We start from the raw sequence: 41,894 nt of genomic DNA on the forward strand, positions 1-41,894 counted from the left end.
TTCGTTGATATGGTTCTCTACTTCGGATAGTGCGGGTAGGTTGTATTCTTTGTGAAATACATAGTCGGGCCAGTTGGCGGCTTCTATTTTTACTTCTTTGGCGCGAATTACACCGTTGACCTCGAGTCTGGAAGTAGGATTAGATATTCCTATGCCGACATTACCTCCGGGAGAAATGCGCATGCGTTCTACTAGATCAGTTGTTCCTGAATTAGTACCTGTAGGATTAGTAAAGAAAGCCAAAGCTGTACTTTGTACATAGGCTTTGTTTGCAACATGACAGTTGAATCTTATGGCGGCTATACGGGCTCCTATTTGATCGGCAGCTATATCACGGTAGCCACTAAAATCGAGATTGTATTGGGCGGTAACACTTCCTATTGGAACCTCCCGATTGCCAAAATCACCTATTTTTCCTATACGAAGGTTTCCTCCATCGGTTAAGGCTACGTGAAGGTTACCATTGATTGTTTGGTTTTGACTGTATATGAAAACTGTTATTAGTAATAAGGCTAGTAGTAATAGTATATTTTTCATAATTGTATATCTTATTTATTCTTGTAATTATAGTTGTAAGACTGAACTACTTTTTTTACGCCACCTTCTATGATATACGTTTCTGTTAATCTGCCAAATGCGTCATAGTTATAATATGTTGTAATACCTGAAGGGTCGGTGGTTGCTGTTACTCCCACTAAGGGCTTATAAGTATAGGTACTAATAAGTGCATTAGGTATATTCTTCCTTATCGTAGCTTCGGTGGTCGCATTAGGGATTGTTGTTCCTGTCGTATTATATCCACTGAAAGACTTTACGGCAGTGTCATATTTCTCATTCTGAACAATGGCAATAGGATATAAATTATTTGCATCCCAGATGTAAGAGGTGTGCGTATTGTCTGGATTATATGATTCGAGCAGTCGCCCTTTGGCATTGTATGTAGTGAACATATGATCTAATTTATAGTAATTTGAATATGAACTTAATGCTATCGGAGATAAGGACTTGAATGAGTACATTTTGGTCGGTAAATATGTATTTAAGGTGTCTTTAAACTGTGTTTTCGATGCAGCTACTACACTGTTATTAATTAATGATATGTTTTCGATAGGGATTCCAACCATGTTTTTTGTTACCATACCTTTGCTGATAGCATCTGTATAATCGAATGGATATTTGGTAGTTTGTTCTGTAGCTTGCCCTTTACTATCTTGTGTTTTTACAGAATTTTTCAAAAAATAGGTATTAGCATAGCCGTAATTGATGGTTTGGGTTTGCGCTAAGCTGCCATTAATGTAGTTCTCGACAACTTCTGTGTCTACTACATATCGTTTTGAAATCCTGTCATAAAATTTCCACAAACCACCCGGTGCTGAAAATATTGAAGGCCTGTATATTTTGAGACCTTTAATTTTCTCTTCTTCTTTTAATGTATAATTATATGATTTTCTCTCTTGAATTTGATTACTTGAATTATACACTGCAAATATTATCGGGTAACCGTTGAGAGGATTTGTATTCGATGGGTAGTCGGGAAGATCCTCGCTATTTTTATAATCATCTGACTGGTTATGGAATTGAAAATAAGAGTAACCCAGATTCTTATTTGCTCCCGTATATTCTTTTACATAAGAGTAACCCACAGGATTTCCTTGTGCGGAATTACTAACCGGAATGTTTGAGTTTGTGGTTCCAATAAGATATATATAACCTACAGGAGTGCCAGGTGTCGTTCTAAATATAGGTAAAGGATGGATAGTTGTCTGACTGAATACTAAATACCTGTAATGTGCCGGAGGAGTCATTAATATTGCAGAACTGTAGCCTGTTAACGGGCTTGTGTAATCATAATATTTATATTCTTCTTTTCCGCTTTCTGATATGTTTTTTATTTCTTTTATGCGTAAACCTGCTTCATTGGGTATTTCTTCTTTTATGACTTCTTTTAAAAATGTCGACGATACTCTTGCGCTGAATCCTGTGAAAGTTAAAGGATTCACTTCAAGAGACAATCTGTATGTGCCGGGAGATAATTTTGCATAAATTAGCTGTTTATTTTTATTTTCATCTTCAGCCTCAACATATGTCATGTTTAAATCAAACTGTTTGTATTCTTTGTAATTTGTTGTGTATGCTCCGTTTATGAGTTTTTCGATGCGTAATGTGTTGAGATTTGGTCTATTTCTGTCTGACACAATAGCAGGATTGAATCCGTCATCTACATTTATTTTGTTAGTGGTAACCGAAAAATCAATTGCTATTGTCGTAACTCCGTCATCAAAGGGATCCGGAACAACTAGGATGGATTCACTATAATCTTTTTTAGGAGGGTATGCTTTCTCAAAAGGGTGAAAGCTAACAGAAGCCATGGCAAACCCGGTACTCCACTCACTAAAAGTTCTTTTATTGAATTGATGCGTTTCGTAAGTAAATCCTGATGTGCCTCCCGTTGGATATTGTATGGATGTTAATATTCCATTTTGCATCACGGCTGGATTCGATGCTTTATTTCTTCCAAAAAAGGGTTTCAGACTTGTAGGTACAGAGGGGATGGTATAGAATGTTGTATTGGCTGGGTTTTGCAACTCCCCTTTATTATAAAATCCCCAATAATCGGTTTCCAGGGAGTTTTTTGCCGGCAATTCATTTTTATTATATGAAAAAATATGGGTAGAAGCAGATGTGCTTCCTGACAATTCTTTTATATTATCTAATAACAGTCGGCAGTTTAAATAACTAGACTGGTTTCCCAGATAAGAATGATTGAGATTTACATCTTTTATAATAGTGCTATTTATCGTGTTCTTTACTGTGATTTTATTTATTCTTTTAGGTTCGTTAATCCCTGCATCATAATCTAAATCGACTCTTTTATCTCCACCAAAGGTAATAGTACCGCCATTAAATGAGATTGAACTAATCCTCTGTTGAGTTATTTTTGAATATGAATAAATGAAGTTTCTAAGTTGTGCCGGATAATTAATTGGTTCATGTCCTTCTATTATCATCTTGATTCTAAGATTTGTGTCCTCACTTACCATTGTTGGGGTACAAATATTTTCAGCAGTATAAGAAAATGCAATTTTATTTTTAAGTGGCGACACTATCGAGTCCAAGCACCACGCGCTTATGTTCGGGGTGAAATTATCAGGATTGGTAAATATTCGGGGTGTTTGTCTGGTATATTCAAGATGAGGAGGGTTTGTATTGTCTGGTATTACAACAGAATAAGTTTGTGTTGTTTCTCTTTTTCCAAAATAGTAGGCATATCCGTCGGCATCGTAGGCGGTGAACATATTACCATTAGGACTTACACTGTATTTAATGGATACATAATCTTTCTTGTCCATTATTACTCCATTCGGATCTCCTTTTTTAAAGAACATGCGCCCAGAGTAGTTCCCAAAATTAAAGTAGAATATATCTGGTTCAGGATCAGAACTTCCTTCAACATATCCTCTATAGTTTTCATAATTGATGGGCATTATTGGATAATTATCTGCACCGATATTTGTTGGGAATTTATTATCCTTATAATAACCATTATTAGCACTGTTTTCAGGGTTAAAGTCGTCGAGACCTCTTTGAGACTTTGAAATAATTCCTCCGGCATTCAATGTCCAGCCAAGTCCTACAGAACTAGCTTCTTGTGAGACTCTTATTCCGGACGCATGGTATGACAAACTGATAGGGAATTTCTTTCCATCTAAATCGATTTCGTAAATTGGGATTGATATGTTGGGAGTGCCTGTATAGTGCCCTACGGGAATAGCTCCATAAAGTCCTAAAGATGCGGCATTAGGTGATGCCGGTATCAGCTTGCTCTTTTCCATCATATAGCTTTCTTGAGCGAACCCCATTCCTATTGATAATATACTTATGTATATAATTGCTATAATTTTTCTCATTCTCTTTATTTTTTAATAATCTTCTCATTCACAACCAAGTTATTCACTGTAATCCTCAGGATGTAGTTTCTGGGATACAGGTTGCTGCAATCAATACTCTCATAATACCTTCCCGGTTTTCTATCCTGTGCCTTCACCCTTTTGACCGGCATACCATCCATAGAATAGATTTCAAATGCAATTTTAGCATCCAGCTTAACCTCATAGTCCAGCGTTAAAAGAGACTCCACCGGATTAGGATATATCTTACAAGAGACTATATCCTCTATAAAAACAGATTTGGTATTCTCATCCGTTTGTTCCCCATTCTCCCCTTGGCGATCCATATTCCAGTTCTCCTCGATCAAAGCCAGATTCTCAGGATCAGTTTCTAAATACAGATGATCCTGCAAAGGGAAAAAGAAAGCTGTAGCAAATACCTCCGAATTATCCCTTAAGTTGATATTACGTACTGTCTCAAAGACAGGATAACGATACCCTTTGGTATACCAGCGGTAAGTCTCCACCTGATTATTGGAGATCACAAGTGAGTCACCTTCCAGTTCGGCTATCGTCTGTATATTCTTTACCCTTAAAACAGGATTCAAAGAATCCCCTGTCGGCAAAATAATCTTTCCGAAAGCATCGGCATAAGTCGTTACTGTGCCACGCGTATAAATATCCACTGTATTCGAATACAAACCCTGTGACGAATAATTGGACTGAGCCATTTGCCCATAATTCATAGGAAAAGGAAGAAAAAGAATAGGCTCCTTATACTTCAGGCGTATAGCCGGATTCTCATGCCCCAATAAAAATAACGAATCATTTCTGAAGTGATAGTAGTACATCGTATTATGCTCCGTTCCCACAATAAGCTCATCAGGCAAAACCCTCTTTACATCATACGTCTTCTTAGCCATGATATACAAACTATCACCGATCATAGCAGGAAGCGAATAACCGAGCTTGTATTCATCATTGATGGTCTTAGAACCACTGAAATCCCAGACAATACCCTTTCCCCCATTTCCCGGAGATTGGTATTCGACCTGTTGTTTGATAAGCTCGTCCCCCGAGCGGATACTATTATGAACAGAAGTCAACTGACCAAAAGCAGATACACTCAAGCCCATAGACAACATGAATATCGATATCTTTTTCATAGAAATATAATCGCTAATTTAACAATTTGAATAAATGCAAAATTAACTTAATTTATCGAAAGATCAATGCGCTTGTAGTAGTATTTTAAATGTTTTGTAACAGATTGGTTTTTGGTAGTTGTTTTTTATATTACTGTAATGAAAAGAAAAGATATATTCTATAAGCCTTTCTTCTGCCGGCTTTAGGTTGTATGTGAAGTTGTATATATTCTAATGGATTGTTTTATGTAATTTAATTAGATTCTCGCCAGAGTCACGAAAAATACGCTAGATAGTCAATCTTTAAAAGGATATTTTTTTAAAGCAGTAATTGACGAATTTGTGTGATACAAGAAAAGGGGTTGTCTTTATGATAACCCCTTTTGATATTTTAGCTTGTATGTTGCGCAAGCAAAAACTAGTCTCTCTTTTACTTATTTTCTCTTATCCTCATTAATTGTTTGACCTAATACAAAATAATATTCCTGATTATTACGATAAACATAGAATGTATCAGTACCAGCCGTTTTAGATATTAAATCACCCCGTTGAACAAATGTATCGAAACAAGGGCTACGGTACATATAATTAACAGAGAGATTACCGGAAAACCGTATCCGGGTCTTGTCTTTCAAATCAAGATAAACTGTACCTTTATAGAAGCCTTTTTCCACTTCTTTGTTCCGAACAATGCTGTTTACTACCGTATTCTTATCAAAAAGCGGATAGAATTCTATTTTTGCTTCAGTCTTTTCTTTGTCGTCCTTGATGGTTTTTACTATAAAAAATATAATAATACTCCAAATAACGACAATTATAAGAATAAATGATTTGTTGAATTTCATAAAGTATTTATTTTATATCGCTAAAATAATCAGAAAACTTATTATAGATATTATCAAATTCAGCTCTCCAATTCAGCAAAGTAGGATTGTGAGGATCATTCCTAAGCGCATTATCTAAAGTTTTTTTAGCTTCGTCTTTCTTATTTTGATACATGTATATCTCAATCTTTTTAATTATCAAATCTATATTTTGAGGGTCTTTATCCTGCTTATCACATTCTTTCAAAGCTAAGGAGAAATAGTGATAAGCAGAGTCCTTACTTCCGAATAGCTTATGTTTCATGCCATCATAAATAAGCCTATCGATATTTGTTTGATTTTTGCTTAAGACTTTATCCTTAAGTAGGAAAGCTTCCTTTTTTCTACCTAGCAGTCCTAATATTTGAATTTGCGTATTATAGTTATAATAACGGTTTTTAGTTATCGTATCCTGAGATAAAATAATTTCGTTTAACGATAAGGCATTGTAGAGAGCCATACTATCTCCATCCTGCTGAAATTTAATTATAAGATCAACAATGGAATCTCTTAAGAGAGCAGAAGAATCGACTTCAACTTTCGACTGCTTATGGGAGCAACTTCCAAAAGCAAATGTGCTTAAAATAATTATAACTATATATTTCATTTTATGTATCTCATACATTATAGGGAGTATTTTCTTTATAAGAATGCAATGGCTTAATTAATTATTTCTAGTAAATTCTGGGTGTCAATATTCTCTATTATATCTATTCCCGATTCTATAAGATCTTTATTTAGGGTAGAATCTTTGTCAAGCTCAGCTTTTAATGAATCTATGCAATGCTTGTGATTATTGCTAAATAAATATTTTATAGCATATTTATTTATTAAATTATTCTCTTTATTTATTTTAGTTCAAACTCAACAATGTTACTTTTCAGTTCTATATCTTTAGGGTGAATTAGTTGGAGTATCAACCGTATCGTAAATCTTCCTTTTCTAAATCGGTTTCCTTTAAGATCCGGATCATTCATACAGTTCATACGCTTCGTATTGATAGGTATATTAAAAGATAAGGTTCGATGAGCCTTTATTAACTTAGTGTCATTTTCAAGGTCTGTAGAAATACGGATAAAACGCTTTTCTGGATAGCATTGCTCTGAACCTTCATGCATAATTAGTATGTCCCACTTTATAGGGAACCAAAAAAAAACGCCGAAGGTACTTTTTCTTAAATAAAATTCAGGATTATCAATAATAACATCTTTATTACTATAATTAGTAAATAAAACATTTAGAATTTTTACACTATCGCAACTTTCTTGATTTTTAATATCCAGATGTAGCTCGTAATCACTCGCTTCTTGTCCAAAAAATGTTGCACTTAAGGCTAGAAAGTAAATGAGTATTATTATTTTCATATAATTCTATAGCTTTGTTTAGGCTGCTTAAGCATTAGTACTATCCGTTTGCATAAGTAAGATCATTCCTTTCGCTCCCCAGTATTCAGCAGCTTCCGGTTTGAGAGATATCGCTTTATCTATATAGTCCGTTGCTATTCCATACTCTTCTTTTTGCATCATTATTTGAGCCTTAGTTATATATAAAACCTCCGATTGTGGAGATATTGTTATCGCACTATCTATTAGTCTAATTGCTTCGTCTAGTTTCCCAAAATCGCCGGACGCTAGAATCTCTACAGCTTGTTTTTGGAAATTTAGTGCTTCGGAAGTGTCACTTTTAATAGCATGGGTGCATCCTGCAATAGTTATAAAGACAGATATTGTTATAAAATAGATCTTTTTCATAAAACTTAATTTCTCTTTTCCTTATTTATTTAAAGTTGGACTCCATGGTATAGAATCAATATTCCAATACTTATCATTTTGTAGACAGACACCTTTAATGTTTGATTTTAAAGGTACTAATATTTTTTCTGATGAATGGATATGACCTATAGATGTCACTCGAATGTATAATGTATCATTTTCCATGTTTGTTTCAATACCTTTTATTCGAAGATATGAATCTGCAAAAACAATTTCTAATGTATCATTTGCCACTTTCATCAATCCCATATTATATGCATCTTCGGGAGTATGGCTGCAGCTGCATAATAGAGGTATAATAAATACCGAAATGATTATACATATATATTTCATAGTTATCTTGATTTATCTTATTTGCATAATTAATGAAATGAAACCTTCCTTGTTAAATATTTTATTGAGACGATATTATCCTATATAATCCAGATGGTATCCTTATTCCCTTTGAAAGATAGAGATCCTGTCCTGTTATTATTCATAGACCATTTGCGTCTGATTGTAGACTATTTAGCATGGAATATTTGTTCGATAAATTACTAGTATTGTGGTATTGGTATAACATAAATGTGATTAAACCTATCGTTGATAAAGTAAATATACATATATGGTGTACTGTTGGATATTTTTGTTTTATCAATTTCTCTTATCCTCATTAATCAATTTACCTAATACGAAATAAAATTTGCGATCACTTTTATAAACATAGATTGTATCTGTATTGGCTTTCTTCGATATTGAGTCACCGACTTCCAATAGAGATTCCATACTCGGTTCATCATACAGAAAGTTCCAAGGGCCTCCAAATAAATTCAGCTTGATACCACTTGATAGGTCAACATAACATGAACCTCTGTCGAACATCCCTATAGATGCCTCTTTCTTAGAAACGATTCCTTCTATTGGTAAATTTATATATTCTCTTATTAACGTATAGTTCTCCTCTCTTTCTATCGCATCTTTCTTATTATACCATATAAACAATATGATCAGCGTAAATAATATGAAATAAGCAAGCACCATAAGGTACTTACGACTAAAAAAAAAATTAATAATGTCGTTCATGTACTGCTCTTTTCGTTATTTTCTCCATGTTTAGCTATCACCTGCCCATAATAGAATCTATCCGCTCTTTACTGGCATAATCAAAAGAATATTTTTCTCCATGCTTAATAACGAATAGCGAATCTTTTCCGGCAGGTTTATAAATAGAATCTCCTGTTTGTAAGAAATTAATTAAGGCGTAATGATTTATATTATCGGGATTAATAACTACCTCTTTGGGATAAGCATTGACTGTCGCTGTAAACTTCTTTCCGTCGGCAAGAGATATAAGGAGTGCTCCCCTAGGATTACTATTAGTATATGCATAATAGTGACTAACAATACCCATTATAGCAGAATCTTTTGCTAATGCGGGGTATTCTTCATTTATAGCATCCAACTTCTGTTGCTCTCCTTCTTGGATTAATAAGAAGAGCATAATGCTTATGCATAAGCCGATTAGCAACACAATCATAGTTGCCTTTTTATTGTTTTTCACTAAGGTTATTAAGATTACAATTTATTTCTAATAAGGAGTAAATTTATTATTGTGTAAAGATATTATAAAAATAAAAGAGCCAATGAAAATCATTAACTCTTTTTTAATTGTCATCACTGTCATGTTTCTTCTTCCTACTGTATATCTTGATGATAGTCCTCACAATAAAAATATATAATGTGATGGCTAGAAATAAAATCTGGACAATTCCGACCGCAAAAAGAAATAATAGAATATCTTTCTACCCGCTGTTTCGATTGTTGTAAAAATGACATTCTGCGACTTATCTCAAAAGATAAACTTTTCCATATCATATATTGTTTTATATATCTATACAGAAGTAAATAGAGTATAATACAAAAATTAGATATCAATGAAATCGAAAAGTACTTTAGTCACAGTAGCCGTAATTATCGGTATAATCGTTATCGGACTACTTATAGGAAGTTCCAGTTATAACGGAATGGTGCAAAAAGAAGAAAGTGTCACATCGCAATGGGCGCAGGTACAAAATGCCTATCAGCGACGAGCTGACCTCATACCCAATCTTGTATCGACAGTAAAAGGATATGCAGCCCACGAACAAGGCACATTAGAAGCAGTGGTCGAAGCCCGTGCAAAAGCAACCCAATTGCAGGTAAATGCCGATCAGCTTACCGAAGAAAATCTGAAAAAATATCAGGAAGCACAAGGACAACTAGGTTCGGCATTGGGTAGATTATTAGCCGTGCAGGAAAATTATCCTGACCTGAAAGCAAACACGAATTTCTTAGCATTGCAAGATGAACTCGCAGGAACTGAAAATCGTATTTCTACAGAACGAAAAAGATTTAATGATACGGTACAGGAATATAACCAATCGATCCGTAAATTTCCTCGTAATATTATTGCATCTATACTAGGTTTCGAGAAGAAGGCATACTTTGCGGCAGATGCAGCAAGTCAGTCAGCACCTAAAGTTGAGTTTTAATATTTAAAATGAAACTGAAAAATAAAATAGTATTTCTGCTGTTCCTTATAATCTTTCCGTTATATGGGCAGAACATACCCGACCCGATGTCGCCGCCTCGCTTAGTCAACGACTTTGCGGGCATATTCGATAGTACGCAACAATCGGAGTTGGAGAGCATGTTACGTGCCTACAACGATACTACCTCTACCCAGATTTATGTAGTGACAATCAACGATCTGCAAGGCTACGCCCCTTCCGATTATGCCACTACGCTGGGGCAAAAGTGGGGTGTCGGTCAGAAAGGTAAAGACAATGGTCTCGTAATTCTTATTAAGCCACGTATCGGTAACGAGCGTGGTCAGGTACAGATTGCCACCGGCTATGGAGTAGAACACATTCTGAATGATGCTCGCTGCGGAAGGATTATCGACATCTATATGCTCCCGTATTTTCAGCGTGGAGACTATTACACCGGTACTAAAGATGCTGTAAATGCAATAATGAAATACCTCTCAGGCGAGTTTAATGCCGAGGAACTGGATGATTCCATTCCTGCCGGTGTTATAATTTCGCTCGTGGTGATGATCGGATTCCTTATATATGCCTACTACCTTTCTCATAAGAATAAAGGCAATAACGGAGGTCGTAATTCGTCCGGTGGAACCGGTGGCGGTATGTTCTTTCCTCCACTATTCGGTGGCGGCGGAAGAGGTCGTTCCGGTGGCTGGGGTGGAGGAGGCTTCGGCGGTGGTGGCGGAGGAGGCTTTGGCGGCGGCGGAGCCGGTCGGGGTTTCTGATGTCAGATAGAAATTCTTAAGAAAACATATATTAAAGCACAAGGTCTATAACTTGTGCTTTTTTCGTTTAATATAGAATGTGGGTATTAAATCTTCGATGAGTCTATATCCTTATTTAAAAATCAATAGCTATTTTTGTTTTGGAGCCGGATATCACTTTCTGTTATCCTTATGCATACTTGTCATTCCCAACTGAGAGCCCCTCCTCACCTCCCCCAAGGGGAGGAATACACAGAGGGTTTGGAATAATTATGAGTTATGATATGAGTTAATCACTCTCTGTCATCCCGATACGCAGTGAGGGATCTATTCTGAAATAAGTTAATAGCTATTGGGATGAGGATGCAAAAGAATATTATAAAAATAAAAGTATAGAGAGCTGCATAAATAATAAATATACTATGAATATTGAATACAAAGCGCAAAAAGAATTTACAGAAAAAGAGTTGCAAGACCTGTTTCTCTCTGTTGAGTGGTATCTTGGGCAGTATCCCGATAAACTAGTGATTGCAATGCAAAATTCGTCTGCCGTATTTACAGCATGGGACGGAGATAAGCTCGTCGGACTGATAAGTGCCATCGCCGATGGAGCAACTACGGCTTATCTGCCTAATCTGCTTGTAGATCCTCGCTATCAGCATCTGGGTATCGGACAGAAATTGCTGAACATGATGATCGATCAATACAAAGAATATCTCGGTATTGTACTTATTGCCGACAAGGGTAAAGCCTCATTTTATGAGTGTTGCGGATTTGAAGTTGAAAAAACTCAGGTTCCGATATTCAGAATATCACGTTGGGGCTGATAGGATTTATCTCCTAAACGAATATTTCCCCAATCAGGTATAATCTGCCTTGTCCGCTGATTTCGACTCTGTCGTTGAGGTATTTACATTGTAAATAACCCTTTCGTTCGGATAGCTGAATCGCTGTCATATCATCTTTGCCTAGTACTTTTGCCCAATAAGGAGTCAGGGTGGTATGCGCAGAACCTGTTACCGGATCTTCGTCAATCCCTACTTGTGGAGCGAAAAAACGAGAAACAAAATCGACTTCATTTCCCTTAGCTGTTACAATAACGCCTCTGGCATCGAGCTTAGCAAGGGTTGCAAGGTTGGGATTCATATTTCGTATATCTTCCTCCTTCTCAAAAACAAGCATATAATCTGTTTTTCCTTTATAAGCGTGCTTAGCCTTAGCTTCGAATGGAGCAGTTATATCTTCGGTTAAATCTATTTCGTTGAATACATCAGTCGGGAAATTCAGTGTAAGCAGATCACCTTTTTTTGTTATAGTCAGTTTCCCGCTTCTTGGCGAATAGAAATTAATTATATCCCCAGCATGGTTTTCCAGATTAAACAGAACAAAAGCCGCGGCAAGGGTTGCATGTCCGCACAGATCGACTTCTGTCTTTGGTGTGAACCATCGTAGTTCGTAGCCATCGCCTTGTTTCACATAGAATGCTGTCTCTGCAAGATTATTTTCCATCGCTATTTTCTGCATCAGATCATCTTCGGGCCATTGAGCGAGTGGGCAAACAGCCGCAGGATTTCCCGAAAAAACTTTATCTGCAAACGCATCTATCTGGTATATTTTCTGTCTCATATTTTTTGTTTTTATATGTTTCAAATTTACAATATTTTTATGTGTTTTGTAATATCTTGTAAAAAAGTAAATAGAATATTCATTATATTTCTGACTGTGATGATTGTTTATCTTAATGCTTATTAAATGGCTAAAAATAGAAGTTAAAGAAAAGGATTTGGAAGATGAAGTGTGTAAATGAGAGTAAATGTATTATTATTACACAATTGTGATTAAATTAAATACAAAAGATAGCATAATTAATATTTATATATATAGATTTGCAGCTGATTTAATTAACTCAAAATTTAAACTACTATTAAACATTATTTATGAAATTAAAAAACATTCAACTTTGCTTAATTGCAATGACATGTATGCTAATGACATCATGTTACACAGCTAAAGTGGCTAACGGTAATATTGGTATAACTGAACCTACTGTGAAAGTAAATTCTAAAAAGAATCATTTCTTACTATGGGGATTAGTTCCACTAGGCGAAACTCAAGTAGCTAAAGATTATGTAGGAGACAGAACAGACTATACGACTGAAAATACTTGGACTTTCGTTGACGGATTGCTTAATTGCGTAACATTCGGTATTTACTCACCGACTACTACATCATATTATGTACCACTAGGTGACGTGAAGAAATAATATAGCTGTAAAAAAAGACTAGGGGCTGTTCGAGAAATCGGGCAGCCTTTTTTTATTGGAAGGTATTATTTTTTTGATGAATCTCTCCATGTAATCCTTCAATCTTTAGTAGAAGCCTCCCCAACCCCTCCCAGGGAGGGGCTCTCAGTTCGGGATGACAGAGAGTGATTAACTCATATCATAACTTATCATTCATAACTCATAATTATTTCAAACCCTCTCTGCATTCCTCCCTTAGGGGAGGTTAGGTGGGGCTTTCAGTTCGGAATGACAGAGAGTGGTTTTTCTTTAATCGTTAAAATTAAATTATTATTTATATCTATATCATTTGTATATTATTTATTTATATCTAATAATTATTAAAAATATTTACATACATTGCTGGTGTCTGTTTTTCGAAAAACATTTATTCTGAAAGTTTATTTTTTAAACCTTTAAATATCATTTAGTATGAAAAAGATTGCATTGTTATCTCTTCTATTTTGTTTTTCAGTAATTATGTCTTTCGGTCAAAGTAATTGGATCAGGATAGACAAGCATATACCTTATCCGAGATCGAGCCAGATAACATTTACAGTAACAATCGACGAAGGCTATACCATCGATACGATAGGTGGCGAAGCAGAGTTATTTTGGACATGGTCGGGAAATAAAGTTACATGTACTACAACGGCTGAGGGTTTTAAGAAATTTGTACAGCGACAAGGTGGTGCAGTTCCTCGCTTTGGGTTCACTGCTGATGGAAAGGGTTCTTATCGTACCTATGTTATTTACTTCACATACGATCCTTGGTTCGCGAGTAAATAGATTGATCTGAAAGGGTATGTAAGGCCTCTTGTTTAATTAAAAGCAGTAGACATGTCAGTGTTTATATATCTTGAAGGGTTGTTGATCAGAGGGATCAGCAGCCCTTTTTTTTAGAACTTTTGCTTTCATGAAAATTTGTATAGCTAAAAAATATCTATGAGTGCTAATTCTGGCTGTTTTAAGCAGGGATTAACCGACTACATATTTAAAAATAGTTAAAGTTTCTAGATGGACAAAAAAAAATACATCTCGATTAAACATTTTCAGATGCGACGTGTTTATAGTATGTAGTTTTGTAAAGTTTGTGTTAAGGTTTGGATAGTCTACGATGTGATATTGTGGACTTTCTTTTTTTTATACCCTTCCTATATTAGTATAACAATCAACTCTTTCATTTGTTAAGTATTTCCTAATATATTATCTTTGCGCATTCTTATAAACAGAAAAAGATGAAGAAACTATTTTACTTTACACTACTATTTACACTATGTCTTGGCTTTACTGCTTGTGGTGATGATAAAGAGAATGAACCTATTATCGAACCTGAAAAACCTTTCGTATGGAACGGAGATTGGAACGATCCGAATGACCCCAATTATAAAAAAGATGGTTATAATCCGATAAGAGGAGACTGGCACTCACAGGATGATCTTAATATGAGGATAATTTTCACTTCAGATTTTGTGATGAATATAGCTTTCTATGATAAAATTTATAAGAAATGGAATGTCAATCAGTTTTCAACTGATAAATATATAATCAATGATAATGGTATCCGATATATCAGAAATATCTCTCAACATACAGAAGAATATAAAATTATAAAAGAAAATGGTGAAGAAGTATTGATGATGAGGTACCAATTTCCTGCTGATAAAGAATGGCAAAGGTATAAACGTTATAAAGAATAATAAATAAAAAAGACCGAGTTTTTCTCGGTCTTTTTTATTATACAGATTTTCGGATTAGTTTGAGGCTTGCTTTTTTTCTATTCATCGGGTCGTACCCATCTATTTCTGCGACATAGTACAGATCGTTGTTGAATTGTACCCAGCTATTATCTACACGACTATATTCTTCGGGTGTCAGATAGCATTCTACTGTTGTGTATTGATTGTCGGCATCCGCCATTAGTGCAAAATAATTATCAAGAATCGAATGTTCCTCATTCTTATAATGAAGTTTTATCGGATTGCTTCCGTTATATTCGTTCGATACTAATCCAGCTTCAATTTTCACACCACCATCTACTGACGTTGGGTAGATTTCGTTGTCTTTCTTATACCAGAAACGTTGTGCTAGATTTGAATATTTCTTGTTTAACATATCTGCATAATCCCCACTATTTGTCCGTTCCCAAGGTTCTTTTTCCGAGATAACGGGTAGATTGTAGTTTTCTTCCGTACTATTATCTTTTATCGTTTTAAACCAATTGTACGAGAAGTGGGATGCCTGATTAACCCTTTTGTTTTCGGGGCTACCTGTTTCGTACAATCCACCGCCAGTATCACCGTTTTCAGTGTCTCCACTTTTGCTTTTTATAAACCCCTCCTCATTTGTATTGATGCTAAATCCCAGTTCGTATGAAGCGGGTAAGCCTAAAGAGGTATTGCGGCGGTTGCTATTGACATCGGTTTTATTGTCGAGGTTGATAATCGAAGACGTGTTTAACGTCCGTTTTTGTTTGGTATTCAGCTCGAATGTATCTCCTGTGGTCTGTATCAAATCCAGATTGAACGCCTTACAAAAGTTATCAATCCAATCGTTTATTTTTACATTCGATGGCAGGAAGCGTATCAGATTTAGTTTGTTAACTATTGTATCGTTGCTTTCGCTGTAGTCCATCACTGTACCCTCTATGCTTTTGCCTTCGTTGTCTATTTTGAGCCAATCGTCGTTGTACTGAAAAGCCTCTATGTACAAATTATAATCGATGGAGTGGTGAAGCCATCCATGATTGTATGCTTCGGGTTTGCTTCTGCCATCCCATCTGTAATGAACACCTTCGTCGGAATTGCTGATTACAGTTATTTTCTCCCCTTTTTCCAGTTTCACGACTTGCATTACTTCTCCCCAGCTCCATGTTTTAGGTTTCATCATCCATTCCATGGTTACAACTTCATTGCGGCTATTAATCATGTTTATATAAAACATATCTTTATGAGTTGTATATTCCCACTTATTATTTACATATTTAGCTTCCATATAAGGTGGACTGGCCACAGCCGAGTGTGAACGTACTTCATTTTTGCTCCAAGATTGACCTCCTGATGTAGCCATTATATTACAATATCTGCCGCTTTCTTCAGTAGGATTATAGTTCTCGTAATTGCTGCCAAACGAAAAACCGCACAATAGGTTTGCATTTTGGGCAGGGTCTATAAAGTTTACAGATTGTGGTCCTGGTTGCGGAAAATACTGTGCTTTAGTTGCATCCCACTTGTCTTGATCAAGATTGTTTTTGTAAAATACATTATCGTACTGTACTTTTTCAAGATTGAATGCATCATCGTCAAATCTGTCTCTCATCACTTTTATTTCGAAGCGCCTTTCTTCAAGATTCTCATAATGGTAAATCGTTTCATTATTCTTTTGATAGTTCGAACCGATATCAATGATTCTTGGATTTTCATTTAAGACTCCATTTATTGCCTGATGATGAAGTGTAAACGATGAGGTAAAATGAATCTTATACAATCCTGTGTAAGGTATCGTAATTGTCGTTTTCCCATTCTCAGTCGTTATATTGTTCCCCGTATTTGCATATATAAGAGGAGTCGTATTTGTAGAATCGAGCATGTCGACGGCATAAAGAGCATGTCCGTCTTCGGGTTCATTCCTTTTGAATTTTCGTTCGACAAATGTACCTAGCAAAGGCGATGGTCGTTTCACATAATTACTCCAATCTCCCCTTATACCTATTTGCCCCAGAGTTCCATAGTTCCATGGCATTTCATATTCGGTCGGGTTCTTATACGACATATAGAGATTGGTCAGCCTTTCGTCGTTGAATGCCGATCCACCCAGATTTAACCCTTCGTTTTTAAATATTGTCTCCAACATTTTCATGCAGTTGACTGATGGAGGGAAATTATCCCGTTTAAAATCTACGTACTCGTCCAGTAGTTCTTTGTCTGTGTATATGCCTTTTTCAGCATCTAGTGGCTTCTTGGGGAGTAGCCCATAGAGAACCAATGGGAATATACATGGTGAAATATCGCCGTATTTATTTTTGTCGTATTCGCCCGTATTATATTTTGTTATCCATGTCTGATCCTCAAAGTCGATTTCCCAGTTTCCTGCTTCATTCATCATTTTCTCAGCAAATATATCCTTCACAGTTTTCTGTGCCGGTATACCTAAGTTTCCTTTGTAATAAGTCTTGGCTATCTCGCTCAATTTGAATTTACCATCGAATATTTTCACACCACCGACTAATAAATGGGCATCGTACAATCTGGCGAATTTGCCCCGTACCTCTTCTGTATTGATATACCCGAAAATAGCGTTGTTAGTAGCCGAAGCAGGCAACGTAATGTCGTACGAACGTTGTGCATCCTTTGTGCTCAACTCCGAAGGATTGAGTAACTGACGTTTGAGATATACAGAGAAGTCTTTCGGATTTTCGATGTCGCACAATTGCTGATTGATGTAGAGTTCTATTCCTGTCATAACCGTTTTATCTTATAGATAAAGATATGAGGAAATGGTGAAAAGGAGCTTCCTCGAACTCTTCTAAAGGCAATCCTCTAATACCCGTCTCTGTCATCCCGAAACGTAGTGAGGGATCTACTTCTTTTATGACAAGACAATAACAATAGATCCCTCACTGCGTTTCGGGATGACAGAGACGGAAAAAAGGGATAACATTAGGGTGGCAATGAAAAGATATAGGCTTATATTTTCAGTTTCACACCCGCCTTACCCAACAAGGCAGTGATACCTATTGTCACAAATGAAAAGATTACGCATTTGACCAGTCCCATAGGAGAAGTCAAAATATCGGCAGGCAGACTGAAAGCGGTCAGCGTAAAGATAGAATAAAGCAGATAAGGTACCAGATAACAAGTCAGTGTGGCAGTACCAGCTGGTTTGATTATATTGAACCAATTAGCTTTACCTTGCATGTCGGTCAGCCAGTAGATAAATATGTAGAATAATATAGAGATACCCGAACATAGAAACAGCCATGTAGGAGTAGCTTGTAATTTCGAAATAATCCACCACGAATGTGACAACCAGCCTAAAAGGAGTATTGCTACACCTGCTCCGAATGCAATTAAGAGCTTTTTGCGTAAAGGAATTTCAGTCTCGGGCTTATTGAATAAAAGAGTGAGCAGCACACCGCTCATCGTGAAAGCATGAAAGCAACCATCGCCCGGGATGATACCACTAAATCCGCCCAGCCAACCGTTAGCACCGGCTATGCAAAGCACAACGAAGGCGATACATGAAAGCATAAGGTAAATCCAGTTGCGACGGAGAAAAAGATAAATAATCGCACATAGCAGATATGTCCACCCGATAAGACCTAATATACCCCACCAATGTTTTTGAAACGGTTCGCCGCTTGCATCCCTGAATATAATCAGTAAAAAAAGGAGAACGGCAACACCTGCAATTTTTAGTCCGTTATAAACATATTTTGCAGTCTTATTTTCTGTTCGTGGGTACACATTCCATATCAGAAAGAATCCGAGCAACATGAGAAGGATAAAGACAGATCGGCTCATCCCTGTGTCGGGCGAAACACCAGATTCGGTATTCACCGTAAAAAGTCCCATTACCAAGAGGGCAATAGCACGTATAACAATGTGCTTAATTATCTCGAACTTAGAATCTTTCTTCTGCAATCGTTTTTCGATAGCCAAAGGGATAGACATGCCCAGTATGAAGAGGAAAGATGGGAATACAATATCCGAGAAACCCAACATATCCTCATTGCCTGCAGCGTGTTCTAACCAATGAGGAACATTAGTGATAGACCATAGATCGTTTACAAAAATCATAAAGAACATTGTGATCGCCCTAAAAATGTCTATGGACGCGATTCGCGGGGTTGAAATGCTGTGGGAAAGAGTCATGGCTTGATCATTTGGTTCTTTAATGCTGCAAGTATAACAAGAGATAAACGATTAGCCAAATGTTTTTAAAAATATTTACTTCGAGGGGTTTAACCTTAACATTTTGTCTGAAATTAACAATTGAGGATTCAACTTCTGTCATTTTTTTGTATGCTATCCCTCTTTCTTCTCTGTCATCCCGATACGCAGTGAGGGATCTGTTCTGAAATAAGCTAATAGCTAATAGCCATTGGCTGATAAACCCAAGAGACAAGAGATCCCTCACTGCGTATCGGGATGACAGCAGCGAGCATTTAGTCCCCCTTGGTGGGATTAGGGGGCTACTCTTGGGAGGGGTTGGGGAGGCTGTTGGGTGTCTACTTCCCCCTTATCACCGAGTAACTTAATGATGTGTTTCGCTCCAGTAATTTATTCAGGCAAACATAACGTTGAGCATCTATCGCATGGTTATAACGGTCGATGGGTGTATTCTTTGCATTGCCGAATTCGTCGGTTTGCCAGCGATAATTCCGATATTCATTTATAATATTTGTGCTACGTGCTGTTGTATGCTTCGTGTATCGGTTGAGAATCGATATACCTGTATTTACACTATCTTTCCCTTTTTGTGCAGGCTCTATACGCCAGCCTTTCGACGCTATTTCACGTATCGATTTCGGTTCGGCACTATCGGCTATGATGGGTGTGTCGCGGGGGATATTCTGCCGGTTCAGAAAGTCGGCTATCATCATATTATCATATCCACGTTCGTAAAGCAGTTCATCTATCCATAGCTCACCATCCGAAAGGCGAATGTCTACTATTGCCGTTGGGTCGTTGGTAAACCCGAAATCAATACCCAACCAGCGTTTCTTATAAGTTGAAGGCAAGGCAGAGACGATATCCCAATTGTGGATAACTGCTCCACGTAGCGAACCTGTCAGTCCTTCACCGTAGACCTGCCACCAGTCTCGGTCGTTGCGGTTCGATTCTATTTCCTTTATTTGTGCATCGGTCAGAAACTGATTATCACGATAAGTGGAATGGATAAGGGTCGAGGTGTCTTGTGTCAGCACTTTTTCGTCGAGCCAGAACTCGAAACAGGGATTGCAGTCAAGAAACACCGTTTCGGTAGTACGGATAGCCAACTGGCGATAGGTTTCGAAGTCGATATTGATACACTCGTTTACATAGAGAATGTTTCGTGACGGGCCATGCACCTTACTCGGGTTATCAGCCGAAAAGAATTCTATGATGGAATTTTTCATCCTGTAAATCTTGTCGGTAGCATTCCAATCGTTTTCGTTCCAGTAACCTTTGTCCGAAAGTATTCTATGATGGAATTTTTCATCCTGTAAATCTTGTCGGTAGCATTCCAATCGTTTTCGTTCCAGTAACCTTTGTCCGAAAGTATGTCCTTAAAATCTCTTATGCATCCTTTTTTGAGGTGGGGCATCGATTCGGAAACGATAGAAATAACAAGAGGCTTTGCCGAATAGTCGGCTATAAAAGCCAGCAATTGCAGAACGCTGTAAGTTTTGGACGAACGGGTCGATCCCTTATTTACTATATACCTGACACGGGCATTGTAGGCTTCGATATTTTTTTGGAATACGGAAGTAAGATTCATAGTCTTTTTAAGTATAGATAAAAGTGGGGAGAAGGGATGAATATTGAATCGGCAAAGAGGCTATACACTTCATACCCCAAATTTTAAAATTGGTCTGAGAATCGGCTATTCTTACTATGTGAAAGTTGGTAATACTATATTTTGAATCTAGAGGGTTTTATTGATTACCTAATGCAATATTGATTATTATTTGTATTTTTTTTCATTTTTTATGGAATCTTCCCAAAAAATCACTCTATGGATCAAGAAAGGAAAAGTATAATTGGAGGTAGTAGTGGACACAGTCTCACTGGCTGTGCATGTTCTGGTGGAAAAACATACAGTTTAGTCATATAATAATTAAAAAAAGAAACAATGAATCACACGTTAACATTTTTTCGTAACAAACTAAAATCTATTTATTGTAAAATAGGTCTTGGAGATAATCGTCAAAGATCGATAAATCTCACAATTATTGGAGGTCTGTTTTTTTGTATATCAGGTGCTTTTGGTCAAAACACAACTATTGTTTTCAATACCAAAGCTAATACCACAATTGGTATTAGTAAAGAAATCGATAATACCTTTACTCGTACACTGACTGATGAGATTAATACAGATACAACAGGAAGTTGTATTTATAGTTGCGATGTGAAAGACTTTCAATTTATAGATTGCTCTTTTTACGATGGTGGAAATGCCTATCTTCTAATAAAGGAGGGCAGTCATTTGACAATAACATACAAAGGAGACCATCAGTTCGAATTTGCAGGTGCAGATAAAGCAGAGCTCGAATTCTATACAAACGACCGTAAAAAAGATATTATTCACCCTTACCTCGATTTATTATTCAATTTTCCCGATGAATCTAGTCTTGAGGATTTTTCATTATTAATTAAAAAATACGATTCGATATTATCAAATACTTTAGACAGTCTTGTCTCAGAGAACACGATATCGCCACAATTTTCAGACATCGTCAAAAATGATTTTTACACGCTAATTGCTTGTACAGCAATTGGAGTTTGTAGAGCTAAATATTTAGAAAATTCGGAAACAAAAGCAAACGAAATTATAAATGGAATTTTAGATGAAATATCTCCGATGATAGATTCAGGAGATATATTGAAATATAGTTTAGGAAGCAGTACTTTAAATATTTATTATACTAACAAATACAGATATTTGGATGAGAAAGAAAAAGAAAAATTATTCTCTAAAAACATCTGGGCAAATTATCTGAGTCCAAACAAGCTTGGATATTTAATAGCACCTGAAGAAATACAGTACAAACTTCTTTCTCTGGAACTACTGGAAAATTATGAAAATGCTGTAATTAGAGGAGATTCGACATTGATCAATCATATATCAGAAATTCGTCCTCAAAATGCTTTCCTTCCGTACATAAAAGAGAAGCGAAACGAATTATTGCTATCTATTAATTCAGATATCAGTGGCGTAAAGTATATAGAAAATACAATCAATGCACTCGAAGATCTCAGTAAGGTCGACGATTTTAGCCAAAAATTTCTATACATAGATTTGTGGGCTACATGGTGTGGACCTTGCATTGGAGAATTCAAACATAGAGATAAACTACACGAACTGCTTTCAAATTACGCGGATATCATCCCTGTCTATATTTCTATAGATGAAGATAGCCATGATACAATTTGGAAAGAAAAAACCAAAGTCTTTAATCTTAACGGCTATCATCTAAGGGCAAATAAAAAATTGGAAGCAGATATCAGAGAAAAGTTATATGAAGGAGGGAGTATTGGTATCCCTCGTTACATACTGTTAGACAAAAATGGCAACATCTTGCAAGAAAATCTATCTCATCCAAGTAATATAGATAAACTTGAACAGGAACTAGATAAACATTTTGATTAAGCAAGTAATTGCTAATAATCATTGTTGACAAAAATAAGGAATAGATTAATATAGCGTTTATTTTGAGTGTTATATGAATATAGGCACTAATCAATATTTATCATTGGTTAGTGTCTATATTGATTTTTTCTCTCTCATTTTACAAAGTGTTTATACACTCCATACCCCAAATTCTAAGGTTGGTCAGAAAAATAGCTGTTCATACAAAAACAAAGTTGATAATACTATATCTTTGAATCTGAACCGAATCATTAGCAGAGTATGTCCCAAATCAATCGAAATATAAAATACCTGATCGTAGAAGACGAGCAATTGGCGTATAAGGAATTAAAGCGGATGATAAGCCTCTTACGACCCGAATACGTACTATCGGGGCAGACCAAGACGGTTGAAGAAACGATCTCTTTCCTTCGGAACAATACCGTAGATCTTATAATGCTGGATATACATCTGGCCGATGGAGATTCGTTCGAGATATTCAACCAGATAAGGGTCGCTACACCCATTATTTTCACGACGGCATACGACGAACATGCTATAAAAGCCTTTAAGCTGAACAGCATCGATTATCTGATGAAGCCGATAGAGGAGGCCGATTTGGCAGCAGCCCTGACCAAGTACGAAGAACTATATCAATCGCAGCAAGCCGCTTTCGATTATAAGCAGTTGGAGAACTTAATGCCCCAAAAGGTAAAAAACAGATTTCTCATTCAGAAAGGCGATTCATTCCTTTATATCGAAGTGAGTAACATTGCCTTTTTCTATAGCGAAGACAAAGTGTGTTTTCTGCATACATCCGACAACAAGCGGTATATAATAGACTACACGCTCGATCAGTTGGAGAAACATCTTGATAAGACTGTTTTCTTCAGAGTCTCACGCAATTGTATCACGAATATAAAGGCGATAAGAAATATTTCCAAGTACTTCAATAGCCGCCTTAAGCTGTCTTTTCAGCCCGAATGCCCTCACAAGGTGCTGGTTAGCCGTGTGCGTGTCAACGATTTTTTGAAGTGGGTGGATGGTATTATCTAAAACAGAAGAATGAGTATGGAAGATCGTAAGAGTCCTTTAATTATTTTTACAGTCATTATTGTTGTAATGTCATTCCTGTTTCAATGGATATACAATGTTATGACAGACTACAAAGAAGGCGATTTTTTAATACAACTTCTTGTGGATTTGCCTTTCGTTATCATTATGGCATTTGTGAGTTTTTCGATGGTGCACACTACCAATAAATATTTTAAATATAAAGACAATATATATATACGTGTTGCTTTCGAATTATTTTTAGCAGTTATTTTTGCATCAGTATACTCGCTATCAGTTAACTACTTGCTTGGGGTAGTTATTATAGGCGAGAAAAATCCTACTTACCTCGAGTCTGCCATTGTGCTGGTGATGGGTAATGTCTTTATGGTCATGTTACTCGAATTGTTTTTCTACAACAGGCGTCAATTGAAATCGGAAAAACTTATTGCAGTTATAGAGAAAGAAAAAATAGAATACCTATACTCCACCTTAAAAGCACAGGTTCATCCACATTTCTTATTCAACAGCCTCAACGTATTATCTTCCCTGATATACGAAGACCCTCAACGTGCCAATATTTATACCAAAAAACTATCGAATATATACCGCTACTTCTTATCGACCAATACACAGAAAAGCGTAATGGTAAAAGACGAAATATCTTTTCTCGAATCTTATATCTATTTACTATTGATACGTTTCGAAAATGCTTTAAGAATCAATATAAACGGAGATACCGATATACCAAAACAGGTGATTCCCGTTAGCATTCAGTTATTGATAGAAAATGCAATAAAGCATAACGTTGTATCTGCCGGCAACCCACTTATCGTAGATGTAAATATAACCGCCGAATATATAGAAGTGGTCAACAACCTGCAACCACGGCTAAATGTGGAAGAAAGCGGTCATGGATTAAACAACCTTCAAACACAGTATGCGCTGTATGATAAGACTGTTGAGGTCGTTAAAACCAACGATCGTTTTATCGTTCGTGTTCCCTACCTGTGAAATCTTATCCCTCTAATTAGTCAGTTTGTCGGGTTAATTATGCGGTTCGTCATTTATGGCTTTTCGCTTCTCATCATTTGTCATTCTTTTGTAGAAAAACAGAAGAATAATGAAAATACTATTTACATTAAAATCAGTCAGAGACATTTTTATCGATTCGGGATGAAAATACATCAGCTCATTAATCCGAGCTTGCGCGCATAATTCACAGCTTCGAAAGCATTGGCGACTTCCATTTTCTGTAAGATATTTTGACGATGAACATTTACTGTGTGAATACTTATCGATAACTTATCCGAAATCTCTTTACTAAGCATGCCATTATTCACCAGCCTTAGTATTTCGATTTCCCGTTTAGTTATATTTTTCGGTGAGTTTTCAATAATCGGAAATGGGACTACCTCTCCCGTTTTAATGTTCATCAGTCTGAATCGCACATCTTCGAAGTCCGATTGGTTTGGCGAATAATCTACGATACCTAACATAATAAGAGGATCTTTCCTTTCGCCGATTTCCAATATCTGATGCTGGCTGATAACACGGATATATTTCTGCTCTTTGTTCAGGGCTCTGAATTCAAAAATATGCTTGTAATCGGTTCGTTCCTCAAGAGGTAAACTGAAAATAAAATCGATCAGCCTTTTCTGGATATTGCCGAGAACCAGCAGATCGTCGGGATGAATACGTGTTTCCAAATAATCGGCTCCAGACTCTTCCGGTACTTCCAGTTTAGACGAATCGTATCCGAAGAATTCTTTAAAATTTGGAGAGAGGAATAAATACCTGACACCGTATTCGGCAACGAGCACACAACTATTATGTACCTGTGCTAATAGCTCTATATAGGGCTTGTGCTTCTCCCAGTTGTGGGGTTCCCGATCACTCATATTCTATAAAATACTGGTTGCAAAAGCAGTTGAAATTAGTGATAATTCACTATTGTGACCACATTGCCATTCGTCTACTTTTGTCTCAAAGATAAAACAAAAACAAATCACTAAATGAAAACATTACTATTATTCTTAACTACACTTTTTCTAAGCACATCCATTACAGCTCAGACAGGAAAACCAATAAGAGGCGTTGTCGTAGACAATGCTTCGGGAGAGTCTTTAGTCTCGGTAACCGTACAGGTACTCAACAGCAGTTTGCCCAAAGGAGCATTGAGCGATGCCGACGGAAATTTCAGTATCGATGGACTGCCCGTAGGGCGCTACGATATACAGGCATCTTTTATCGGATACGAACCTATGGTGTTTCGCGAAATTGTAGTTTCGTCGGGAAAAGAAGCCTTTATAACAATCTCGCTTAAAGAAAATATCAACGAACTGAAAGAGGTTGTTATAGAACCTCAGGTCAATAAACAATTACCGCAGAATATTACAGCTACTACAAGCGCACGAATGCTTAGTGTAGAAGAAGCGAGCCGCTATGCAGGAGGTATGGACGACCCCGCACGTCTGGTTTCAGCTTTTGCCGGAGTGGCAGGAAGCATGAACAGCAACGGTATTGCCATACGTGGAAATTCACCCCAATTCTTACAATGGCGATTAGAAGGTGCAGAAATACCGAATCCTACCCACTTTTCGGATATTACAGGAGTGGGTGGAGGTATCTTTACCGCTCTTAGTTCGCAGGTGTTGGGCAATTCGGACTTTTTCACGGGAGCTTTTCCTGCCGAATATGGCAATGCCCTTTCGGGAGTATTCGATATGCAGTTGCGCAATGGTAACCGATGGGACTATGAGCATACCGTGCAGGTAGGTACACTGGGTGTGGATGTAAGTTCCGAAGGGCCTTTCAAAAAAGGAGGGCAATCTTCTTATCTGTTCAACTACCGTTATGCAACAATGGCTCTGGCAGACGATCTGTTTCCCGGCTTATTGGGCGATGCAGCAGGTATGCGCTATCAGGACTTATCATTCAAACTAAACTTTCCGACCAAAAGCGCAGGTACATTCTCGGTGTGGGGAATAGGTCTTATAGACCGTTTCTCGCAAAACGCCGAATCGGATACTACCAAATGGGAGAGTGTGACGGATAACAGCAAAGCCGATTTCAGACAGACTATGGCATCGGGGGGAATCGGACATAAATATTTTTTCAACAACAGCACTTTTATTAAAACGGCATTAGTAGGTACATATACCAAAAATCATTTACTATTGGATGTCTTCGACACGCAAAAGAACCCTACACGTGTAAACGATATGAAAGGCACTAACTGGGATATGTCGCTCAACTCGTATATCAACAAGAAATTCAGCTCTAAGCACACCAGCCGTACAGGGTTTAATATAACCCGATTGAGTTACGATCTGAATTATAATATCAGCCCAAGCTTTCCCAATCCCTTTTTACCGATGGAGAACTTTGCCAAAAGCGATGGTAGCACCATGTTGTTCTCGGCATTCAGCAATTCGACAATACGGTTGAATAACGAGATTACGGCCAATATCGGTATAAACAGCCAGTACTTTCTTCTGAATGAGAAATGGACTCTCGAACCACGTGTAGGTATTAAATGGCAGATGCAGCCTAAACATTCCATCGGGTTGGCTTATGGATTGCATAGCCGACACGAGAAACTCGATTACTATTTTGTAAGAACACCCGAAACAGGGAACGAGATGGTAAATAAAAAACTCGATTTTGCTAAAGCCCATCATATCGTCTTCTCTTACGATTGGTCGTTGTCCGAAAATACGCATCTGAAAATAGAGCCTTATTTCCAATACCTATATGATATTCCTGTGGCAAGAGACAGTTCGTTTTCGATAATCAACCAACAGGATTGGTATCTGAATACAGCCCTTGTCAGCGAAGGAAAAGGTATCAACTATGGTATAGATGTTACATTAGAACGTTATCTGGCCGATGGTTATTACTATTTGCTTACAGGATCTATATTCCAGTCACGATACACAGGTGGCGACGGTGTTTGGCGAAATACGAGATTGAACCGTAATTATGTATTCAATGCACTTGGCGGTAAAGAATGGAAAATGGGTAGACAAAAACAGAATATATTCAATGTCAATCTTCGTGCTTCGTTTCAGGGTGGCGACCGTTATTCTCCTATCGACACCGAGGCTTCACTACTGGCACAAGATGCTGTTTACGATACGTCGAGAGCCTACGAAAAACAATTTGATCCTGCACTGATAACAAGCTTTACGGTAAGTTATAAAATGAATAAGAAGAAGTTAGCGCACGAATTTGCTGTGAAAGTTATAAATGCTAATGGTTATCAGGAGCCAAGCGGTCATTTTTATAACTATCGCAGGAGCGAAGTCGAGTTGTATAAATCGGCAGTCGTGATCCCGAATATCAGTTATAAGGTCGAATTCTAAATAGGGGCATACTACTCTGTCTAGCCTCCCCAACCCCTCCCAAGGAGGGGCTCTGTATACCCTCTTTGCATTCCTCCCCTTGGGGGAGGTTAGGAGGGGCTATCAGTTCGGAATCACAAATTCGGATGAAGTATTTATTACTCCTTCCCTTATATCGAACTCACGCTAAACATATAAATTTATTCGTTCACTCGGTTGTTTGAATGAAAATAGTCGTCTGCAATGTAAAATGAATCAGTAGGTTACCCTTTTCCTGTTTTAATCCAAGTTGCTTTTTTCCATAACCATTCTAATGGCCCTTGACGATGCGAACGAAGCCACCAGCGACTAAAGAATAACTGAATAAGAAACATTCCGATACCCATCAGGAAACATACCGTAATGCCTGTATGCTGATAAAGCCCTAGTCCCCAGTTGTAAAACAAGAATCCACCGATCAAAGACTGCGACAGGTAGTTTGTCAGACTCATGCGTCCATAAGGTGCTAATTGATGAAGAACACGTCCAAACTTTGTCAGATAATAAACAAGTATTACCCCTGCAAACAGTATTCCTGTAAATGCAAGATTTGCAAGCGATTTAAGTAGAAGAGTCGAAGGTACAAGTAGTGCCTCTCTGCTTATGAAGTCGGGAAGCAGAGCTACCAAACCATAAATCGGAAAAAAGGATATGGTGACTATAATGAACACTTTAACCCAAAGTTTTATATTTTTCTCTGAATAGGGTAACACATTGCTGCGCCCTATTATCATACCTAGCATAAACAGCCCTGCGGTTTGAGTAACCCTTCCATGTAACAGCATCCAGCCCATATTAGCAACATTGCCCGTCCAGATAGTAGTTTTGCACAGTTCGAGGAAAGAACCTTCTTTCTGAGCTGTATTGACTATTTCCCAGTATGGAGCATCGAAGTCAGCAATAGGAACATATTCGGGGTTGATGAGTGCATAAATCAGTTGTCCCCATTCGAGAGGCTGTAATAAAAGAATAACCGCTATAATAGCAATTGTGCGCGTAGAAAAACGACAAACTGCGATCATTACATAACCAAGCAATGCATAGAGTATCAGTATTTCGCCGGGAAACAAAGTCGAATTGACGCATGCTATAACAAAAAGCAGTACCAACCGCCAGGCAAACCGTCCACGAAAATCTTTTCCTTTTTCTTTTTGTGAGTTGTCTTGAATGAAGAAACTGAATCCGAAAAGCAATGCGAAAATGCAGTAGGCTTTACCGGAAAAGGTGAAAAATATACTGTCCCAGATTACCCTGTCCGTAAATAACAGGAAATTGCTGGTTTCTTCGGGGAAGCTGTTGAGGCTGAACCGTTCGATAAAATGAATAAGGGTAATTCCCATTACGGCAAAACCACGTAATATATCCGCTATTTCTATGCGATTATTAGTGGTCAGCGTAGTTGATGAGTGCATGTTTCTTAGAATTTAAAAGGTTAACATATTTATTTGAGGTGTAAATTTATTATAAACCTTTTATGATTCCTAAAAATACTGTTCAATAAATAATAAAATGTGGCTGATACAATTGATTAGCAAAGTAAACAGCAAGAATATGAACAACTTAAAAAACTTATATTGCCCAAAAGCATCACGGATTCTTTTAATAATATTCGGGGTAGTATAAACAAAAAAAGTACAGACATCACTATCCGTACTTCTCTCTATTTATAGAGACTATCCTTTTTCTTCGCAAACGTTATACTCGCATGGAGTATACGCAGCGCGATAATCTGGCTACTATGTTTTGTGAAATAAAAGAAAGTGAGTTGAGTTTTGGTGTAATCTTGTAGCCTTTGTATTAAACTTGGAAGTCTAATTTCGAGTTTACAATAGTTAAGTATAAAGATATACAAAAGAATCTAAATGGCGTCTATATAACGCCTCAAAATCTGTTTTTTTAACTATTTGTTGTTCAGTCTTTTCCTGTTCATCGGCGTTTTATTTATCCTTTCACGCTCCCATTATACGAATCGGAGTAATGATATTTCATCTGTAACGCAAAAAGGTCGTCTTTGCTGTTTGGCTTTATATTCAGTTCGTCCACAATTACGTATCGCTTGGTCGACAGTTCATATACGGCAGGCGAAGCACTCAACTCTTTGAGCCACTCGGCTATATGTGCTTTTATTGGCATGGTTTGTACAATGAATTGTTCGCTTACCTCTTTCGTGTAAACCGATTCTATATCGCTGCTGATAGAATAAGCAGGTGTCTGTGTCTTGTACAGCGTGTTGGTACTTGTTCTGAAATCGGTTTCCTCTGTTCCTGAAAAATTGAACGAGCTCCATCCGCCCATCGAATTGAGGAATGCAAAGTCATTTACCTTATACAGCGATTCGGGTAATATGTTGAATGTAAGCGGTTCGCTGCTCTTATTGCCGTCTTTAGATAAATAGACTTCTACAATGCCTATCTTCTCGCGTTGGGCATGCGTTTCCAGTAGATTGTCTATATCGAGTCTGATGGTATTCACTATACTAAACTTCTTTCTGTTCTGCATATTCGATACAAGATATCCCAGATTGCTGCCCGATTGGGTTTTCAGTTCGTAGCGAATACCCATATTGTATTCATTCGTAATATTGTTGCGATCGGGGTCGGACAGTACGAAGTTGAAATACTGGCTTTGCCCTTTCACATGGGGCAGAATCGGCTGACGGGTAAGTGGCTTTACGTTGTTTTTCTTTGTTGTATCATATACATAATCGGTTAAATCGGCATTATCGAGATTTCTGTTGTATCCCGATAGGGTATAAAGCACATCCGATATGTAAAAGGATTCTCGGTTTTTGCCATCGCTACGCTTTGCTACGAACCGATAGTCGGTAGCTGTGCCTGCATCGCACCAAGTGTCGGTATGAAGAAATGAATTGCTGTATTTTTGCTGATTCCCCCAGATGCTATTGATATCAAACCAGATAGGATTGTTAAAATAGGCTTTCGCCAGACTGACCACAGGCGTGCCCAATGTTGTTTTGTCGGCTACACCCAAAAATACATTCGTATCCTGATAAATATCGATTTCTATTTCGCAATTGCTCGGATCGTCCAAGCTACCGCTAATACTGTCGTTGGCAGGAGGTGTTGTCGAATTGTCGGTAAAGCGAATAAAAAGGTTATTCAAATCAGTTAGCCTTATGCCTGATGTTGAGCCGATCCGTTTCGATACCATTCGTATTGTAGAGCCGTTTATAACATTTGCACCCGCAGCAATAGGCGGAACTGTAATATCAAAATTACCATTGAAAAATGAATCTTTCATCAGACAGTACCTTATGTTTTCGGCAGTGGTAGAAGCAGAGCTATCGAGAAAAAATGTATTGTTATTTACTTCGTTCCTGTTTCTGGTCGCTTTTATCGAGTGATCTGTCTCTGTCGCTTCTTCTGTGATCGGTATAAAACATTTATCCGCATCCAGCGATGTAGACAGAATAGTCAGGCTAATATCGATCAGCTTATTTTTATTTCCAATCGGAAGATTCGATACTTCGCCCGTACTTTCGAATTGTACGTAATTCGGATTATTAGCCAATGAAACTTTAGTCGGCGATTTGCTTTCTTTCGCTATATTTTGTGTGAAAATACCCATGTCTTTTATTTATTAAAATATTAATTGAGTAGAAGAACGTATTTAATGTTACATCTTAAAGTTATAACTATCGATAATTGTTATACTCAGACGGACAATAAAAAGGTCTGTGACCTCAGCTCTTCGATTGTTGCCTCAAATAGTTGATCGAACCATTCATCTTCAAATTTCTTGTTCAGTTCTTCTTCGAGCGTGGCAAGGATGGGGCGTCCTTCGTAACCATCGCGCCATATTGCCCTGCTGATGAGGAATAGGGTGCTGTTGTCGGTGGGTATTCCTCGCGACAAAGCCCAGTTGCGCAACTCGTCTGTCGGAGGCTGCTTGCCTTGGTGCGGACGTCGCCCCTGCTCCAGATAGCCGATGTAGTTTGCAAAGAGGGCTTCAATTACTACCGGCTCACCCATACTTTTTATCTCCACTTTTATACTTTCGCTCAAAGAACTGTCTTTTAAGTCAATCGTATTATCTTCGAGAACAAGTCGAGCGAGGTTCACTATTTCGCCGGCAATAGCTTCTATTACTTTTACTATTTCGTTGTTCATTTCTTAGACGTTCTGATATTAAATTCGGGGAATTTATTGGCGAATACCTCGCAGTTGTCGGGCAACTTCATACTTGAATTATTAAGAGCCGCTTCCTTTTCAATACCTTTATTCTCATCAAACTGATCTTCAATCAGACAAAGGTTTTGCATATTTACCTGTACAAAATTCACCGAGAAACGACATCCGCAAGCATTGTCGTCGTAATAGTTGCGCAGGGTGGTATATGTCCAGTCGGGCTTGATGCCGATTGCAGATGTTTCGTCTTGTTTTATGCGTTCGATAATATTCAGCCCTGTCGAAAATGCCAGATTCTGAAGTTCTGTGATCGTTCTGTCTTTGTCGGGAATAAAAAGTACAGCAAAATTGACCGAATTGGTAAAAGTGTTATTCTGGTTACGACCACCGATAGGATCTTCGAGCCAGAAAAGCGGATGCTGTTCTTTTCCGCTGCCTAATTCGTAATTGCGATTGTAATAAAAAGCCTTGATGCTACGATGCTGACTAGCCTGTTTGCGAAAAATGTCTACGATATTGTTTATCATATCTTTTTGATTATAAGTTTTATTAGATAGATAAATAAGTGGAAAAGGCATTGTAAATTCGGGATGCCTCATCTATTATAAGGTGCTGGAATGGGGTGAATATCTTATTGTGCTTATACATTTATATACTCCCAACAACCTCTCTTTTTCTCTCTGTCATTCCGAACTGAAAGCCCCTCCTAACCTCCCCTTAGGGGAGGAATGCAGAGAGGGTGTTTGGAATGATTATGAGTTATGAATAATAAGTTATGAGTTAATCACACTCTGTCATCCCGAAACGTAGTGAGGGATCTACTGTCTCTTGATGTTAAGCCAGTAGCTATTAGCTTATTTCAGAGCAGATTCCTCACTGCGTTTCGGAATGACAGGGAGAAAAATAGGGATGATAGAGCGAATCAATATGTCATAAAGCCTTTTCTTGTTTCGAGCTTATGTTAGGTTAGAAGCTAAATCGAATAAATCAAGATTGAGTAGTACAAATATTTTTAACAAAAATATCAAAAAATTAAGTATAATGCCACTGATATTATATATCTTAGAGAGGAATTCATTTGGATTTTTAAAGTTTTGAATGAACAACCAGAAGGCTTTAAATTTATGCTAGACATCAAACAAAAGGAATATGTTTCATACCACGCTTGTACGATGAAATAATGAAGGGAATAAAGGTTTGCCAAGCGGAAAATAATATCCTTAATTTGTTCCTTGTGATTAACCTTTTTTATATTTGTAGAATTAATTTAAAATATTTTAATACTATGAAGGTTTTTTTTATAATTCTATTTTTTGTGTTGTGCACAATTAGCTCTTATGCGCAGTGGAATGCTACAGGGAATAACAGTACTACGGGTGATTTAAGTGTAGGAGGCGATATAAATGTGAGTGGACACAAATTAATAGGAGCGGCTCCTAGTCATTATTTTACATACGATAATCAGAAAATGGGACACTACGCTCTAAGATGGGGCGAAGATTCATGGAGTAATGTTGGTAGTGGGTACACATTTTGGTTAAGTTCCTATAGAGGTATGAAGTTCTTCACAGCAGGTAAACCCCAATTTGTTATCCTTAATGATGGAAATATAGGAATGGGAACAGAGAAACCTACTTCAAAACTGGAGGTGAACGGCACTATTCGGGCAAAAGAAATTAAAATAGAAGCCACAGGATGGCCGGATTTTGTGTTTGATAGAGAATACAAATTACCTAGTTTGAGAGAAGTTGAGAACCATATAAACGAGCATAAACATCTTTCCGGTGTTCCATCCGAAAAAGAAGTAATAGAAAACGGAATCAGTGTAGGAGAGATGCAAGCAAAACTTTTACAAAAAATAGAAGAACTGACTTTGTATACCATCCAATTGGAAAAAAAATATGATGAATTGAGAGAAGAACTAAAGGAATTGAAAAAAGAGTGATTCAAAGAAGATAGTTAATCAAATAAAACTTATTTCTAAACACGTCCAATTTTCTTGGAAGTATATTATTGATAACGAATTACGAGAAATTGTTTTATTGTTTTAAAACATGTAAACAAATACTAATCACTATATGTTATACAACTAGACGATAAAGTCTTACCTAAATTTCAGAAGCTATGAAGAAGTTCTTATTTATTTGTGCAGTTTTAATGTTTACAGGTCTTACATTTAATTCTTGTAGTCCCGACGATGCGGTGACACAAGGTCAAGTAAGAAATGCGTTGTTGTCCCGTTACCCAGGTGTTTCATGCTCGGTTCGTAACAGTATTGTAGCCCTATCGGGTACAGTAGACTCGGAAGAAGCAAGAGTTGGCGCCGAAGAAGTGGCAAAAGGAGTGAAAAATGTGAAATCGGTGGTTAACGAGATCGAGGTAGTAGAGCCTGTGGCAGCAGTGAGTCCCGACGAGTCGCTTAAAACAGCTATTTCAGTAGCACTTGGCGATGCCGGATTTAAAGATGTGTGGGTGGAGGTGAAAGACGAAGAAGTAACCCTTTCGGGAAAAGTTTCGAAAGCCGATCAGAAAAAAGTTTTGGACGTAGTAAAAGGTATCAAAACTAAGAAAGTAATAAACGATATGAAGTAGACTGTCCAACTTTGTACACATTCTTTTATTATATGTATGTAAAAGCGAATCTAAGGGTTCGCTTTTCTTGTTTTTAATCAGTTTGCTTTCAGATATATAGTGTGTGTTGCACGCAAAGCAATTTATAGTGAATCATGCTGAATCACTTATTGTTATAAGCTTACGTTGTATTTTAAATAAATCATATAGTATTGAAAAAAAACTTAAATTATTTTATATTTTTATTATTAATGCATAGATTATGCTCTGTTAATGAAATAGTTTAAAATGTTCATCTTGAAATCCATATGACACATGTATTCTAGTTCGTACATAGTAAATTTAATCGCCAACTCATCGGGCGAGAATTTGGATGTTGACCCTCCTTTTTATTAGAAGAATAGACTGAATATATTTTATTATATACAGAAATGATTTTATAGAGATAAAAGATCATTACGTATTAATATATACACAAATGCTGTATATATAACCCTCCTTTTTCAAGACGGAATGTCTTGGAACTAGTATTTAATTGCCACATTTTCACATGTTAACTATTCGATGAATTGTAATTATGAATATAAATTATCTAACCAAACTATTAACGAATATCCTCTTTTTCCATGCAATCGGGCTTAGTGCTCAGGTAACAATCGGTTCTGCCATTGCGCCTGTCGAAGGTGCTTTACTCGAACTCAAACAAGATGGAGAAACCACCAAAGGCTTGGGTTTACCACGGGTGTATCTGATTGCACCCGATAATCTTGCCCCTTGTGTAATAGATGCCTCGCCAACTACTAAAGATGCGCATACCGGTCTGGTTGTGTACAATCAGACGGAAGATAATGGACTGTCTAAAGGTATATATGTATGGGATGGTGCTATATGGGAACGGCTACTATTTACAGAGTCGTCGACCAATCCCGTGACAACACCATCGGATGCCAATTCGAATGCATTTATACTACCATTGGGAAAAAGCCTTGAAATTCCGGTAACTAAAGCATACGACATGTGGGAAAAATATAGCATGTTGGGTAATCAGACCTTGACAGGGCAGGTAACAGCCGAAGTCTATTGGTCTGATGTTTCGGGCTTAGTAGATATATCCCTTCCGAATGGCGATAATGGGCGCACTTCGGTAATCAGAATTACTCATAACAAGACGAACGACCAATTGGGCGGTAATGCAGTTGTTGCTGTACGCGTCGGAGGTATTGTCCGTTGGAGCTGGCATATCTGGGTTACAGGCTACGATCCCGATAATGAAGGTCGGGTATATACTTACAGCAACGGAACGGATACAAATATATTTATGGATCGCAATCTGGGAGCTTTGAGCAACAATCCTGCCGATGGCTTTTTAACCTTGGGCAACACTTACGAGTGGGGGAGGAAAGACCCTTTTCCCCGTCCGTCGGGATTAGACAATCCGTCGACTTCCACCTCTGCGCCCGAAACCATTTTATATGGAGTGAAAACCGATATTACTCGTACCACGACAAACGAAAATCCTGACGAAAACTTACAGAACTCGATTACCGACCCTTTGCAATATATAGGATATAACAGTTGGTTTATCGGAAATAATTATCTCTACAACAATGAGGATGCCGATTTTTGGGGGCAAATGTCCCAAAGTAAAGGCGATTTCGATCCATGCCCTGCGGGGTGGCGTATTCCTTTTGTTTCGGCCGACGGTCGAAGCCCTTGGGAAGGTTTGCAAGAATCGGATGTTACATTAGTGGTAGTCGAAGGTAAGGCGGGAAGTGCTTTCGACTTTTCCGACAAGCTGGGCTTGTATCCTCTGTCGGGAGGGCGTTCTAATGATGCAAATCTCGTCGGCAGACAATTTGATGGGACGGTACCTATTGGCGAGAAGGGTTTTTATTGGACAGCCTCTCACTCATACAAAGATGCGTCTTGCTATTTTGGTATAGTTAATCACGGTACTTACCTTCAGATTATTAATACAGGAATAGATGTTAACAGGAAAGCACTTGGATCGAGTGTGAGATGCGTTAAAGCATAGATTGTTTATAAAAAGGCATAAAGGCGCAACTGTACAAGTTTCGCCTTTTTGTTTTGTCATACTTGCCCAATCTTATCTTAATACTTACTTTTGGAGTCTTAATACATAATAATTAACCGAATGAGAATATTCAAAACTACACTGTTGATCCTACTTACAACACTCGCTATTAATCTGAATGCACAAAATGAAATAATAATAAATAAAGCCCTAGAAATACAGTGCGAAGAAGATAGTAACGAAGAAAGTACGGAAGAAAAACCTTATGTATTTGTAGAGCAAATGCCCTCCTTTGTGGGTGCAGAAATGGCTATGGTAGAATTTATTCACACGAATCTCGTTTATCCCGAAGAAGCATTAAAGGAAGGTGTGCAAGGTCGTATAGTAATACGTTTTGTTGTAACCAGAGATGGAGATCTGACAGGTATTACGGTGCTTAGAGGTATTGGCCACGGTTGCGACGAAGAGGCTGTTCGCATTGTAGAATCGATGCCTCGGTGGACACCCGGCTCGCAAAACGGAGTGGCGGTTCCTGTGTATTATACGCTCATAGTTCCTTTTCGTCTTCCTGCAAAAGACACCGGTGTCGCCGACTGAAAACACGGCTATATAGATAAGCTAAATGAGGGTGTGATATAAGCGATTTTTCGTGTCATTCTGTCATCCTGAACGAAGTGAAGGATCTCCAAATCAAGAGTTTGGATTCTTCACTTCGTTCAGAATGACAAAGAGACTAACCAGTTGACGGTATTATTTTACTTACGACACCGCCTCTTTTTTTTACTCAATGTATCAATATCAGAATTGTGATATGTGTGTTAGTAGTGTTTAGATATATAGTGTGTTTAATACTCATAAAGATAATACTTAGTTCTCAATAAAAAAAACTTAGCAAGACCTAGTTCTGCTACACTTTTATAAGTAATTGATAACAAGTGATAAATTTATCTTCTTATTTGTTTTTCAAATTTATATTGATCATCTTCGGCACGAGCTTTGTCTATCCGATAGAGTAAAAATCCGAAAACTTCGACAACTGTTTTTCGAGTGATTTCGTCAAATAAGTATATCTTATCCTCTGCCAGATCGGCAATCGTTTTATACCATCCCCATTTTGAACAAAAGCTTTGGAATCCTTTAGAAATTGGTTTGCTTGAGCCAGAACCACTGAATAATGGTTCAAAATCGCTTCTGATTCTTGCTTTTTGCGCAAAAAAAAAGCGATCAGTGGCAGAACTTTTTCGCAGGTCAGATTTCTGAACAACTCCTTTCTCCGATCTATTGTCTGAGCATCATAGCTTTCGCCGGAAGGTCGGCACACAATAGCCAGTATCTCCGATATTTTGGTCATGCTGTCACTCTCCAGCGTGCTTTCTATATCTACCCATTCGGCTAGGGTAAGTTTGTCGGAAAGTGTAACGAAATAATTTGTTCCGTTTATAGTTGCTTTACCCGATGGGTTTACGTCGGTATCGAATACAAAGTCTATGGTGTTAGCTACCATATCGAAAAGCTGAGTTGGCGAATGCAGTAACAACTCTTTGTCTATCTTGCAAATGTCGCTTACAAACTGGATATACTCCATTTTATTTTCCGGCTTACTATTGAACCATTGCTCATAGTCTGCCAGTTTAATATCACTCCATGCATTTGGAATATGCATTGTTATATCACCCAATTCGAACTTTACCATATTTTCTTTGTTTTATTAATATAGATAAAGAAGTATTTATTTCGTTAAAATAGAGTTAATGTGTGAATCATACTCTTTAATAGAGGAATTTTCTATATATTTACTCGCTGAAACAGTGGATATTTGCCTGTGTATGAAGCGGAAAGTTAATTGTATTCTTTATTTTGGCCGCCCGATTAAATAGACTTGACATAAATAAAAGTGTACAAACATGTGTGGAATCTCAACTAGATCATTCTTTAAACAGCTAATCTGTTTACTAATTTTTACAATAATCATTTCGACAGTTAGTATGTATGGGCAAGTAACTATCGGCTCACCTCTTAAACCAAGAGCAGGTGCCTTGCTCGAACTGAAAGAAAATGATAATCTTCAGGCTAATTCTACAAAAGGTCTTAATTTACCCAGAGTCTCATTAGAAAATGCAAGTATGCTTAAACCGATGTTGACCGATTCGGAGTCGGCAGATGTCGATATGCGTAAAAGCCATATCGGACTTATGGTTTTTAATGTAAATGAGAATAATGGGTTTTGCAAAGGACCTTATGTTTGGAGTGGTGAAGTCTGGTTGTCTCTCAAGAACTGTCTGGAGTTGACTGTCGATGCAAACACTATTCAATTTCCGAGCAATGCTGCGTCGGGTGTAGCACCGTCGCGTGTACTAAATATAAACTGGAAGCCTCTATCGGCATCGCCCGTAATGACTTTATCCAGCGTTGCCGGATATAGTCCGGTGCAGGGTTATACACCTACTGCATCGCCTACGGGAGGCAGTCTGGCCGAAAATATACAGATAACGGCTATGTCGCAAGCCGAGGTAGCAGTGAATCCATTTTTAGAAAAAGCATCCCGCCTCGATATTTCGTTGACCGGAAGTAATAAAACCGTTACCGAAAGCGTTTTGCTTCGTCAGATTAATTATGCCCTGACTTATACCAAAGAGCCATACTATCTTATGGATGGCAGTACTTATTCGTTCAAAGTGAAATCGAATGCCAAGTGGAAAGCCGAATTGACTGATACCGGCGGAGGCGTGGTTAATAGCTTGTTGACTACCGCAGGCGGAACAGGTGAGGGCGCAGTGGAAACCAATGTCAGCTTTACGGTTCCGAATGACATGACCAATCCCACTAAATTTTTGGGTACGGCAAAAATAAGATTTTATAGCGAAGAAAGTCAATTTGCCGATGTGGTGGTCGATCTGCTTTGTGCTTCGGGCAGCATTGTCGGTAAAGCCAATGCATATATAGTGAAACCATCTACGGCTATTTTGATTCCTGTTAGTCAAGCAAATGCCGATGGAACTACACGTATTACCGCTGCCGAAACTTATACAGCCGGTTTGGTCTGGACAGATAATGTGAATCGTGTAGCAGCTAATTCTAATATCAGGATGATACTTCCGGCAGGTACCGGTTTGGCAGGCTATTTGTTTGTTGCCGCAGGTACAGCAGAGGGTAACGCTATGGTATCTGCCGTCAAAACTGGTGGTGCGATAGCTTGGAGCTGGCATATATGGGTACTCAATGAAGACCCAACAGCTAATACGATTACAAATAACGGACTCGTGTTTATGGATCGCAACTTGGGTGCAACAACAGCAGTCGGAGCTAATGTAAACTCCTTCGGGTTGTATTATCAATGGGGACGAAAAGATCCGCTCCCGGGAACAGCCAACATTGCATCTCTCAATCCGGCGCAGAGAGCCATTTATAATTCTGTCGGATCTACAACAATGGCTCGAAGTAGTACTGCCAGTGGTAGTCTGAACATCAGCACACTTGTGGCTAACCCGCTGACTTTTTATATGAATCTTCATATGGATGATACTTCTTGGGGATATGGCACAACTAAAAGTGCTTACGACCCATGTCCCGAAAACTGGCGTGTTGCTACTTTCGTCGGCACTACATCGCCATGGAATGGATTAACAGCACTTAATACGACATGGAACGAAACCAATAAAGGACGCACTATAAACGGTAATTTCTGGCCTGCGGGTGGACGTATGCAACTCTTGACAGCTGGCGATATATTTTATTATGTAGCTCAGTATGGTGGTTACTGGACAGACCGACCATATTTATCCAATACTATTTATAGTTATAGTCTGAATTTTTATTCGGCAGCTTTTGATCCTGCTCAGGCTTACGACAAGGCTCACGGTTTGTCTGTGCGTTGTGTTCGCATACCGTAATAGTAAAAAAGATCAAATATAAAAGCAGAGCAGGGGGCGCTAACGCACCCTGCTCCTTTTAACTAAAATAGAATATTGTTAATGTTAAATAAATGAAAATGAATTAAATGGCAGACTAATGTAATGAAAAATTGTTTTTTTTTACGAACTTTGTATTTAACAAAACTTTCACTTCTAATATTACATCATAGTAGAACTTTATAAACGTATGAGACTAATAAATTATATATTAATACTGTTTTTTATCTCAACTTTAAGTGTAGTTTCACAAACAACAATGGCTAGTAGTGTAGCAATAATTACGGATGAAAATACATCTATCGCAGACACAGATATTATTTCACATTCGGAATTTTATAACAAAGGTTTATTTACGACCGGTATACAATTGAGTCATCAGATGTTTGGTAACAGTGCACCCGGAGGTGTTCAGCTTTATGGAGGCTGGGAGCGTAGTTGGATAAAATCGGGGAGCCTATATTTAGGTTTGGAGCCACGTATCAAAATCGGATATACAAATGCCAGTGTCGATGATTATTCGATAGGTGATGCTATAATAAAAGAGATCAATTATAATGCTTTTTCGTGGGGAGCTTTGGCGCTCGGTCGTGTAGGTTATTTGTTGAGAGACCGTACTACGGCTCTGTTCTTAGAGGGTCAGATGGGTTTGGTCAATTTTCATTCCAAAGCTGATATACGACAAACAGATGTTGCAAAATGGCACGTGACCCAAGATAGCTATGCTAATCTATATGTAGGTGGTCATGTGGGTATTACAGGCAAGTTGCCGACAAATACACGTGCTTCTCTTTGGGTTGGTATATCGACCGTCAATACAAATATGTTTATGGACAAAATGGGACTCAATGAGAGCGATATTGTCAATAAAAAGATAAATGGCGAATTGGGGGTTGCTTTCTTCTTCTAAAAGAATAAGTTATACGGCGAAAAGCAGCTGATTTCACCATATCTTTCGAAATACAGACATCAGGCGCACTATGATACACATCGTAGTGCGCTTTTTTGTACAGTCTCTAATGCACACTTCTATACCATATATATAATATACTATATCTAGTATATTAATATAATTTATTCTAGTATTTATATTTAATAATATATACTAAGTAATAATACCCGTGGTGCATTTAAGCAATACAGGTTTTTAAATTGTTGATATTCTTATTGTTTAGTTTGTTTATTAGTTGTATAACCGTCAGAGCCATAATCTTAGAAAGTATCCGATTCTTGAACCCATCAAA

Annotated in this window: 36 protein-coding genes and 1 pseudogene; 16 read left to right on the forward strand and 21 right to left on the reverse strand. The window is 37.7% G+C overall.

From position 1 onward, the window contains the following. The 10 genes and pseudogenes from G7Y56_RS15655 to G7Y56_RS15700 form a co-directional block, all read right to left on the reverse strand. A pseudogene (locus G7Y56_RS15655) lies at positions 1–537 on the reverse strand (hypothetical protein); the annotation flags it as partial. 11 nt (positions 538–548) lie between these two features. Then, positions 549–3,908, reverse strand: a complete 3,360-nt coding sequence (locus G7Y56_RS15660; protein ID WP_165044975.1) for an RHS repeat domain-containing protein — start codon at positions 3,906–3,908, stop codon at positions 549–551. A 5-nt stretch (positions 3,909–3,913) separates the two neighbouring features. Next, a complete protein-coding gene (locus G7Y56_RS15665; protein ID WP_165044977.1) occupies positions 3,914–5,053 on the reverse strand; it encodes a T9SS type A sorting domain-containing protein in 1,140 nt (379 codons plus the stop codon). A 413-nt stretch (positions 5,054–5,466) separates the two neighbouring features. Further along, the gene (locus tag G7Y56_RS15670; RefSeq protein ID WP_165044979.1) at positions 5,467–5,877 is read right to left on the reverse strand and encodes a hypothetical protein; all 411 of its coding nucleotides are present in this window, start codon (positions 5,875–5,877) and stop codon (positions 5,467–5,469) included. A gap of 7 nt (positions 5,878–5,884) precedes the next feature. Then, complete coding sequence (locus G7Y56_RS15675; protein ID WP_165044981.1) at positions 5,885–6,502, reverse strand: hypothetical protein; 618 nt, start codon at positions 6,500–6,502, stop codon at positions 5,885–5,887. 241 nt (positions 6,503–6,743) lie between these two features. Beyond that, entirely contained in the window at positions 6,744–7,259 is a 516-nt protein-coding gene (locus tag G7Y56_RS15680) for a hypothetical protein (protein ID WP_165044983.1), read from the reverse strand. Positions 7,260–7,286: 27 nt separating this feature from the next. Then, positions 7,287–7,646, reverse strand: coding sequence for a M48 family metallopeptidase (locus G7Y56_RS15685; protein ID WP_165044985.1), 360 nt, complete (start codon positions 7,644–7,646; stop codon positions 7,287–7,289). A gap of 21 nt (positions 7,647–7,667) precedes the next feature. Continuing rightward, positions 7,668–7,916, reverse strand: a complete 249-nt coding sequence (locus G7Y56_RS15690) for a hypothetical protein (RefSeq protein ID WP_165044987.1) — start codon at positions 7,914–7,916, stop codon at positions 7,668–7,670. A 384-nt stretch (positions 7,917–8,300) separates the two neighbouring features. Further along, positions 8,301–8,729, reverse strand: coding sequence for a hypothetical protein (locus G7Y56_RS15695; RefSeq protein ID WP_165044989.1), 429 nt, complete (start codon positions 8,727–8,729; stop codon positions 8,301–8,303). A 37-nt stretch (positions 8,730–8,766) separates the two neighbouring features. Further along, positions 8,767–9,147, reverse strand: a complete 381-nt coding sequence (locus tag G7Y56_RS15700) for a hypothetical protein (protein WP_165044990.1) — start codon at positions 9,145–9,147, stop codon at positions 8,767–8,769. A 433-nt stretch (positions 9,148–9,580) separates the two neighbouring features. Here G7Y56_RS15700 and G7Y56_RS15705 point away from each other — a divergent pair, with 433 nt between their 5' ends. The 3 genes from G7Y56_RS15705 to G7Y56_RS15715 all read left to right on the forward strand — a co-directional run bounded on the left by G7Y56_RS15705 (position 9,581) and on the right by G7Y56_RS15715 (position 11,762). Beyond that, a complete protein-coding gene (locus tag G7Y56_RS15705) occupies positions 9,581–10,177 on the forward strand; it encodes a LemA family protein (protein WP_165044992.1) in 597 nt (198 codons plus the stop codon). Between the two features lie 8 nt (positions 10,178–10,185). Then, complete coding sequence (locus G7Y56_RS15710) at positions 10,186–10,956, forward strand: YgcG family protein (RefSeq protein ID WP_165044994.1); 771 nt, start codon at positions 10,186–10,188, stop codon at positions 10,954–10,956. Between the two features lie 401 nt (positions 10,957–11,357). Further along, positions 11,358–11,762, forward strand: a complete 405-nt coding sequence (locus tag G7Y56_RS15715) for a GNAT family N-acetyltransferase (RefSeq protein ID WP_165022066.1) — start codon at positions 11,358–11,360, stop codon at positions 11,760–11,762. Between the two features lie 13 nt (positions 11,763–11,775). On the opposite strand, the gene G7Y56_RS15720 is transcribed toward G7Y56_RS15715, so the two are convergent. Further along, positions 11,776–12,561, reverse strand: a complete 786-nt coding sequence (locus G7Y56_RS15720; protein WP_165044996.1) for a PhzF family phenazine biosynthesis protein — start codon at positions 12,559–12,561, stop codon at positions 11,776–11,778. Between the two features lie 311 nt (positions 12,562–12,872). Between G7Y56_RS15720 and G7Y56_RS15725 the strand changes: the two genes are divergently transcribed. From G7Y56_RS15725 to G7Y56_RS15735, 3 genes are all read left to right on the forward strand, one after another. Beyond that, complete coding sequence (locus tag G7Y56_RS15725) at positions 12,873–13,199, forward strand: Bor family protein (RefSeq protein ID WP_165044998.1); 327 nt, start codon at positions 12,873–12,875, stop codon at positions 13,197–13,199. Between the two features lie 450 nt (positions 13,200–13,649). Beyond that, a complete protein-coding gene (locus G7Y56_RS15730; protein WP_165045000.1) occupies positions 13,650–14,006 on the forward strand; it encodes a hypothetical protein in 357 nt (118 codons plus the stop codon). Between the two features lie 449 nt (positions 14,007–14,455). Beyond that, positions 14,456–14,917, forward strand: coding sequence for a hypothetical protein (locus tag G7Y56_RS15735; RefSeq protein ID WP_165045002.1), 462 nt, complete (start codon positions 14,456–14,458; stop codon positions 14,915–14,917). 37 nt (positions 14,918–14,954) lie between these two features. On the opposite strand, the gene G7Y56_RS15740 is transcribed toward G7Y56_RS15735, so the two are convergent. The 4 genes from G7Y56_RS15740 to G7Y56_RS18685 all read right to left on the reverse strand — a co-directional run bounded on the left by G7Y56_RS15740 (position 14,955) and on the right by G7Y56_RS18685 (position 20,699). Continuing rightward, positions 14,955–17,678 carry a hypothetical protein gene (locus G7Y56_RS15740; protein ID WP_165045004.1) on the reverse strand — a complete coding sequence of 908 codons (2,724 nt, stop codon included), beginning with the start codon at positions 17,676–17,678 and terminating at the stop codon, positions 14,955–14,957. Between the two features lie 224 nt (positions 17,679–17,902). Next, a complete protein-coding gene (locus G7Y56_RS15745) occupies positions 17,903–19,090 on the reverse strand; it encodes a DUF5009 domain-containing protein (protein ID WP_165045006.1) in 1,188 nt (395 codons plus the stop codon). Positions 19,091–19,446: 356 nt separating this feature from the next. Next, a complete protein-coding gene (locus G7Y56_RS15750; protein WP_255498772.1) occupies positions 19,447–20,337 on the reverse strand; it encodes a terminase large subunit in 891 nt (296 codons plus the stop codon). Continuing rightward, entirely contained in the window at positions 20,334–20,699 is a 366-nt protein-coding gene (locus G7Y56_RS18685) for a hypothetical protein (RefSeq protein WP_255498773.1), read from the reverse strand. Before G7Y56_RS18685 ends, G7Y56_RS15750 begins: the two co-directional genes overlap by 4 nt. Positions 20,700–21,053: 354 nt before the next feature. On the opposite strand from G7Y56_RS18685, the gene G7Y56_RS15755 reads away from it, so the two are divergent. The 3 genes from G7Y56_RS15755 to G7Y56_RS15765 all read left to right on the forward strand — a co-directional run bounded on the left by G7Y56_RS15755 (position 21,054) and on the right by G7Y56_RS15765 (position 24,617). Then, entirely contained in the window at positions 21,054–22,571 is a 1,518-nt protein-coding gene (locus tag G7Y56_RS15755; RefSeq protein WP_165045008.1) for a redoxin family protein, read from the forward strand. Between the two features lie 261 nt (positions 22,572–22,832). Further along, on the forward strand, positions 22,833–23,606 hold the full coding sequence (locus G7Y56_RS15760; protein ID WP_165045009.1) for a LytTR family DNA-binding domain-containing protein: 774 nt from the start codon (positions 22,833–22,835) through the stop codon (positions 23,604–23,606). Between the two features lie 9 nt (positions 23,607–23,615). Further along, positions 23,616–24,617, forward strand: coding sequence for a sensor histidine kinase (locus tag G7Y56_RS15765; RefSeq protein WP_165045010.1), 1,002 nt, complete (start codon positions 23,616–23,618; stop codon positions 24,615–24,617). A 173-nt stretch (positions 24,618–24,790) separates the two neighbouring features. On the opposite strand, the gene G7Y56_RS15770 is transcribed toward G7Y56_RS15765, so the two are convergent. Continuing rightward, entirely contained in the window at positions 24,791–25,504 is a 714-nt protein-coding gene (locus G7Y56_RS15770) for a LuxR C-terminal-related transcriptional regulator (protein ID WP_165045015.1), read from the reverse strand. A gap of 114 nt (positions 25,505–25,618) precedes the next feature. Here G7Y56_RS15770 and G7Y56_RS15775 point away from each other — a divergent pair, with 114 nt between their 5' ends. Next, positions 25,619–27,970, forward strand: a complete 2,352-nt coding sequence (locus tag G7Y56_RS15775) for a carboxypeptidase-like regulatory domain-containing protein (RefSeq protein WP_165045017.1) — start codon at positions 25,619–25,621, stop codon at positions 27,968–27,970. A gap of 242 nt (positions 27,971–28,212) precedes the next feature. Here G7Y56_RS15775 and G7Y56_RS15780 read toward each other — a convergent pair whose 3' ends face one another. The 4 genes from G7Y56_RS15780 to G7Y56_RS15795 form a co-directional block, all read right to left on the reverse strand. Then, a complete protein-coding gene (locus G7Y56_RS15780; protein WP_165045019.1) occupies positions 28,213–29,400 on the reverse strand; it encodes a DUF418 domain-containing protein in 1,188 nt (395 codons plus the stop codon). Between the two features lie 529 nt (positions 29,401–29,929). Next, the gene (locus G7Y56_RS15785) at positions 29,930–31,576 is read right to left on the reverse strand and encodes a hypothetical protein (RefSeq protein ID WP_165045027.1); all 1,647 of its coding nucleotides are present in this window, start codon (positions 31,574–31,576) and stop codon (positions 29,930–29,932) included. Positions 31,577–31,662: 86 nt separating this feature from the next. Then, a complete protein-coding gene (locus tag G7Y56_RS15790; RefSeq protein ID WP_255498774.1) occupies positions 31,663–32,118 on the reverse strand; it encodes a hypothetical protein in 456 nt (151 codons plus the stop codon). Then, complete coding sequence (locus G7Y56_RS15795; RefSeq protein ID WP_165045029.1) at positions 32,115–32,663, reverse strand: hypothetical protein; 549 nt, start codon at positions 32,661–32,663, stop codon at positions 32,115–32,117. Before G7Y56_RS15795 ends, G7Y56_RS15790 begins: the two co-directional genes overlap by 4 nt. Before the next feature lie 758 nt (positions 32,664–33,421). Between G7Y56_RS15795 and G7Y56_RS15800 the strand changes: the two genes are divergently transcribed. The 4 genes from G7Y56_RS15800 to G7Y56_RS15815 all read left to right on the forward strand — a co-directional run bounded on the left by G7Y56_RS15800 (position 33,422) and on the right by G7Y56_RS15815 (position 37,339). Continuing rightward, positions 33,422–34,081 (forward strand): hypothetical protein, encoded by a 660-nt coding sequence (locus tag G7Y56_RS15800; RefSeq protein ID WP_165022115.1) that lies wholly within the window; start codon positions 33,422–33,424, stop codon positions 34,079–34,081. A gap of 179 nt (positions 34,082–34,260) precedes the next feature. Beyond that, a complete protein-coding gene (locus tag G7Y56_RS15805) occupies positions 34,261–34,728 on the forward strand; it encodes a BON domain-containing protein (RefSeq protein WP_165045031.1) in 468 nt (155 codons plus the stop codon). A gap of 556 nt (positions 34,729–35,284) precedes the next feature. Further along, entirely contained in the window at positions 35,285–36,742 is a 1,458-nt protein-coding gene (locus G7Y56_RS15810) for a hypothetical protein (RefSeq protein WP_165045033.1), read from the forward strand. A 120-nt stretch (positions 36,743–36,862) separates the two neighbouring features. Next, positions 36,863–37,339, forward strand: a complete 477-nt coding sequence (locus G7Y56_RS15815) for an energy transducer TonB (protein ID WP_165045035.1) — start codon at positions 36,863–36,865, stop codon at positions 37,337–37,339. Between the two features lie 403 nt (positions 37,340–37,742). On the opposite strand, the gene G7Y56_RS15820 is transcribed toward G7Y56_RS15815, so the two are convergent. Next, positions 37,743–38,435: a hypothetical protein gene (locus G7Y56_RS15820; protein ID WP_165045037.1), complete on the reverse strand. Its 693-nt coding sequence runs from the start codon at positions 38,433–38,435 to the stop codon at positions 37,743–37,745. Positions 38,436–38,727: 292 nt separating this feature from the next. Here G7Y56_RS15820 and G7Y56_RS15825 point away from each other — a divergent pair, with 292 nt between their 5' ends. Next, positions 38,728–40,632: a hypothetical protein gene (locus G7Y56_RS15825; RefSeq protein WP_165045039.1), complete on the forward strand. Its 1,905-nt coding sequence runs from the start codon at positions 38,728–38,730 to the stop codon at positions 40,630–40,632. Between the two features lie 208 nt (positions 40,633–40,840). Beyond that, positions 40,841–41,560, forward strand: coding sequence for a hypothetical protein (locus tag G7Y56_RS15830; protein WP_165045041.1), 720 nt, complete (start codon positions 40,841–40,843; stop codon positions 41,558–41,560). The last annotated feature ends 334 nt before the right edge of the window (positions 41,561–41,894 follow it).

The sequence above is a fragment of the Dysgonomonas sp. ZJ709 genome, assembly GCF_011039195.1.
In the GTDB taxonomy this organism is placed as follows: Bacteria; Bacteroidota; Bacteroidia; order Bacteroidales; family Dysgonomonadaceae; genus Dysgonomonas.

Coding starts and splice junctions, on each gene's coding strand:
- G7Y56_RS15660 (WP_165044975.1), bottom strand. CDS start 3,908: ATGAGAAAAATTATAGCAATTATATACATAAGTATATTATCAATAGGA.
- G7Y56_RS15665 (WP_165044977.1), bottom strand. CDS start 5,053: ATGAAAAAGATATCGATATTCATGTTGTCTATGGGCTTGAGTGTATCT.
- G7Y56_RS15670 (WP_165044979.1), bottom strand. CDS start 5,877: ATGAAATTCAACAAATCATTTATTCTTATAATTGTCGTTATTTGGAGT.
- G7Y56_RS15675 (WP_165044981.1), bottom strand. CDS start 6,502: ATGAAATATATAGTTATAATTATTTTAAGCACATTTGCTTTTGGAAGT.
- G7Y56_RS15680 (WP_165044983.1), bottom strand. CDS start 7,259: ATGAAAATAATAATACTCATTTACTTTCTAGCCTTAAGTGCAACATTT.
- G7Y56_RS15685 (WP_165044985.1), bottom strand. CDS start 7,646: ATGAAAAAGATCTATTTTATAACAATATCTGTCTTTATAACTATTGCA.
- G7Y56_RS15690 (WP_165044987.1), bottom strand. CDS start 7,916: ATGGGATTGATGAAAGTGGCAAATGATACATTAGAAATTGTTTTTGCA.
- G7Y56_RS15695 (WP_165044989.1), bottom strand. CDS start 8,729: ATGAACGACATTATTAATTTTTTTTTTAGTCGTAAGTACCTTATGGTG.
- G7Y56_RS15700 (WP_165044990.1), bottom strand. CDS start 9,147: ATGCTCTTCTTATTAATCCAAGAAGGAGAGCAACAGAAGTTGGATGCT.
- G7Y56_RS15705 (WP_165044992.1), top strand. CDS start 9,581: ATGAAATCGAAAAGTACTTTAGTCACAGTAGCCGTAATTATCGGTATA.
- G7Y56_RS15710 (WP_165044994.1), top strand. CDS start 10,186: ATGAAACTGAAAAATAAAATAGTATTTCTGCTGTTCCTTATAATCTTT.
- G7Y56_RS15715 (WP_165022066.1), top strand. CDS start 11,358: ATGAATATTGAATACAAAGCGCAAAAAGAATTTACAGAAAAAGAGTTG.
- G7Y56_RS15720 (WP_165044996.1), bottom strand. CDS start 12,561: ATGAGACAGAAAATATACCAGATAGATGCGTTTGCAGATAAAGTTTTT.
- G7Y56_RS15725 (WP_165044998.1), top strand. CDS start 12,873: ATGAAATTAAAAAACATTCAACTTTGCTTAATTGCAATGACATGTATG.
- G7Y56_RS15730 (WP_165045000.1), top strand. CDS start 13,650: ATGAAAAAGATTGCATTGTTATCTCTTCTATTTTGTTTTTCAGTAATT.
- G7Y56_RS15735 (WP_165045002.1), top strand. CDS start 14,456: ATGAAGAAACTATTTTACTTTACACTACTATTTACACTATGTCTTGGC.
- G7Y56_RS15740 (WP_165045004.1), bottom strand. CDS start 17,678: ATGACAGGAATAGAACTCTACATCAATCAGCAATTGTGCGACATCGAA.
- G7Y56_RS15745 (WP_165045006.1), bottom strand. CDS start 19,090: ATGACTCTTTCCCACAGCATTTCAACCCCGCGAATCGCGTCCATAGAC.
- G7Y56_RS15750 (WP_255498772.1), bottom strand. CDS start 20,337: ATGAAAAATTCCATCATAGAATTCTTTTCGGCTGATAACCCGAGTAAG.
- G7Y56_RS18685 (WP_255498773.1), bottom strand. CDS start 20,699: ATGAATCTTACTTCCGTATTCCAAAAAAATATCGAAGCCTACAATGCC.
- G7Y56_RS15755 (WP_165045008.1), top strand. CDS start 21,054: ATGAATCACACGTTAACATTTTTTCGTAACAAACTAAAATCTATTTAT.
- G7Y56_RS15760 (WP_165045009.1), top strand. CDS start 22,833: ATGTCCCAAATCAATCGAAATATAAAATACCTGATCGTAGAAGACGAG.
- G7Y56_RS15765 (WP_165045010.1), top strand. CDS start 23,616: ATGAGTATGGAAGATCGTAAGAGTCCTTTAATTATTTTTACAGTCATT.
- G7Y56_RS15770 (WP_165045015.1), bottom strand. CDS start 25,504: ATGAGTGATCGGGAACCCCACAACTGGGAGAAGCACAAGCCCTATATA.
- G7Y56_RS15775 (WP_165045017.1), top strand. CDS start 25,619: ATGAAAACATTACTATTATTCTTAACTACACTTTTTCTAAGCACATCC.
- G7Y56_RS15780 (WP_165045019.1), bottom strand. CDS start 29,400: ATGCACTCATCAACTACGCTGACCACTAATAATCGCATAGAAATAGCG.
- G7Y56_RS15785 (WP_165045027.1), bottom strand. CDS start 31,576: ATGGGTATTTTCACACAAAATATAGCGAAAGAAAGCAAATCGCCGACT.
- G7Y56_RS15790 (WP_255498774.1), bottom strand. CDS start 32,118: ATGAACAACGAAATAGTAAAAGTAATAGAAGCTATTGCCGGCGAAATA.
- G7Y56_RS15795 (WP_165045029.1), bottom strand. CDS start 32,663: ATGATAAACAATATCGTAGACATTTTTCGCAAACAGGCTAGTCAGCAT.
- G7Y56_RS15800 (WP_165022115.1), top strand. CDS start 33,422: ATGAAGGTTTTTTTTATAATTCTATTTTTTGTGTTGTGCACAATTAGC.
- G7Y56_RS15805 (WP_165045031.1), top strand. CDS start 34,261: ATGAAGAAGTTCTTATTTATTTGTGCAGTTTTAATGTTTACAGGTCTT.
- G7Y56_RS15810 (WP_165045033.1), top strand. CDS start 35,285: ATGAATATAAATTATCTAACCAAACTATTAACGAATATCCTCTTTTTC.
- G7Y56_RS15815 (WP_165045035.1), top strand. CDS start 36,863: ATGAGAATATTCAAAACTACACTGTTGATCCTACTTACAACACTCGCT.
- G7Y56_RS15820 (WP_165045037.1), bottom strand. CDS start 38,435: ATGGTAAAGTTCGAATTGGGTGATATAACAATGCATATTCCAAATGCA.
- G7Y56_RS15825 (WP_165045039.1), top strand. CDS start 38,728: ATGTATGGGCAAGTAACTATCGGCTCACCTCTTAAACCAAGAGCAGGT.
- G7Y56_RS15830 (WP_165045041.1), top strand. CDS start 40,841: ATGAGACTAATAAATTATATATTAATACTGTTTTTTATCTCAACTTTA.